The organism is Mangrovibacterium lignilyticum, from assembly GCF_010882175.1.
GTDB lineage: Bacteria > Bacteroidota > Bacteroidia > Bacteroidales > Prolixibacteraceae > Mangrovibacterium > Mangrovibacterium lignilyticum.
Map to the genome: position 1 here is coordinate 1,595,790 of NZ_WKLH01000002.1, position 57,671 is coordinate 1,653,460.

Annotated in this window: 44 protein-coding genes (1 of these 44 only partly in view); 37 read left to right on the forward strand and 7 right to left on the reverse strand. The window is 45.1% G+C overall.

Annotation, left to right across the window (positions count from 1 at the left end):
* Both GJV22_RS13520 and GJV22_RS13525 read left to right on the forward strand, forming a co-directional pair.
* On the forward strand, positions 1 to 1,267 hold a 1,267-nt coding region (locus GJV22_RS13520; RefSeq protein ID WP_205461869.1), incomplete at its 5' end, for a T9SS type A sorting domain-containing protein.
* 776 nt (positions 1,268 to 2,043) lie between these two features.
* Complete coding sequence (locus GJV22_RS13525; RefSeq protein ID WP_163714380.1) at positions 2,044 to 2,751, forward strand: hypothetical protein; 708 nt, start codon at positions 2,044 to 2,046, stop codon at positions 2,749 to 2,751.
* Here GJV22_RS13525 and GJV22_RS13530 read toward each other — a convergent pair.
* Positions 2,746 to 2,973, reverse strand: coding sequence for a hypothetical protein (locus GJV22_RS13530; RefSeq protein WP_163714383.1), 228 nt, complete (start codon positions 2,971 to 2,973; stop codon positions 2,746 to 2,748). The genes GJV22_RS13525 and GJV22_RS13530 overlap by 6 nt on opposite strands.
* Positions 2,974 to 3,043: 70 nt before the next feature.
* On the opposite strand from GJV22_RS13530, the gene GJV22_RS13535 reads away from it, so the two are divergent.
* Positions 3,044 to 4,648 carry a right-handed parallel beta-helix repeat-containing protein gene (locus tag GJV22_RS13535; protein ID WP_163714386.1) on the forward strand — a complete coding sequence of 535 codons (1,605 nt, stop codon included), beginning with the start codon at positions 3,044 to 3,046 and terminating at the stop codon, positions 4,646 to 4,648.
* A 446-nt stretch (positions 4,649 to 5,094) separates the two neighbouring features.
* Here the strand turns inward: GJV22_RS13535 and GJV22_RS13540 are convergent, their stop codons facing one another.
* Positions 5,095 to 5,610 (reverse strand): hypothetical protein, encoded by a 516-nt coding sequence (locus GJV22_RS13540; protein ID WP_163714388.1) that lies wholly within the window; start codon positions 5,608 to 5,610, stop codon positions 5,095 to 5,097.
* An 814-nt stretch (positions 5,611 to 6,424) separates the two neighbouring features.
* Between GJV22_RS13540 and GJV22_RS13545 the strand changes: the two genes are divergently transcribed.
* From GJV22_RS13545 to GJV22_RS13560, 4 genes are all read left to right on the forward strand, one after another.
* Positions 6,425 to 7,270 (forward strand): hypothetical protein, encoded by an 846-nt coding sequence (locus GJV22_RS13545; RefSeq protein ID WP_163714392.1) that lies wholly within the window; start codon positions 6,425 to 6,427, stop codon positions 7,268 to 7,270.
* 147 nt (positions 7,271 to 7,417) lie between these two features.
* On the forward strand, positions 7,418 to 9,676 hold the full coding sequence (locus tag GJV22_RS13550; RefSeq protein WP_163714396.1) for a T9SS type A sorting domain-containing protein: 2,259 nt from the start codon (positions 7,418 to 7,420) through the stop codon (positions 9,674 to 9,676).
* A 246-nt stretch (positions 9,677 to 9,922) separates the two neighbouring features.
* A complete protein-coding gene (gene fabF / locus GJV22_RS13555; RefSeq protein ID WP_238480333.1) occupies positions 9,923 to 11,170 on the forward strand; it encodes a beta-ketoacyl-ACP synthase II in 1,248 nt (415 codons plus the stop codon).
* A 24-nt stretch (positions 11,171 to 11,194) separates the two neighbouring features.
* On the forward strand, positions 11,195 to 11,887 hold the full coding sequence (locus GJV22_RS13560) for a tetratricopeptide repeat protein (RefSeq protein ID WP_163714399.1): 693 nt from the start codon (positions 11,195 to 11,197) through the stop codon (positions 11,885 to 11,887).
* 123 nt (positions 11,888 to 12,010) lie between these two features.
* Here the strand turns inward: GJV22_RS13560 and GJV22_RS13565 are convergent, their stop codons facing one another.
* Entirely contained in the window at positions 12,011 to 12,619 is a 609-nt protein-coding gene (locus tag GJV22_RS13565) for a MarC family protein (RefSeq protein WP_163714401.1), read from the reverse strand.
* Between the two features lie 365 nt (positions 12,620 to 12,984).
* On the opposite strand from GJV22_RS13565, the gene GJV22_RS13570 reads away from it, so the two are divergent.
* From GJV22_RS13570 to GJV22_RS13645, 16 genes are all read left to right on the forward strand, one after another.
* Positions 12,985 to 14,001 carry an META domain-containing protein gene (locus GJV22_RS13570; protein ID WP_163714404.1) on the forward strand — a complete coding sequence of 339 codons (1,017 nt, stop codon included), beginning with the start codon at positions 12,985 to 12,987 and terminating at the stop codon, positions 13,999 to 14,001.
* Between the two features lie 70 nt (positions 14,002 to 14,071).
* Positions 14,072 to 14,497 (forward strand): DUF2541 domain-containing protein, encoded by a 426-nt coding sequence (locus GJV22_RS13575; RefSeq protein WP_163714407.1) that lies wholly within the window; start codon positions 14,072 to 14,074, stop codon positions 14,495 to 14,497.
* A gap of 723 nt (positions 14,498 to 15,220) precedes the next feature.
* Positions 15,221 to 15,814: an RNA polymerase sigma factor gene (locus GJV22_RS13580; protein WP_163714410.1), complete on the forward strand. Its 594-nt coding sequence runs from the start codon at positions 15,221 to 15,223 to the stop codon at positions 15,812 to 15,814.
* 105 nt (positions 15,815 to 15,919) lie between these two features.
* Positions 15,920 to 16,933: a FecR family protein gene (locus GJV22_RS13585; protein WP_163714413.1), complete on the forward strand. Its 1,014-nt coding sequence runs from the start codon at positions 15,920 to 15,922 to the stop codon at positions 16,931 to 16,933.
* Positions 16,934 to 17,052: 119 nt separating this feature from the next.
* Positions 17,053 to 20,646 (forward strand): TonB-dependent receptor, encoded by a 3,594-nt coding sequence (locus tag GJV22_RS13590; RefSeq protein WP_205461870.1) that lies wholly within the window; start codon positions 17,053 to 17,055, stop codon positions 20,644 to 20,646.
* Between the two features lie 37 nt (positions 20,647 to 20,683).
* Positions 20,684 to 22,804, forward strand: a complete 2,121-nt coding sequence (locus GJV22_RS13595) for a RagB/SusD family nutrient uptake outer membrane protein (RefSeq protein ID WP_163714416.1) — start codon at positions 20,684 to 20,686, stop codon at positions 22,802 to 22,804.
* A 649-nt stretch (positions 22,805 to 23,453) separates the two neighbouring features.
* The gene (locus GJV22_RS13600; RefSeq protein WP_205461871.1) at positions 23,454 to 24,689 is read left to right on the forward strand and encodes a M48 family metallopeptidase; all 1,236 of its coding nucleotides are present in this window, start codon (positions 23,454 to 23,456) and stop codon (positions 24,687 to 24,689) included.
* A gap of 17 nt (positions 24,690 to 24,706) precedes the next feature.
* Positions 24,707 to 25,966, forward strand: a complete 1,260-nt coding sequence (locus tag GJV22_RS13605) for a competence/damage-inducible protein A (protein ID WP_163714418.1) — start codon at positions 24,707 to 24,709, stop codon at positions 25,964 to 25,966.
* Positions 25,967 to 26,101: 135 nt separating this feature from the next.
* The gene (locus tag GJV22_RS13610) at positions 26,102 to 28,576 is read left to right on the forward strand and encodes an AsmA family protein (protein WP_163714422.1); all 2,475 of its coding nucleotides are present in this window, start codon (positions 26,102 to 26,104) and stop codon (positions 28,574 to 28,576) included.
* 511 nt (positions 28,577 to 29,087) lie between these two features.
* Positions 29,088 to 30,479 carry an MFS transporter gene (locus tag GJV22_RS13615; RefSeq protein ID WP_205461872.1) on the forward strand — a complete coding sequence of 464 codons (1,392 nt, stop codon included), beginning with the start codon at positions 29,088 to 29,090 and terminating at the stop codon, positions 30,477 to 30,479.
* 5 nt (positions 30,480 to 30,484) lie between these two features.
* Entirely contained in the window at positions 30,485 to 33,985 is a 3,501-nt protein-coding gene (locus GJV22_RS13620) for a nitrate reductase (protein WP_163714428.1), read from the forward strand.
* Position 33,986: 1 nt separating this feature from the next.
* On the forward strand, positions 33,987 to 35,450 hold the full coding sequence (locus GJV22_RS13625) for a rubredoxin (protein WP_163714431.1): 1,464 nt from the start codon (positions 33,987 to 33,989) through the stop codon (positions 35,448 to 35,450).
* 11 nt (positions 35,451 to 35,461) lie between these two features.
* Entirely contained in the window at positions 35,462 to 36,439 is a 978-nt protein-coding gene (locus GJV22_RS13630; RefSeq protein WP_163714434.1) for a GTP 3',8-cyclase MoaA, read from the forward strand.
* 3 nt (positions 36,440 to 36,442) lie between these two features.
* On the forward strand, positions 36,443 to 36,691 hold the full coding sequence (locus tag GJV22_RS13635) for a ubiquitin family protein (RefSeq protein WP_163714437.1): 249 nt from the start codon (positions 36,443 to 36,445) through the stop codon (positions 36,689 to 36,691).
* A 61-nt stretch (positions 36,692 to 36,752) separates the two neighbouring features.
* Positions 36,753 to 37,241, forward strand: coding sequence for a molybdenum cofactor biosynthesis protein MoaE (locus tag GJV22_RS13640; protein WP_163714439.1), 489 nt, complete (start codon positions 36,753 to 36,755; stop codon positions 37,239 to 37,241).
* Positions 37,238 to 37,954: a HesA/MoeB/ThiF family protein gene (locus GJV22_RS13645; RefSeq protein WP_163714442.1), complete on the forward strand. Its 717-nt coding sequence runs from the start codon at positions 37,238 to 37,240 to the stop codon at positions 37,952 to 37,954. The genes GJV22_RS13640 and GJV22_RS13645 overlap by 4 nt, the downstream gene beginning before the upstream one ends.
* Here GJV22_RS13645 and GJV22_RS13650 read toward each other — a convergent pair.
* Positions 37,951 to 38,535 (reverse strand): DUF4202 domain-containing protein, encoded by a 585-nt coding sequence (locus GJV22_RS13650; RefSeq protein ID WP_163714445.1) that lies wholly within the window; start codon positions 38,533 to 38,535, stop codon positions 37,951 to 37,953. The two genes, GJV22_RS13645 and GJV22_RS13650, sit on opposite strands and share 4 nt — an antisense overlap.
* Before the next feature lie 115 nt (positions 38,536 to 38,650).
* On the opposite strand from GJV22_RS13650, the gene nirB reads away from it, so the two are divergent.
* The 12 genes from nirB (at position 38,651) to GJV22_RS13710 (ending at position 51,891) form a co-directional block, all read left to right on the forward strand.
* Positions 38,651 to 41,143 (forward strand): nitrite reductase large subunit NirB, encoded by a 2,493-nt coding sequence (gene nirB / locus GJV22_RS13655; protein ID WP_163714448.1) that lies wholly within the window; start codon positions 38,651 to 38,653, stop codon positions 41,141 to 41,143.
* Between the two features lie 5 nt (positions 41,144 to 41,148).
* The gene (gene nirD / locus GJV22_RS13660; protein ID WP_163714451.1) at positions 41,149 to 41,502 is read left to right on the forward strand and encodes a nitrite reductase small subunit NirD; all 354 of its coding nucleotides are present in this window, start codon (positions 41,149 to 41,151) and stop codon (positions 41,500 to 41,502) included.
* Positions 41,503 to 41,543: 41 nt separating this feature from the next.
* Positions 41,544 to 42,029, forward strand: coding sequence for a precorrin-2 dehydrogenase/sirohydrochlorin ferrochelatase family protein (locus tag GJV22_RS13665; protein ID WP_163714453.1), 486 nt, complete (start codon positions 41,544 to 41,546; stop codon positions 42,027 to 42,029).
* A gap of 19 nt (positions 42,030 to 42,048) precedes the next feature.
* On the forward strand, positions 42,049 to 42,783 hold the full coding sequence (gene cobA, locus GJV22_RS13670; protein WP_163714456.1) for a uroporphyrinogen-III C-methyltransferase: 735 nt from the start codon (positions 42,049 to 42,051) through the stop codon (positions 42,781 to 42,783).
* Positions 42,784 to 42,867: 84 nt separating this feature from the next.
* Positions 42,868 to 43,581 carry a Crp/Fnr family transcriptional regulator gene (locus GJV22_RS13675; RefSeq protein ID WP_163714459.1) on the forward strand — a complete coding sequence of 238 codons (714 nt, stop codon included), beginning with the start codon at positions 42,868 to 42,870 and terminating at the stop codon, positions 43,579 to 43,581.
* Between the two features lie 589 nt (positions 43,582 to 44,170).
* A complete protein-coding gene (locus tag GJV22_RS13680) occupies positions 44,171 to 45,520 on the forward strand; it encodes an alginate export family protein (protein ID WP_163714462.1) in 1,350 nt (449 codons plus the stop codon).
* A 67-nt stretch (positions 45,521 to 45,587) separates the two neighbouring features.
* Positions 45,588 to 46,967 carry a CmpA/NrtA family ABC transporter substrate-binding protein gene (locus GJV22_RS13685; RefSeq protein ID WP_163714465.1) on the forward strand — a complete coding sequence of 460 codons (1,380 nt, stop codon included), beginning with the start codon at positions 45,588 to 45,590 and terminating at the stop codon, positions 46,965 to 46,967.
* Between the two features lie 168 nt (positions 46,968 to 47,135).
* The gene (locus tag GJV22_RS13690; RefSeq protein WP_163714469.1) at positions 47,136 to 48,230 is read left to right on the forward strand and encodes an ABC transporter permease; all 1,095 of its coding nucleotides are present in this window, start codon (positions 47,136 to 47,138) and stop codon (positions 48,228 to 48,230) included.
* Between the two features lie 25 nt (positions 48,231 to 48,255).
* Positions 48,256 to 49,110: an ABC transporter ATP-binding protein gene (locus GJV22_RS13695; RefSeq protein WP_163714471.1), complete on the forward strand. Its 855-nt coding sequence runs from the start codon at positions 48,256 to 48,258 to the stop codon at positions 49,108 to 49,110.
* Positions 49,111 to 49,129: 19 nt separating this feature from the next.
* On the forward strand, positions 49,130 to 49,915 hold the full coding sequence (locus tag GJV22_RS13700) for an ABC transporter ATP-binding protein (RefSeq protein WP_163714476.1): 786 nt from the start codon (positions 49,130 to 49,132) through the stop codon (positions 49,913 to 49,915).
* 9 nt (positions 49,916 to 49,924) lie between these two features.
* Entirely contained in the window at positions 49,925 to 50,638 is a 714-nt protein-coding gene (locus tag GJV22_RS13705) for a Crp/Fnr family transcriptional regulator (RefSeq protein WP_163714480.1), read from the forward strand.
* A gap of 320 nt (positions 50,639 to 50,958) precedes the next feature.
* Positions 50,959 to 51,891: a magnesium transporter CorA family protein gene (locus GJV22_RS13710; RefSeq protein ID WP_163714483.1), complete on the forward strand. Its 933-nt coding sequence runs from the start codon at positions 50,959 to 50,961 to the stop codon at positions 51,889 to 51,891.
* A 413-nt stretch (positions 51,892 to 52,304) separates the two neighbouring features.
* On the opposite strand, the gene GJV22_RS13715 is transcribed toward GJV22_RS13710, so the two are convergent.
* Positions 52,305 to 53,936, reverse strand: coding sequence for an ArnT family glycosyltransferase (locus tag GJV22_RS13715; RefSeq protein ID WP_163714486.1), 1,632 nt, complete (start codon positions 53,934 to 53,936; stop codon positions 52,305 to 52,307).
* Between the two features lie 375 nt (positions 53,937 to 54,311).
* Here GJV22_RS13715 and GJV22_RS13720 point away from each other — a divergent pair, with 375 nt between their 5' ends.
* Positions 54,312 to 54,995, forward strand: coding sequence for a hypothetical protein (locus GJV22_RS13720; protein WP_163714489.1), 684 nt, complete (start codon positions 54,312 to 54,314; stop codon positions 54,993 to 54,995).
* Positions 54,996 to 55,091: 96 nt separating this feature from the next.
* On the opposite strand, the gene GJV22_RS13725 is transcribed toward GJV22_RS13720, so the two are convergent.
* A complete protein-coding gene (locus GJV22_RS13725) occupies positions 55,092 to 56,027 on the reverse strand; it encodes an aldo/keto reductase (protein WP_163714492.1) in 936 nt (311 codons plus the stop codon).
* A gap of 280 nt (positions 56,028 to 56,307) precedes the next feature.
* On the opposite strand from GJV22_RS13725, the gene GJV22_RS13730 reads away from it, so the two are divergent.
* The gene (locus tag GJV22_RS13730; protein ID WP_163714495.1) at positions 56,308 to 57,078 is read left to right on the forward strand and encodes a hypothetical protein; all 771 of its coding nucleotides are present in this window, start codon (positions 56,308 to 56,310) and stop codon (positions 57,076 to 57,078) included.
* 122 nt (positions 57,079 to 57,200) lie between these two features.
* Here the strand turns inward: GJV22_RS13730 and GJV22_RS13735 are convergent, their stop codons facing one another.
* Positions 57,201 to 57,671, reverse strand: partial view of an undecaprenyl-diphosphate phosphatase gene (locus GJV22_RS13735; protein WP_163714498.1) — the 3' portion only. 297 nt of this gene lie beyond the right edge of the window; only the last 471 of its 768 coding nucleotides appear in the window; the start codon falls outside the window, past its right edge — the gene reads right to left on this strand; the stop codon is at positions 57,201 to 57,203.

Below are 57,671 nucleotides of genomic sequence, written 5' to 3' on the forward strand. Positions count from 1 at the left end.
TGCGGACAGCTATACTCTGCCAGCTCTGTCAGCGGATAATTATTATTACACTGGATCCGGAAAGACTGGTGATATGAAATCAGCAGGTGATGAAATAACAGCTTCAACTACGCTTTACGTGTATAAAGAAACAGGAACAACCCCTAACTGCTGGGCTGAAAATAGTTTCGACATTACCATTAATTATACTCCAACTCCAGATGACCCAGCAGACGTTACCGAATGCGACAGCTATACTCTGCCAGCTCTGTCAGCGGATAATTATTATTACACTGGATCGGGCAAAACTGGTGATATGAAATCAGCAGGTGATGCAATAACTGCTTCAACTAAGCTTTATGTGTATAAGGAAACCGGAACAACTCCTAACTGCTGGGCTGAAAATAGTTTCGATATTACCATTAATTATACTCCAACTCCAGATGACCCAGCAGACGTTACCGAATGCGACAGCTATACTCTGCCAGCTCTGTCAGCGGATAATTATTATTACAATGGATCCGGAAAGACTGGTGATATGAAATCAGCAGGTGATGAAATAACAGCTTCAACTACGCTTTACGTGTATAAAGAAACAGGAACAACTCCTAACTGCTGGGCTGAAAATAGTTTCGACATTACCATAAGCTCTACCCCAGCAGCGCCATCTGTTACTTACAATGCACCTGCTTGTGATCAAACAACATTTAGTGTTACCATTACAGGAGTGGTCGACGGTGCAACATATACAATAACCGATCGGTGTGGAAACTCGATTGTCGGTGTGTCAGATGCAGGAGAAGTTACAGCTGTTGGTACGAGCGACATCACCTTCAGCAATATACCTGCAGGTTCAGGCTACCAGGTAACAGTTCAGATCGGAATTTGTACTTCTACCGCTCAATCTTGTGGGTCATCGGAAGCGCCGTGTCCGGATTATGTAGCAATTCAAACGTTAGGTGTTGAAAATTACCAAGCAGATCCAGTATCAATTCAAAAGTCTGCAACCATAGAAACGACAAGCTCTGAACTCTCAATTAAAGCTTATCCGAATCCTTTCAGTAGCCAGGTGAAATTTGAAGTAACCGTTCCTGAAGCTGGAAACGGAAGCCTGGAACTGGTCAATATGATGGGACAAAAAATAAAGACAATATACCAGGGTTACATGAATGCCGGCGTCAGCAGCTACGAAGTAAGCCTGCCGGAACAGAAATCGGCTACCCTGATCTATCTCTTCCGGGTAGAAGGCAAGCAGCTTTCCGGAAAATTAGTACAGGTGAACAAGTAGTTGTTGATCGATTGACAGAAAAGGGTGTCCGCTGGCATCCTTTTCTTTTTAGATTAATCGCGATCCGGATTTTCGGATGTCGTGAATCTGTATCCATCAAAAAAAGAGATCCCCGCCTCAATCCCTGCCGTATTTTGTCACCAGTTTACTGATGCCGCAACTACTGAGACTTCAGCCGGAAAGCCAGCCACATTCAAACCAACAACCAAAAAACCGGCAAGCAGCTCTTAAGTTGCCGGATACATCAGCTAATTCCGTTCGGGATCTCAGGCATGCTTCCCGATGCGTTGCTTTTCCCGGCTGCGATTCTGCTCAGTCGTTCCCGAGTCATGACCCGAATGATTCGGTTACTGATTTTTTGCTCCCGAGTCATGACTCCAGCTCTTCAGCTTCTGATTTTTTAAGCTCGGGTCATGACTCCAACTTTCCAGCTTCTGATTTTTTGAGCTCGGGTCATGACTCCAATTCTCCAGCTATTGATTTTTTATTCTCGAGTCATGACTCCTGTTCTCCGGGTCAAGACTCCAAGCTTCGAATAGTTGATTTTTTGGATAAGAGTCACGACTCTTTGCCCGAAAACGTGTAGCCGGACGTCCGGAAGCTGCTTCATAAAGCCGGGCAAGCGCAACGGCAATTCCAAACAATCAATCTCCCGGTGCAAAATACCAAGCAATGGGCTATTTATCCTATTTCTTTTTGTTTCACAATGCTTTAACTTTATGAGCAGCTATTACCAAAAGCAATTTTAAGTCTACCGAACCAAAAAACAAGAACCGATGCCCGACCGATCACGTATTCCCCGATCATTTGAAGCCTTCAGCGCTTATATTGCCCAAACCGATGACTACCTGCTGCAAGGTGAGCCCCAAACCAATGCTTCGCGACTGGGCCTGCTGCAGCATGAAGTTGACGAGTGGCACGCGGTCCGAAAGAAATGGGACACGTTATACCCCTTGTATGAGAACAAACATGTCAGCCGCACCATACTCGTTACGGCGCAACTGCACGAGCTCATCGGGCGGATGAAACGTTACAACAGTGCACATAACCTGCTCAACCGCATTGCCGCATCGCCCGAGAGCACGGTAACCGATCTGTCGGTTTTCAACATCAAGAGCGGACCGCTGGCTAAACAAAGCAAAAGCCGGCCTATACAACCGATTGACGCTTTGGTGTTACCCAATTTCAAACTGATTGGCGGCGGCGAGCTGATTGTAAAATGCCATAATGACAAGACCATGCAAATCGCGATTATTAAGGATGCCGAGTTTGTCGAATACCTGTTTTGTGCAGATAACGAACCTCCCCCATCGCTGACGGATAAACGCCTGGACCGTGGTTTTTCGCCCCGGGCGATGTTTATCATCGCACTCGGAGCTGAAAACAGCGGCTTGTATGCCAATTTTTATTTCCGGTGGATCAACAGCAAATATCCCGAACTCGCCGGCCCCTGGAGCCAATTGTACCGAACATTAATTTTATAACAGGTCCGGGTACCGTTTCGTGGCCCGACTGATGAATCGTTGTCTGCCGGGAAGAATGAATGCACGATCGGCTGCCAGACCGGCTTCATCCCGACCGAACAGGTCAGCGGTGGGTATCGCTACCGGATGATACCGGGAAGCGACGTATTTACCGGAAAGTTGACTGACAAGCAACACAGCAAATTTAACTTCCTTTGTTGTTCCCTCTTTGCCCGCGCTCACATCCACCTCCCTTTTTTGATTAACAAAAAAAATTGTAGTTTTAAGGACTACTAACTACTTAAAACGACAAATGAAACGCTACTCACTCAAACTACTGGCGGTAGTTTCGTGCTTGTTCTGTGCATGGAACTCAAATGCCACTGTCTATTATGTTGCTCCAAACGGAGACAATGCCAACAACGGAACCATCGAATCCCCCTTTGCGACAGTCGAACCGGTACAAAGCATAGTCCAGGCCGGCGATACGGTTTATTTCAGAGGTGGAACTTACCAGGTTCAGACGAGCCAAATGATGCGCGAATACAGTGTGTTTGCCCAAATGAATTACCTCAGGGTCAGCGGCGAGCCCGACAAGTACATTAACTATTGGGCGTATCCCGGCGAACAACCGGTATTCGATTTCTCGCTTGTTAAACCCACCGACTTGCGGGTTGTTGGTTTCTATATTGAGAAGAATACCCGGTATCTCCACTTTAAAGGTCTGGAAGTGACCGGCGTGCAGGTTACCATCACCGCACATACCGAGTCGTACTGTATTTACAGCTATGGCGACAATAATATTTTTGAAGGATTGCGTTTGCATGACAACCAGGGAACAGGTTTGCGTCATCGCCGTGGCGGCGGCAACCTCTTTTTAAATTGCGACGCGTACCGCAACCACGATTACACCTCGGAAGATGGCACCGGTGGCAATACCGACGGATTTGGCTGCCACCCCGAGGCCGGAGGAACAGGAAACATATTTCGTGGCTGCCGATCGTGGTTCAACAGCGACGATGGTTACGACCTGCTTGGCGCTGCCGAACCGGTGATCTTCGAACATTGCTATGCTTTTTACAATGGCTACGATTCGTCGTTTAACAGCCTGGCCGATGGCAACGGATTCAAAGCCGGTGGTTACGGGTCAACAGCTTTTACCAGTCTGCCCGCCGTAATTCCACCACACACCATTCGCTTTTGTGTGGCTGTAGGCAACAAACAAGCCGGTTTTTACACCAACCACCACTTAACCGGCGACTCCATTTATAACAACACCGCTTACAATAACCGCTACAACTATAAAATGCTCATGCGCAAAGGAGTAAGCGAAGCCGATTATTTGACCGACGTTGATGGCTACGGAATTTTTATGCGCAACAACCTGGGCTATAAAGCCAAAACACAAGAACTGGTTAATATTGACAAAGCGGCTTGTGATTTAAGCAATAACTATTGGGATGGTTCGGTTACGGTGACCGCCGACGATTTTAAATCGCTCGACGAATCGTTGCTAACAGTTGCCCGCAATGCTGATTACACCCTACCTGAAACGAACTTCCTGCAACTAACGGCAGGCAGCGACCTGATCGATGCCGGAACACCATTCGGAGACTATAGCTATCACGCAACAGCTCCCGATTTAGGGGCCTTTGAATCAGCCTATGTGGGTGTAACGACCGGTGTGGGCGATTTACCTGATATGCAAAAAGTCAACATATTTCCCAACCCGGCAACGAACAGGATCTACACGACCACCGGGGTTGAACGGATGGAACTGTTCGACTTAAGCGGGAAACTAATTTCAGCCACAAACTATAGCTCGCTTGATATTTCGCACTTCAACCGGGGAATGTACCTGGTCCACCTGGTTCTTGAGGATGGAACATCAGTTGTTTCAAAATGCATTAAACAATAACTCAGTCCCGAAGCAGAAAGCTTTGCGGAGCTTCCTGCTTTGGGACTGAAAGTCTAATCTTTGACGAGAAATTACGGGATCTGAACGTGATGCAAGAAACTTCGCGAGATACAGTTAATGGGGCGTTGCCCCAAACCCCACCTTCTTTTTGTCTTCCTGCCCGTTCGGTCAGACGGGGACACAAAAAAGGAGGCAAAAAAAGTCAAGGCTGATTTTTATCTTCAACCTCTATCTTTCTGAGAGTTAAGTTCGGCGGGTGATCTCCTCCCCCGATAACTATCGGGGTGTCGGAACTTCCCGTCTGCACTAATCTTTCAGTTTGATCCAGGTCTTGATAAAAATAGGCCGACCGGCTCCCGACATCTCCTCTCTAATGGAAAGTCCTCTCAGGTCGTTCACTTTCATCCCTGTTGGTGATTCCCGGAATCCTTTATTTTGCAGGAATTTCACCAAAAGAAGGAATCATTCCGTACCAGCTGACCATCTCTCCGGATATAGTTGGGCTCGGCTTCCGATATGCGCTTCGGAACCGCCTGATCAACTGCTTTTCGGTATGCTGCCGGAAGCGAAGCGTATGGCTTCCCGATATTTGCAAGCGCAAATTCGTTTCGCATTTCGCGGTAGGCTTTCTCCAGTTCATCATTAACCGCGATATAAAATCCATAGTCGACGGTTCGCCTACACTGGATTGATACAACCCCTTTCGAAACGCAGACTTCTCCCAGCAAATCAACTTCCCGAATGGCATGTTCGGCGTTACACCAATCATTGTCGGGATTGGCAACAAATGTTTTTACCAAATCCCTGATCGCTTCCAAGCCAACCGGTTCCCCCTCAACCAAGATCGAATCAGATGAAATAACATTAATTTCCAGCACATTCCTCCCCGTCCAGGAAAAGCCGGGAGTCGCCAAACACATACAAATTGCAAGGATAACGGTGGTGATGAGTTGCTGTTTCATGGTGTTCATCGGTTTAAGTTTCCCGAATCGATGAAACAAATATCGTTCCTTAACATGCCGCCAAGCCAAGCTCATTCCATTCTAAAGCCCATTGGATAACTACGACTAACAAGCTAAAAAAAGTCTGGACGGATGACGAATCGGGTCAACATTTTGATCTACGCATGGAGGGTGAAGCGAAATGGTTGATTATAGCACAAAAAAAAAGAGCAGATCGCTATCTACCCTTTTCAAACCTAACTAAACCAATAAAACTAATCAAACCTAAACTTATGAAATAAAATATATGACAAAGTTAGGCCAGAAAAGCTGTCCCGGCGTTAAGTAAAGATTAAAGAAACATTAACGAAAATGGTTCGTGCGGAAAATGAAAAGAGTCCCGAGCCTTTTCAAATAAGCATGCCTTGGATATCCCGCCTTCGTTGCCATTCTCACCAAACAAAGAACAAGACAAGCCCGGGGCGGAATTAAGTCTCCGATTTTCATAATCTATTTCAACCTTAAAGGACAAATGATCGATAACTGCAACGACTAATTGAATCGTCTGAAGCTATATTTTGATAAGCCAAATGCCCGCATCAGCATCTAAGCAGGGCTAAATCCCCTATTCCTATTGACTTGCAGCTTACTGCGCCATAAATTTGATTCTCAGAAAAACTGGTGATTAAGGGAATGCTTTCAAGTGCGTATTCAATCCATGCGATAACGATTTGAGTACAGGAGGATACTTATGTTCGCTCTGAAAATTTGATGATTGAAAGCTTAGGCATGCATGTTAGATTAACTATTAATAATAAATCCCAATTCTAAAAGTATGAGAAAATTTTTTACCCTTTTCACCCTAACCCTCGCTATTGGTGCCGGACTGTTTTATTCCTGTCAGAAAGAAGAAATCGGTGACGAAGCAATAAGTGCTTCACTGAAAAAAGCGCAGGTTAACACAGATGCAGTCACAGCAAACTTTGTTTACGATGATCACGCTTGTCTGGGAGTTCCTCACGAGTTTGTAATTGAAGCAGCCGAAGATGAAAATATGCAAATTCAAGCCGAATTTACCGACGGTGAATGGACTCAAATCGCCCAGATTTCCAAATCAGACGAAGCATCCACGACCTTTGTCTACACCTTCTCTGCTGAGCTTATTGAGAAAGAAAACCCCATTCAGCTGCGTTACAAATCCGGTAACGGAGGCTTCACCAAAGGCTATTACATTACCATCGACGATTGTGGGTGTGAAGAAAGCTTTGCCTACGAAACCGAAGACAACCTCAGCGTTGTTTTCGCTTATACCAGCGATGTCGACCTGGAAAACGCCGAAGTGAAGATCACTTGTCCTCACATCTTCCCAACCGATGGCTTTATCGCTGAAGATGGAAAAGTATATGAGGTAAACAACACCGGTAACCACACCGTTTTAACCTGGACCGGCGACATCGCCGCTTGTCAGGAAATCACTTTCGACCTGACTTTCATCCCCGATTGCAGCAAGAAAAACAATGGTAATGGAGCTGTTACAATCTGGACTGATTTCAAAGTAAACGAAGCATCGAAAAAAACAATTACTCCTCCGGATAATGCCGAATGCGAGACCGTTTTAGTTGATGAAACTGAAACTACAGTTTGCTCGTGGCCGATTATTAAATATTACGGATGCGAATAAGCAATCCAACCATACAAAGCAAAAGGCTGCCCTCCCCGGCAGCCTTTCTTTTTATTTAAACCAATTACAAACAACTGACTGCCAAACATAAACCACAGCCGGACGCGTCATTTTTTCGTAAATGATATATTTAAAAACCATCGATTTATGAAAAAACGGTTACTTAACTTATTACCCATATTCTTGGCGGTTATTTTAATCGCAGCTGTAGCGACCACCCTCAACGACTTCTTTATGCCGGGCTCACAACCGGGCGATTCCGGCAATATTGAACACCCAGATAAATGCGACAACTGCCATGGCGGATATGACCAAGCTGTAGAACCGGCCTTCAACTGGCGCGGCAGCATGATGGCTCAAGCCATGCGCGATCCTTTATTTTTAGCCTGCCTTGCAGTAGCCAACCAGGATGCACCGCAGTCCGGTGATTTATGCATCCGTTGTCACGCACCCGACGGCTGGTTAAACGGACGCTCCACGCCGACTGACGGCTCGGCACTAAATAGTAATGACCGCGAAGGCGTACAGTGCGACTTCTGCCACAAACTGGTGAAGCCTTCTGCAATTGGCATTAATCCGTTCCCGAATGACGCTGCTTACACCTCCGGAACTTATCAATCCGATCAGGATTACCTGGGTACGATTACCATGATTCCACCACAATCCGGAAATGGCATGTACATTGCCCACTCGTCGAATGCCAAACGCGGGCCTTTTGCTGATGCTGCCGCCAAACATCAAGTCTATTATTCACCCTTTCACAGCCAATCCGATTTGTGCGGAACCTGCCACGATGTGAGCAGCCCGGTAATCGACAAGGATGGGGAGTTTTCATTGGGTGGAATCAACAAGGGAGTCGACGCTTTTATAACAACCAATATGCTGCCGATCGAACGGACTTTCAGTGAATGGAAAATGAGTGCCTTTGCCCAGGGCGCCATTTCAGGAACGCCATTCGGCGGAAACAAAACAAGCGTTTCAACTTGTCAGGATTGCCATATGCACGATGTGTCGGGCTATGGTGCCAACAAGAGGGGTATTCCCTTTCGCAGTGATCTTCCGCTACATGATATGACCGGTGGAAACACCTTCGTCCCTGACCTGGTCGCCCAACTGTTTCCCGGCGAAGTCAACCTGGCTGCATTAGAAGCCGGAAAACAACGCGCTTTGTTTATGCTGCAAAATGCAGCAACCATGGAACTGTCTGTTGTAAATAATGTTGCAACCGTAACCGTCATAAATAACACCGGTCACAAACTGCCATCCGGCTATCCGGAAGGACGGCGGATTTGGATTAACCTGCAGGCTTACGATACAAACGGAGACCTGACATACGAATCGGGCGCTTACGATCCCGGAACCGCCGAACTAAGCACAGAAGGAACCAAGATCTATGAAATAAGATTGGGAATGACTGACGACGTGGAAGCCGCTGCGGGTGTTTCCGGCGATCCGGAAACCGGGGAATCGTTCCACTTTGTGCTCAACAACAAAGTGGTCAAGGACAACCGCATTCCTCCGCTGGGATTTACCAATGCGAACTTCAATGCCATCCAGTCACCGGTTGTAGCTTACGCTTACGCCGACGGCCAAAACTACGACGAATCGCAATACACGCTGCCTGCCGGAATCACTTATGTGAAAGCTCAGCTTTTGTACCAAACCGTTTCCAAAGAATACGTTGAGTTCCTGAGGGATGAAAATACCACCAATGATGCCGGGAATATCCTTTACAGCCTTTGGTCTGCCAACGGCAAATCGGCTCCTGTGGTTATGAGTCAGACTGAATGGGGGACTCCTCCAACACCACCAACGATGCCGTTATATGCTGACATTTTAAGCCTCACCCGTGGTACAGCAAAAGGAAGTAAAGAATATGTTACCGCAGTGGTACATATTACCGATGGCAACGGAGCTCCTGTTTCGGCAGCCTTGGTTAGCGGTAACTTCTCCGGACCTACCTCGGATGCCGTAAGCGGCACAACCGACAGCAATGGCTTGGTTGAGCTTACATCCCGCTCAACCAGAAACCCGGTTGGCGAATGGTGTCTTGCGATTACCGATGTCAGCAAAACAGGCTATGAGTTGGCATCAACTGTCAGTGCCTGCGAAAGCACCCTGAAAAGTGCGAGCCTGAAGTCTGCGCCTGTCAATGGGCTGAATATTTACCCCAACCCGTTCGCCGACAAAGTCTATTTCGGGATTACCAGACAAACTGACGACCATGTTCGAATTGAACTATACGATCTGACCGGAAAACTTGTCACGATCGTAGCCGACCAGGATATCAAGGCGAATCAGCCATATCTAGTCGAATTCAATGCGAACCAGCTACAGGATAATCTTCTTATTTATCGTCTGCTCTTCAACGACGAAACTATAAGCGGGAAGCTCGTCAAACAATAAATTCACGCGACAAATAGCTTAAAGCCACCAGCTCATGCCGGTGGCTTTTGTTTTTATCGGCTAAGTCAAACCTCTAAACAGGGCCAGGTATTTATTGTCTTTTTGAAACAGGCAGCAAGCTTCGTTTCAGGTTCCACGAACAGACAGCCATGCAACCAAAAAAATAACGGCACATGAACCAATTCATAAACTTCAAAAAATATTATACGTACCACCTAGTTACATAAGTCGCTAAACAAAATCAGGATGAAAAGAGCAGTTATAACTGGAATCGGAGCGATAACGCCGATCGGGAATAGTGTCTCGGAATTTTGGGACAACCTCGTGAACGGGAAAAGCGGTGCGGCCTTCATCACCAAGTTCAATCCCGAAAATTACAACACAAAATTTGCGTGCGAAGTCAAAAATTTCAATCCATTGGCCGTTGCAACCCGACAAGAAGCCAAAAAGATGGATCTTTTTACCTTGTATGCGCTGGCTGCTGCCAAAGAATGCATCCAGGACTCCGGGATTGACCTGGAGCAATGCGACCGCAACAAGGTTGGCGTCATCATTGCTTCGGGGATCGGAGGAATGAAAAGCTTCGAAGACGAGATCCTGAATTTTGCAGAGATCCGGGACAAACCCCGTTTTAGCCCCTTCTTTGTAACGCGAATGATCACCAATATGGCTTCCGGGCAAATCTCCATCAAGTATGGGTTGCGGGGACCGAGCTACTCGTTGACCTCCGCCTGCTCGTCGGCAAACAACGCCATCGCCAACGCGTTAGACCTGATCCGTCTCGGAAGGGCAACCATCATTTTGGCCGGTGGTGCCGAAGCAACCATTACCGAAGCCTCGATCGGAGGTTTTAATGCCATCAAGGCGCTGTCAACCAGAAACGAGTCACCGGAGACGGCATCGCGCCCCTTTGATCAATCGCGCGACGGCTTTGTTTCAGGCGAAGGTAGCGGGGTGTTAATGGTTGAAGAACTTGAACATGCGCTGAAACGCGGCGCAAAAATCTATTGCGAACTGGCTGGCTATGGTACGGCCTCCGATGCCTACCATGTCGTGGCCACACATCCGGACGGTCTGGGCGCAAAAATATCGATGGAAGAAGCATTGACCGATGCCGGTCTAACTCCCTCTGATGTTGACTACATCAATGCGCATGCAACATCGACGCCACTCGGCGACATCAGCGAAACAAAAGCTATCAGCGAGGTATTCAACCAGGCTTTGGACAAGATTCAGATTAGTGCAACAAAATCAATGACCGGTCATTTGCTGGGTGCGGCAGGAGCGATTGAAGCCATCGCCTGCATTAAAGCCATTGAAAACAATATCATCCCTCCAACCATCAACCTGAATGAAGTTGACGAAGCCATTGATCCCCGACTAAAACTCACGCCCAACAAAGCGGTACAAAAGGAAGTGCGGGTAGCGCTGAACAATACCTTTGGCTTTGGCGGTCATTGTTTAACCAGCATTTTCAAAGAATTTGAAAGGTAGAACATTCGATCTAAGCTCTTCGCCATGATTAAACGACCAGTAAATAGATGGCCTTTTGCACTCAAATGGAGTTTATCCGTTTTACTATCCGTTTACTGCTTCCTAAACACGATTCAATCACAGGCTCAAATATTAACTGACGACCATAACCTTGCTGTAGACTTAATTTACGAGGCAAAAACGTTGATTGAAAATAGTAATTATAAGCCTGCTATTGAAAACCTGAAGCAATCAGTCGCGCTGGATTCCATTATCCGCGAAGAGTACACACTCCTGACCCAAGCCTGTTTTTATCAAAACGACATGGCAACTGCCAAAGAATACCTCCGAAAAGCCAAGCTTATTTTCCTTGAAGATGATGAACTATGCTATTACCTGGGAAAAGTTTATGAGAAGGAAATGAACCTACAGCTGGCGATTAATGAATATGGCGAAGCCATTAAATGGAGCAGTGTCAACGGAACTGATTATCCGATTGTTTTCGACTATTATGCCAGCCGTGGAACCTGCTATTTACTCCTCGGCGAATACCAGAAAGCATTAACTGACCTTGACCAGGCCTTTGCTTTTAACAACAGCAAAGCAGACATCCTGATTAAACGGGGGATCGCTCTATATCATCTCAACCAAAAGGAAGAAGCTTGTCGCAATTGGGAAAAGGCTTATGAAATGGGGCTACAGCAGGCCTTGGTATACCTCGATCAAAACTGTAAGTAAGCGATAACGGGAAGAACCATCTCCCATGTGCCGCGCGTCAGCCAGGCAACAGCAGGAATTCAGATTTAAACAGATTCTAAAGCACAAGATTGCCATATCGTCCTGTACGCAAAAGCCCGAAGCTTACAGGCCTATTCCAAACATATTCTTGATGCCGCTCAAAATCATGTTAATGCCAATCGCGCCGATAAAGAATCCGTTTAAGCGCATCAACACTTCCATATTCTTATCATAGGCAGTCTTCAACCGCCTGCCTTCCAGCGAATCTCTGAATATTTTCAATAAATAGACCGCTACAAAATTGATTAAAAAGGCCAGTAACAGAATGAAAATCCCTGTCAATTTCGGCTGCCGGTAAGAGGTCAGAATACTCAATGAAATTGTTCCGGCTCCAACCATAAAAGGTAAGGCAATCTCTGAAGCCAGATCGTCGAGATTCTCTTTCATCATGATCAGGGCTTTCTGTCCTTTGACAATGTAGAAATAGGCAAACGAGAAAATGATGATGCCCCCGAAAATACGAAACGATTCAAAATCGATCATAAACACCCGCTTAAACAGAAACTCACCCGAGAAAAAGAACAAATAACAAATGGCTAGCGAGATCAAGCTGGCTTTTAGCACAACAGTTATGAATTGTTTATGATCCAACTCTTTGCGGATCGGTTCAAGATATAAAAACAGTGCAAAAGGATTCAGCATAACGAGCAACTCAACCAGAGATAATAACATAGCGACTTAATCTGTTTAGTTTAATAACGAGCGGCAAGTTATCAAAAACTAATTGGTTGATAACAGTCTATTTGACATGTTTTTTGAAAATTGAGGATAAGTTCTGCACCCCACCTATTGCGGTGCTGCCAGTCTCAACTACCACTTAAAACCATGGCGGGAACTCTACGCTCTCCCTCAAAAAATTGCCCAACAACTGATCCGCCAACCCGTCAAACCAATATTTCGTGCGTTGCGTAAATTATGCCGTCTTCTGCTGCCGACCGAGACTCACGCTGTTTAAAAGCGTGATTATTATGAGCATAATATATCGTCCAAGGGGCTATCCGCATTCAATTTTTCAGTAACTTACAGATAAAAACAATATGAAATACGCCGCCATCTATGGGCTAATACTTCTTTTAGCCACATGTAGCACAACAAATAACGATACCATTTACTGGATTAACAGCTATCGGGTTGATTGCGTTGGCGTTGGGCCCATGAAATGCCTGTTAATACAAAAAGGTGAAAAAATAACCGAAGGTGAATGGCAAAACTTCTATGCAAAAATTGAAGGCTTTGAATACGAGCCCGGTTTTATTTACAAGCTGAACGTAAAAGAAGAACAGTTGGAAAACGTTCCGGCCGATGGATCGTCCATCAAATACACGCTGGTTAAAATTCTGGAGAAAAAAGAAGACTTAAAATTCCTGCTAAACGGTCGTTGGGATGCTGTAAAAATAGCGGATACAGTCATTAAGATACCCCGGATACGGGGAGCCGGAGTCGTTCCGCAAATACAATTTGATCTGGATGTCATGCAAATAGCAGGGACCGATGGCTGTAATAACTTTACCGGCAGCATTCAGCAAATTGGAGATACGAGCATTGAATGGGGACCTTTGGCTTCAACCCGAAAAATGTGCGTCGACATGACGATCGCCGATGCTTTCGCAGAGGCCTTAAACAAAGTAAAGCAATATACCCTTGATGCGAACAAGTTAATACTGAGTGACGCCGACGGGAATGAGCTCCTGGAATTGGTGAAAGCTACCGAAGCCAAAGTGTTGCTGAATGATATCTGGGTGGCCGAATGGGTGGATGGTGAATCTGTTTCCGATCAAAACACCGCTCCCCGACTGGAAATAAACAGTTCGACAATGAAAGCTATCGGGAATGATGGTTGTAACAACTTCAATGGAAAAATTACCCTATTAACCAACACAGAACTAACATTTGGTCCGATCGCGGGAACCAGAAAGATGTGCCCGGAGATGAGCATCCCCGACAAATTTAACGGGGCTCTTTCATTGACCCGAAGCTATAAAATCAGTAACTTGAAGCTCACACTGCTTAATGAACAGGACAAAGCATTGATGATATTAAAAAAAGTCGATTGAAAATAGCATAAAGCGAAACCATAGGCATTCGGCCATTCTTTGCATCATTCACCTCAAAATAGATTAAACAATGAAGAATATTTTGCTAATCGTTTGTTTGCTTGCCGGACTTGGTATGCAATCACAAGCACAATCAGATAAAGATGGCTGGGTGCTACTGACTGAAAAATTGGTTGCTTATAAAGCGGAAACCGACCATGTAAACATGTTGGGCAAGAAACAGAACTTGTCTAAGATCAAATTGAAATGTGTACAGGGAACTGTAAAACTGAAACAAATTCGTGTTGAAATGTCAGACGGAACCAAAAAGGAATACAGCCCCAAAGGAACCGGTGTGTTCAGTAAAGGTATGTCATCGTTTGCCTTCGAACTGCCCGGCAACGATACTAAATTGAAAGAGCTGGCAGTCGAATACGATTCAGTTGGAAACATTGCACTCACCAAACGAGCTAAAGTTGAAATTTGGGGTAAAGAGCGCAAAGGAAAAGAGGATTAACGTATTCTTAATAGCTGTTGGTTCCAGTCAGGCCCGCCGGGTATTTAGATGGGTTTGACTGGAAGAAAAAGGCTCCGACGTCCAAAACAAGCTGGCCACTCCAACTTTCAGAAACAACGGCCAACATTGGGAATTCGACGGTCGTTTCCAGTTGTTGGCCGCACACATTTATCAGACAAACCGGTAGAACTTAGCGCCATTTTTGTAGGCTTTCTCTCCATTTTGGTTTCTGCAAAAAAATTTCCGCACAACCGAGCAACAATTAGCTTCCCCCTATTTCCGGTCAGAAGCATCCCGTAAACTTATGACAAATAAAAACACGACCGGCATTGGTTCTCATTTCTACATCCAATAAGCGACTCATTCGTGTCAGCTTTAGCCAATTGCCAAATACTGAACGACAGATCTAACAACTGTTAGTTACCACCTTCTTAAAGCCCTAAAACATGAATGGATATCTATGGCTGACCTTCACTCCGCCTATCCAATTGAAATTATCCACAAATGATCTAAGATCTAAGAAGCGGCCAATTCTGAACACATGCTACCAATACACTTTTCCCATCAACCGAACATTTTGTTAACTCTAAAAAAACGAACTTAAAAACAACTGAACTTACGCCGGTTCAAAAATCCGCAATAGTCCGGCAGCCAAGGAAAAGCGTATATTCTGTGGCCCATATTTTGTATTACCTTTGGGTCCTTGATAAAAACACCAAAAATTTGCCATTAACCTCCCAACATATTGACTCTAAAACGGTCCAGGCTTTACAAAAAGGAGATGTTCGTGCTTTCGATGAGCTTTTCCGTAAATATTCGGAAAGGCTGTACTTGTTCTCAAAAAAGTACCTGAAGTCGGACGAAGAAGCCCACGAGGTCGTGCAGGAAGTCTTTTTGTATGTCTGGGAAAAGCGCAACGAACTGAAGCCGGATAGCTCGTTTAATGCCTACGTGTTCACAATTGCTTTCAATCTGGTCAAAAAACACTTCAACCGGAAGGCCCGGGAGAATAAGTTTATGGACGAGCAACTCTACCTGTTCCTGGATGCCAGTGAAAACCTTGATCGGGAGATTGACTACAAGTTTCTACTCGAAAAAGTAGAACGCATTATCGATAGTCTGCCGGAACGACGGAAAGCTGTCTTCATGAAACGGAAATACGAAGGCCTTCCCATTAAGCAAATCGCAGCCGAATTATCCATCTCTCCCAATACTGTCGAAAACCAATTATCGGCAGCACAGAAACACATTCAATCTGAACTGGAAAAAGAAAAACTCGGCGGATTCCTCTTTTTCAGCCTTTTTTTAGCCATTTAAAACCATCTGATTATCTATCATTTGTAAAGATATGTCAAAAATTTCTAATTTTTTTCGCATTTCGGATAGTGGAAAAACCTCCCTGGTGGACATTACATACAGAACATGAACCTAAACAAGAACATACTGGACCGTTTTAGAAAGGGAAAATTCTCTTTCAGGGATTACCGCTCGGTATCGTCGTACTTCGAAAAAGATCAATACGACGAAAAGATGCGCGACACCCTTTACGACGATTGGAATAAAACCCGCCCTCAAGGCAATTCGGGTTTTAAAGCCAGCCAGGTATTGGAAAAACTGCACCGCCAAATTCGTGTTGGTCGTCAACGCAGCACAGCTGAACAATTTATCCATGTTTTCTCGCGGATTGCGGCCGTATTAATCCTACCGGCAATTCTTACCATTGGTATTCTCGCCTCTAACAAAACAAGCGAACAGAATCAAAACTGGGCTAAAATTGTTTCGCCCGTTGGTTCGCGCACACAGTTTCAGTTGCCCGACGGATCGAGTGGCTGGCTGAACTCCGGTTCTTCCATTAAGTACCCGATTGCTTTTAACGGCAACCGCCGCGTAGAAGTATCAGGTGAAGTTTGGTTTAGCGTTGTACACAAGAAAAAGGGCGATTTTAAAGTGTCGACACGAGATTTTGAAGTGAGCGTTTTGGGTACCGAGTTCAACGTTATCTCTTATCCGGACGAAGAATCGTCTTCGGTTATTCTGGAAAGGGGGAAAGTTGCCGTCAGAGGTTTAAACAGGAACTTCAAGGCTGAAATTGAGCCCAACGAGCAAATCACATATAACAAGCAAAATAATGAAGTAGTTAAAGCTACTGTTGACGCCGAAGCACTGACCAGTTGGAGAAACGGTCTGCTGGTGTTCAAAAACCAGCCGATGTCGGAAATTGCCAAGGTGCTGGAGCGAAAGTTTAATGTAGATATCGTGCTGAATGGTGATGAGTTGGAAAACTACATTTTCCGGGCAACTTTTCGCGACGAGAAAATTGAAGAGATATTAACGCTCATGGCTTCGGTTGCTCCCATTCGCTACAAAATATATGACCGGCAAAAACTAGCCAACGATGAATTTCAAAAAGAAAAAATTGAAATGTGGCTAAATTAATCAGAAAGGATTTTCAATAAAGAATAAAAATATAACGGGAAGGTATTGGTACTACCTACCCGTTACCAGTAGAAATAATGTGATGAGATAAATTATTAATTCCACTAAACCTCAAAGGTATGAAAAGAAATCAAATCGTGTTACTTGCACACCGTGCAGGAATACGAAAATTTTTGCGAATTATGCGATTGACTATTTTAATTTTTATTTTAGGTATCAGTCAAACATTCGCGCTCACTTCCTTCGCACAACAAAAACTCAACCTGCAACTATCGAATGTTACTGTTGAGCGCGCGTTGGATGAGCTCGAAAGTAAGTCTGAATACTTTTTTCTGTACAACAGAAATGCGGTCAATGTTGACCGGGTTATTGACTTAAATGTTCAAGACCAGAGTATTGAAGCCGTGCTGGACCAGATTTTTAAAGGTACTGGCATTTCGTACGAAGTGAAAGAACGTCAAATACTACTAAAATCTGTAGACACAAACGGCTACGGAAGTTCACAACAAGCACTAACTGTTACCGGTGTTATTTCGGGTTCTGATGGGTTACCCATTCCCGGAGCAACAATCGTTGTGAAAGGAACAACGACCGGAACAATCACCGACCTTGATGGTAAATACAGCATCAGCAATGTACCGGGTAACAGCATTTTGCAATTCTCGTTCGTGGGGATGAAATTGCTGGAAGTACCGGTAGCCGGAAAAACAGAAATTAGTGTGACACTGGAAGAAGAAACCATTGGTTTGGAAGAAGTTGTTGCCATTGGTTACGGAGTGGTGAAAAAGAAAGACCTGACCGGTGCAGTAGCATCTGTAAAAGGTGAAGAGCTGGCCAACATGCCTGTTCCGGACGTTTCACAAGCCATGCAAGGACGCCTGATGGGGGTTAATGTGGTTAGCCAGGACGGTCGTCCGGGTGCCGACGTTTCTATCCGCATTCGTGGTGGTGGTTCTATTACCCAATCGAACGATCCATTGTTCGTTGTTGACGGATTCCCTGTTAGCTCGATCTCAGATATCCCTGCCGACCAAATTGAAAGTATCGATGTGTTGAAAGACGCTTCGTCAACTGCTATTTATGGTGCTCGTGGTGCAAACGGTGTCATCCTGGTAACAACCAAAAACGGTAAATCAGGTAAGATCAACGTTCAATACAGCGGTTATGTACAGGTAAAAAGTGCTGCAAACACCTTGTCTACCTTGTCGGCACAGGAGTATATCAAACATAACTGGTCATATACTTCTGCTTACGGAGCGAGTAACGCCGACGGTATCGCCCAATACTTTGGTTTGGGAAGTGCTTACGGAAATCACTACGACGACTATGCCAACGTAAGTGCTCACAACTACACCGACGACGCTTTGCGTACCGCTTTTACCAACAGCCACAACATCACCGTCTCAGGTGGTAGTGAGAAAACAAAAGTTTACGCTTCAATTGGTCACATTTACGACGAAGGTATCAAAATCAATTCCGGATTTAAACGGACCAACGCTGCCTTCAAAATCGATCAGGAACTGAGCGACAACCTGAAGATGAATGTCGATTTTCGCTACTTCGAATCTGAACTGAACAGCAGAGAAAGTACAACAAATGGTAGAGGTTCGCTTTTATCATCAGCATACTGGTATCGCCCAATCGACAATCCTCTTGGAGATGTTGACTACACAGAAGTATCTTCTGCTTTCGGTAATGGTGATGCCAACATCGATGAAAGTCAAAATGTAGTTAACCTGATTAATGATGTTACAGACCTGACAAAATCTCAAAATTTACGTGGTTTTGCCGGTTTAGACTGGGAGATTGCAAAAGGTTTACAAGCACATACTGAAGTGGGTTTGACCAGAACTCATTCAACAAGAAACTACTACGAAGATGGCTTGACAAATGGGTACAAGACAGCAACAATCACCAAAAAAGCCGGTGAAAGTCTGCGTTCAGTAACAACGTTGAACTACGAACTCAACCTGAACGAGAACAACAGATTATCGTTCTTATTAGGTAACGAGATTCTGAAATCCAATTCTGAAACCACTACAGTTTATGGTCGTGGTTATCCGGACAACTTCGATTACGAAACAACATTGGGACTGATTCAGACAGCTAACACGGCAACATCATTCTCAAACGAATTTAGTGTTCCTTCTCATACACTGTCTTTCTTCGGTCGTGTAAACTACAACCTGAAAGAAAAATACCTGTTAACTGCGACATTCCGTGCTGACGGTTCTTCAAAATTTGCACCAAACCAGCGCTGGGGATATTTCCCTGCAGCAGCTGCTGCTTGGCGTGTTTCTGAAGAAGATTTCTTACAAGACGTGAGCTGGTTGGATAACCTGAAACTGCGCCTGTCATACGGTGCTGCCGGTAGTGATAACATCAACCCTGGCCTGTGGAAAGAAACATGGGAAAGTGGCAGCAGCAGTAACATCCACTACCCAATCAACGGTGATATTGGTACTTACTATGCTCCTGAAGGACTATTGGCTAATCCTGACCTGAAATGGGAAACAACAGTTTCCCGTAACCTGGGTATCGACTACGGATTGTTCAACAACCGCATTTTCGGGGTCATTGAAACTTACTACAACACCACCAAAGATTTGTTGATGGCTGTGCCTATCGATAACACAACCGGTTACTCTTACCAATACCAAAACTTCGGTCAAACATCCAATAAAGGGTTTGAAATTTCTGTTGGCGGCGACATCATCCGCTCCAGCGATTTAACCTTGGGGGTGAATGTGATTTACAACTATAACCACAACAAAATCGACAAGCTTTCTGATACTGATGAGTACCAATATGGTTCTCGCTGGGCATCTACGGCAACTCAGCCAGCTTACGACTACGTGTTGGCTGAAGGCAAATCAGTTGGCGTGATCCGCGGTTATGTGAGCGAAGGTTACTATACGGTTGATGACTTCAACTACGACAACGGCGTTTACACCCTGAAAGAAGGTATTGCCGATTTCAGCAAACAATTCACAGGTAACTACCCAAACCCGTTCACCGTTGCTGACGGACAAAACGCCTTCCCCGGTGCAATCAAACTGAAAGATATCACTGAAGATGGTGAGGTTAACACTGACGACTACACGGACTTGGGTGAAGCAATGCCAAAACACACCGGTTCTGTAAACCTGAACCTGAAGTATAAAAACTTCGACCTGAGTACAAACTTCAACTGGGTGTTGGGGGGTAAAATCTACAATGCATCTGCTCTGGTTAGTACCTACGGAAACAAAGACAATACAATTGGTGCAAACCGCTTAAGTTTCGTTGCTGATGCTTATCAGGTTTACGATATTGACGGAAATGGTGACATCTACGCGGTGACTGACCCAACGGAGTTAACTGCGTTAAACAAAAATGCAAAATATGCATTGCCTTACTACGAAAATGGTATCACTTACTCAACGTTTGTAGAAGATGGTTCTTACCTGCGTCTGCAAACTGTAACCTTGGGTTACCAGGTTCCCAAACAAGCTTCGGCTAAATTAGGTATTGAAAGCATTCGCCTGTATTTCACTGCCAACAATGTGTTCACCATCACCGGATACTCAGGTATCGATCCTGAAGTTAACGCCAGCCCAACGGCTAACAGCTCTTACTTCAGCGACCTGAAAATCTTCCCTACAACCAACATGGACTGGGGTACATATCCTCGTGCGAGAACATACACTTTAGGTTTAAATGTAACATTCTAACATGAAGAACATTCGTAAACTTGGAAATCAAAAAAGTATGAAAAAATTTATAACAATAGTGCTTCTTGGCGCATTCGGTTTTTCGCTGAACTCCTGCGAAACTTTCTTAGACACAAGCTCATCTTCGGTGGTTGACGCCGAGTTTGTATTCTCTGATGCAGCTTCAGCCAGCTCAGCCTTACTCTATGCATACGAGCAATGGAGAGGTAAGGCTTACGTACACTCAAATGGTCTGTTCTACGACTTAGCCGTTGTCGGATCAGATATCGAACACCACCCAGAATCGTATTCAACACAAACCCGTCACATTCCGGAATATTTCTACCCTGGCGGTACTGAAAACTTTGACATTTCATTCAGCGACAGTGAAACTGCCTGGACGGCATTGTACACCATCGTTTCGGTTACAAACTCCCTGATCAACGCTTTTGAAGCGTCAAACGACATGACAGAGCTGTTGTCAGGTGAACCAACTGAGTTGTCTGATATTTACGGTCAAGCTGTTGCCTTGCGTGCTACTGCTTACCACGAGTTAGTCCGTTTCTACGGTGATGTACCTCACGTGTTGACAACCGGTGATACTGAAACAAAAGGACTGACTTCTCGTGACGAGATCTACGAATACCACATCAACAAATTGATCGAAGTTGAACCTTATATGTTCCGCATTGGCGAAGGTACAAGCCATGCTGACATCATGACCAGAACTTACGTTCAGGGTTTAATCGGTCGGATGTGTTTGTATGCCGGTGGCTATGCAACACGTCGTACAGACCTGGGTGCTGACTTCTATAAAAAGTTGGACGGAACAACGATTTCGTTCGAAGTAAAAGGTGCAGAAAAGAATGGTGCTGTCTACAGCCGTCGTTCTGACTGGCAAGATTACTTTCAAATTGCTAAAACATATTTGTCTGCTTGCTACGAAAACTCAGGTTCGGCCTATTTGGTTACCAGCGACCCACGTAAAACAACAACTGCAGGACAACAATTCGGCAACCCATACCAATATGTGTTCCAAATGATGTTGACCGGTGATGAATTGTCTGACGAATCAGTTTACGAGATCCCTGAAGAATACGCTTACTACTCTGAACGTCCTTATGCATTCGGTCGTCCTTCAAACGGTGGTGGTTCCAATGCTTATCCTTGTAAATCATACGGACAATCCCGTATGCAGGCGCACTACTACTACGGATCATTCGATCCAAAAGACTTGCGTCGGGATGTAACTGTTGCGATTACTTCAAGTAAAGGTGACGGTACCGAACAGATGATCAGCTGGACTCCGGGTTCTAAAGGCCAGGGAGGTATTGCCAACAACAAATGGGACGAAAACCGCATGTCTTCTCCTTTCACAACCAAACAACGTAAATCAGGAATCAACACCCCATACATGCGGATGTCTGATGTGATTTTGATGTTAGCTGAAGTTGAGTCTGCCCTGGGTGATGATGGTACAGCAAAAACACACCTGGCATTGGTTCACAACCGTGCATTCGCATCAACTGCTGATGCTGATCTGGATGGATTCATCTCAAAATCCGGTAGCGTTTACGAAGCTGTATTGGAAGAACGTGCATTGGAGTTCGGTGGTGAAGGGATGCGTCGCTACGACCTGATCAGAACCGGCAAAATCGGTGAAGCTGTTGTGAAAAACCGCGAATTGATGACCGAAATTGTTGAAGCAATTGACGCTGATGGTTACTACGAGTTCGACAACGGAAACCAATTGCCTGCATACATCTGGACTAAAAGTGTGGATGCGAAATCAGAATATGGCTACCGTTTAACAACACAGTGCTACGATGAAACTGATCCTGTTCTTTTCCCAAGCTGGAGAGGTCAATACGACGACTGGGGAAGTTTAGGCCTGAATTACGGAACCGAAACACCGGCTACAAACGTTGCCATTAAAGGTTTGTTCCGTTACATCGCTCCGGGAAGTGATGAAGCGACAGCCCTGGAAGACGATGGATACACTCAAACCGCTTGGGGTGCTACAATTGCAGCAAACAAGGAAGACTATGCCACAGGTTTGTTCAGCGGCTACTCTGACGCTGACTATGCAGCTGGCAATCCTCCAATCTATGTTGTTCCATTGAGCTCAACAATCCTTGGAAACTCCGGAATTTCGAATGGTTATGGATTCCAACAATAGGTCCAAATTAACCAACAACAATATTTAGAAGATAATCCGTCAAGCAATTGGCGGATTATTTTTTTTTCGTTAGCCGAAAAATTCAAATGATGGTATTCCCACTTTCCAATCGGGATATCTATCCTCCAAACCTTCTCCCCTTCCGGATGGGCTATTCTCTTCGCTCTTTTTGAATTAGAATAGAGAAATACGATCCGTTTTTCGAGGCCTAAAGAGTTATTAACGCTGGGCTGAATTTTGCAGGAAATTAAAAAGTGCGGGCTTCTTGGTGTCTCTTTTTGTTCGGTTCCTACTTTTTGATGATCTTCGCTTTCTTCACTTTAGAGCAAAAAAAAAGAGTAGATCTCTATCTACCCTTTTCAAACCTAACTAAACCAATAAAACTAATCAAACCTAAACTTATGAAATAAAATCTACCACAAAGTTAATGTCAAATCAACACGTGTGCGTTAACAGAAGATTAAAGAAACATTAAGGAAAAGTCTTTAGTCTTGAAAGAAGCCTCGAGCAGTAGAAAATGAAAGCGTAAAAAACTCTCGTACAATCCAATTCTTTACTCATGACACCGGTCAAAAGATTTCCCACAGGAACTGAATCGGTTCAAAATCCTTTTTCTACCTTTGAATGCTTCAATTAATTTAAGATTAGAATGACAACTATTTTCTGGCTGATTATTGCCATCCTCGTATTTGATTTTGTGCTGGAACGGATACTCGATTACCTAAATACAACGCGCTGGAGCGACCAGGTTCCGGACGAAGTAAAAGGTATTTACGACGAAGAAAAATACCGCAAACAACAAGCCTACTCAAAAACAAACCACCGCTTTGGAATGCTGACTAGTTCGTTCAGTTTCGTGCTCATTCTCGGAATGTTTTTTTTCCAGGGATTTGCTTTGGTAAATGACTGGGCTCTTTCAATTTCAGAAAACCCCATTTGGTCGGCACTGCTCTTTTTCGGTTTGCTTATGCTGGCCTCTGACATTCTCACAACACCATTCGACCTGTACAGCACGTTTGTTATTGAAGAGAAATTCGGCTTCAATAAAACCAGTGTAAAAACATACATCTTCGACAAACTGAAAGGTTGGGTGCTGGGCGCCATCATTGGTGGCGGACTTATGGCTTTAATCATCTGGATTTACACCATCACCGGTCCAAGCTTTTGGCTGTGGGTTTGGCTGGTCATCAGTGGCTTCTCCATTTTTATGGCAATGTTTTATTCCAGCCTGATTGTGCCGCTTTTTAACAAGCAAACACCGCTTGGAGACGGAGAACTGAAGACCGCAATCAACGAATTTGCGTCGAAAGTGGGTTTTAAGCTCGATAATATTTTCATCATTGATGGATCGAAACGTTCCACGAAAGCCAACGCTTATTTCACCGGACTGGGAAGTAAAAAGCGAATCGTTTTGTACGACACGCTCATTAATGACATGGAGACTCCCGAATTGGTCGCAGTTTTGGCTCACGAAATCGGACACTACAAAAAGAAACACATCATCTGGAGCTTGATTCTCGGAATCCTGCAAACCGGATTGATGCTCTTTATCTTCTCGCTGGTAATCGACAGCCCCGAATTGTCGCAGGCATTGGGAGTCGACAAAGCTTACTTCCACATTGGATTGATCACTTTCGGAATTTTATATTCGCCCTTGTCGTCCATCATCGGAATCGGCATGAACATGTTTTCACGTAAAAACGAATACGAAGCCGACGCCTTTGCTGCAGAAAACTACAGCGCCGGGCCGTTGGCAACCGCCCTGAAGAAACTGTCGGTGAACAACCTCAGCAATCTCCGCCCCCACCCGGCTTATGTGATTGTTCACTATTCTCATCCCACACTACTGCAAAGGCTGAAGGCGATGAAGGAAAATGAAAAGTAAAACTTGAAGCAACCACAATGAAGGCAGAAATCATAACCATAGGCGACGAGATCCTGATCGGACAAATCGTTGACACGAACTCAGCCTGGATGGCTGAGCAACTGAACTTAAATGGCATCGAAGTTTTCCAGATTACTTCGGTTCACGATGATCATGGGCACATTATCAAGGCCCTGTTTGATGCCGAAAGCCGGGCAGATCTCGTACTCATTACCGGAGGACTGGGCCCCACCAAAGACGATATCACCAAAAAATGCCTTTGCGAGTACTTTCAATGCAGCATGCGTCTGGATGAACCAACCCTCGCAGCTGTAACAGAACGTTTATCGAAACGGAACATCCAAATCAACTTGTTGAACAGAAATCAGGCCTTGGTACCTGAAGCCTGCACGGTGCTGCATAACTCAAACGGCACAGCCCCCGGCATGTGGTTCGAAAAGGATGACACCATTTTTGTTTCAATGCCCGGTGTGCCTTACGAAATGAAGGGATTGATGGAAGAAGAGGTACTTCCCCGCCTGCGCGAAAACGGTAAAGTCAAATCCATTTACCATCAAACCGTTTTGGTGTACGGTATCGGCGAATCCATCCTGGCCGAGCAATTGGACGAATGGGAAACAGCCCTTCCTTCCTTTGTTAAACTGGCATATTTACCCAACCAACTAATGGTCCGCCTTCGACTAAGCGCTTATGGCGACAACATGGACGAACTTAAAGAGGTTGTGGAAGCACGTATCCGTGAATTGGAAACCATTATTCCCGACAATATATTCGGCTACAACGACGACACCATTTCGGGTATTACCGGAAAACTGCTACAACAAGCTGGTGCCATGGTTGCTGTTGCTGAAAGCTGTACCGGCGGAAATATTGCACACCTGTATACAGAAGTCCCCGGTTCGTCAGACTATTTTAAAGGTGGCGTAGTGGCTTACTCAAACGAAGTAAAAATGGCTTTGCTGGGGGTAAAAGAAGAAACGTTGATGACCCAGGGAGCTGTGAGCCGCGAAACAGCTTTGGAAATGGTTCACGGGGTAAAAAAAGCATTGCAAACCGATTATGGCATAGCAACTACAGGCATTGCAGGTCCTGATGGAGGAACGGACGAAAAGCCGGTTGGAACCGTCTGGATTGCTGTGTCCGGAAAGAAAGAAACTGTTGTTGAATGTTTTCGTTTTCACCACAACCGCGAGCGAAATATTGAACGAAGCACCCAAACGGCATTAAATATGCTGCGACAGCTAATAACTTCGGAACTGAAGTCTGAATTAAAATAAGTTAAACAATAAACGAAAACCGAGTCCTTTACGTTTTGATGAAAAGGGGATGAGCGTTGAGTAAAAGAGAAGCTGAAAACGATTCTCAAATCCGCGCCCTCTAAAATGTAACTCGAAATAATAACACATACAGCCATGAAGAAAGTCCTGCTGATTATTGCTATCATCTTTGTCGTGTTAATTGGTTCAGCCATTCTGATACCAGTGCTCTTTAAAGGCACGCTGATGGAAAAGGTAAAAACAGCGATCAACGAAAACGTCAATGCAACGGTTGAATTCACCGATTTCAACCTAAGCCTGTTTAAAGCATTTCCCAAAGTTCAGGCAGAAATCGTCGGATTAAGCATCACCGGGAAAGATCAATTTCAAACCGATACCTTGGTTTCCATCCAATCGATCGCAACCAATTTATCATTGAGCGACTTGTTCAACAGTGACGATTTAAAGATCTCATTCATCAAAGTTGACCAGGCCAACATCAATTTACTATCAACCAAAGACGGGTTGGTTAATTGGGACATTGCTCTGCCTGGAGAAGAAGAAAGTCCCGTGGATACGACACAGTCAAATATGGCTTTGTCACTGCAGTCTATCGAAGTTCGGAACCTGAACCTGACTTATACCGACGAAGCATCGACCACCGTTGTAAAACTAAAGAATGCCAATTTGGATGCTTCGGGTGAAGTAGACGGCACCATCACCCGTTTTAACTTGGGAACCGAGATTGGTGAATTTGTTTTAGAGTACGACTCTGTTCAATACATTTCGAATACCGTTTTAAAAGCAGAAAGTGAATTGATGGCGGACTATGACAAAATGGTCTTCGAATTTGGCGAATCTCATCTTTATCTGAATGATCTTCCGCTGGATTTGAGTGGCCGCTTCGAAATGCCGTCCGACAGCATGTATTTCGATTTGCAGCTGAAACAACCTCAAAGCGACTTTAAAACCTTACTGGCCATGGTTCCGCAGTCCTATCAGTCGTATCTCGATGGGGTTAAAACAAATGGTGAAGCCGGGTTCGAAGCGCAGGTGAAAGGGTGGTTCTACGAAGAAAACTACCCGGAAATCAACACGCACATCTACATTCGGAACGCCGATTTACAATACCAGGATCTGCCTGAAAAAATCAGCAACATCGCTTTGGAAACAGCCATTACAAAACCGCAGGGCGATTTGGACTTGCTAAAAGTTGAAGTCTCTAAAGCTCATGCTCAAGTACGGGAGAATCCGGTTGACATGACTTTACTACTGACCACTCCGATGAGTGATCTGACTTTTGATGCGTCGCTAAAAGGTAAAATCGACTTTAACAGTCTTGCCGGTGCGATCCCAATGGACAGCATCGATCTAAAAGGAATATTGGCCGGTAGCCTCAGTCTAAAAGGAACCATGTCGGCTGTTGAAGCAGAAGATTATACGAAAATCAACTCGAACGGGAACTTCACCTTTAATAACATTCGGGTACAAACGCCCCAAATAACCAAACCATTCGAACTGACTTCCGGTACCGTAAAAATCAACAACCAGGAAATAACCGTCAATTCATTTGCAGCGAAAACCGGCGAAAGTGATTTCACCCTGAATGGAAAACTATCGAATTACCTGCAATATTTCCTGAACGATCAAACCCTGCAGGGCAATTTCAATCTGCAATCGCAATACCTGAATTTAGATGAACTGGCTTCGTTGATGGCTGAAGATACAACCGCGACGACAACATCAAACGACAGTATCATCGCCTTCCAGGTTCCGGGAAATCTCGATTTGACATTTCGCTCAAATATCAACCGGGCCAGTTTCGACCGGATGGACATTCGCAACATCGACGGATTAATTGTGGTGAAAAATAAAATGCTGCAACTGCAAAAGTTGAACATGAACATGCTGGAAGGAGAACTCACAATTGACGGTAATTATATTAGCAGTGCCTCTAATCAGCCCGACTTTGATTTCAACGTTCAAATCAATTCGTTTCGAATACCTGCTGCTTACCAATCTTTCAGCACCATGCAGCGTTACATGCCAATCGCCTCGAAAAGTACCGGGAATATCTCTTCGCAAATCAAGTTTAAAGGAAAAATGGATGAAACGCTTTCCATTATCCCAACGTCGCTGAATGGCAATGGTTTTTTGAATACTCAAAATTTAGAGATTGTCGATTCGCCAACATTTGATCAGGTGAAGAATTTCATCAAAAGTGAAAAACTGAAAAACGTGAAAATCGACGATTTTACCTCGAAATTTAGATTAGAAAACGGAAATCTGTTGGTTGATCCTTTCCAAACAAAAATAGCCGACCAGGAAGTCACTGTTTCCGGGCAAGTGCTGGTTGATCAAACTGTGGACATGGACTTAGCCTTTAAAGTGAATAAAGAAGATCTGAATAGTGACATCTCAAATGCAATTAGCTTTTTGCCGGGAAGTAGCAATATTTCGAAACTCGACATTGGTGTTGATGTAACCGGAGAGCTTAGCTCACCCAAAGTTTCACTTGACCTGAGCAAAGCGAAAGATCAGATTGCAGAGGAAGTCAAAAAATCGACAAAAGAAGAATTAGACAAGTCAGTTAAGAAAATAGGTAACGAACTGAAGAAATTATTTAAATAGTAGCTTGTTACTTTAAAACGACATACAATATTCAAAAAAAAGTCCGGGACGAATAGTTTCGGATTTTTTTGCTTTCTAAAAACTAGCAAAATGTAAGCAGTCCCGCTTCATTTCGAGCTCTTTTCATCCCGCCGCCTGTCATTTTCATTTTATCAAAAATACGTCTAAAATTCAATCCTTTTGTTAATATTTTTTTAACACAGATGCCAATTTGATCTATTTCTCACTAAAACCAACAAGTTGTTTTCTTAACCGCCATACGCAACAACAGCACAAACAGCTACAGGACAATGCATTAACTACATCATCGCACTTCAACTCTAGTTAACACGTAGTTTATTTTACGTTTTTTATACATGTTTTATTGCGGTTATAAATCGTAATACAATACGCTTTTTATCTTTTTATCACCTACCAAGCCCCATTTCTGTCATTTTGAAAGATAACATTTCGTTACTTTACGGATATAAAGATCACACAATCTTTTATTGTACAAATTAACAGGATGATTATGGAAAATGTAAAATCTTCGAAGGCAACTAAAATTGATTTATTCAGTATGAAATCGATCCAAATGAAAACCTTTCATATTACCTGGTTTTCGTTTTTCCTCTGTTTTTTCGGTTGGTTTGGTGTAGCACCATTAATGGCGGTTATCCGCGAAGAATTAATGCTATCCAAGTCCCAAATCGGAAACATCATTATTTCATCGGTGATGATTACGATATTCGCCAGGCTGCTGATCGGTTGGGTTGCCGACAAAATCGGTCCCCGGATTACTTACACCTGGTTATTAATAATCGGTTCACTTCCGGTAATGTTCATCGGCCTGAGTAATGATTACACCTCATTCCTGGTTTTCCGACTGTTAATTGGCGTGATTGGCGCTTCTTTTGTCCTCACGCAATTCCATACTTCACTCATGTTCGCACCAAACGTGGTTGGTACCGCTAACGCGACAACTGCCGGATGGGGTAACCTGGGGGGCGGTGTTACACAAATGGTGATGCCTCTCTTTTTTGCCGCTTTTGTTGCAATCGGCTACACCAGTGCCTCTGCCTGGCGCTATGCGATGGTAATCCCCGGCTTCCTAATGATCATCATGGGAATTGTTTATTACAAATTCACAACCGATACTCCCGAAGGAAACCTGAAAGATCTGAAGAAGAATGATCCCAATTTCGCCATTCGGAAAAAAGCTGAGAAAGGGCAATTACTTGAAGCCATTAAAGACTATCGGGTTTGGGGATTATTCCTGATATACGGAGCTTGTTTCGGCATTGAATTAACCATCAACAATATCGCCTCATTATACTACAAAGACTATTTCAGTCTCGATGTAAAAACCGCAGGCTTAATTGCCGGTTTATTTGGGTTGATGAATTTGTTTGCTCGTTCCCTCGGTGGAATTTTTGGCGATAAAGCCGGTATCAAATGGGGACTGAAAGGACGCGTTTACTTTTTGTTTGTCGCCTTGTTGTTGGAAGGAGTAGCCTTAATTGTTTTCAGCAAAATGAGCATCCTCCCAATCGCCATCATCACCATGGTTATCTTCAGTTTATTTACGCAAATGTCTGAAGGAGCAACCTTCTCAGTCGTTCCATTCATCAATAAAAAAGCAATCGGAACAGTTTCCGGAATTGTTGGTGCCGGTGGTAACGCCGGTGCAGTAGCAGCGGGTTTCCTTTTTAAAATGGAAAACGTCTCGTACCCTCAGGCCCTGTTTGTTATCGGAATTGTCGTCTGTGTCATTTCGCTTTTTGCGTTTCTGGTTCGCTTTTCTGAAGCAGCAGAAGAAGAGGCACAAGCTGAACTTAAAGAGGTTTATGCGCTCAACGACCTTGTTCAACCCAAACCGGTCTTCGTTTACAGTTACGCCAGAAAAGGCATGTATAAAATCTAAGCAACATGATGGCAGGAGAATACAAATCAACTTGCTCCTATTGCGGAGTAGGATGTGGGATTATTGTCACCAAACAAGCCGACGGCAAGGTGTCAGTGAAGGGCGACCGGGAGCATCCAGTCAACAGGGGCAAGCTGTGTTCCAAAGGATTGAACCTACACTATGTGGTGAACAATCAAAACGATCGCCTGCTGTATCCGCAAATGCGATTGGCTAAAGGCTACCCGCTTCAAAAGGTTGAATGGCCCGAAGCGATTAACCGGGTAGCAACAGCTTTTAAGTCGCTCATTCAAAAATTTGGTCCTGATTCGGTCGCCTTTTACGTGTCAGGTCAATGTTTAACTGAAGAATATTACGTGGCCTCCAAACTGGCTAAGGGCTTTTGGGGAACAAACAATATTGACACCAATTCACGCCTGTGCATGAGTTCAGCCGTTGTGGGTTACAAGATGCAGTTGGGCGAAGACGCTGTCCCTGCATCGTACGAAGACATTGATCTGGCCGATTGCTTTTTCATTACCGGAGCAAACCCGGCCTGGTGTCATCCTATTTTATTCCGCCGCATTGAAGCACGGAAAAATGAAAACCCCAATGTAAAGATCGTTGTTGCCGATCCACGGCGCACCCAAAGTTGTGAACTGGCCGATCTGCATTTACAACTAAAACCGGGAACCGATGTGTATCTCAACAACGCAATTGGCCGTTGTCTGTTGGAGAATGGTTTTGCCGACTGGGATTTTATCCGTGAGCACACCAATGGAATCGACGATTATCAAAAGCAAGTAACTGCACTCACTGTTGAAGAAGCAGCTGAAATATGTGGCGTTCCTGAAGCGGATATCCGCCTGGCTGCAAAATATATCGGTGAAGCAAAAGGCTTCATCTCCATGTGGGCCATGGGCTTAAACCAAAGTGTTATCGGAGTGAATAAAAACCTTTCACTTATTAACCTCTCACTCATTACCGGTCAAATCGGAAAACCCGGCTCAGGGCCATTCTCGTTAACAGGGCAGCCCAATGCCATGGGAGGACGCGAAGTTGGAGGCATGTGCAACCTGTTGCCTGCCCACCGCAATTTAGACAATGAAGCGCACCGCCGTGAAGTGGCTCAATTCTGGAACGTTGCTGACGTACCCGCCAAACCGGGATACAGCGCCACCGAAATGATTGACGCCCTGGAAAGTGGCAAACTGAAAGCAGTCTGGGTGATTTGCACCAACCCGATGGTAAGCCTCCCCAACTCAAACAAAGTCGAAGCCGCCCTGAAGAAAGCCAAAATGGTTGTTGTTCAGGACATCTCCTCGAAGTCCGACACGGTACCTTTTGCCGATGTGGTCCTCCCTGCAGCCGGTTGGTTGGAAAAAGAAGGAACCATGACCAATTCGGAACGCCGAATTACCTACATCAGCCAAGCCGTAAAAGCGCCGGGCGAAGCACTCCCCGACTACGAAATTATTTGTCGTGTAGCCCGGAAGATGGGATACCCGGGCTTCAACTTCAAAAATGCAGAAGAAGTATTTAACGAATACAAGCAACTCACCATTGGCACCAGCCTATCAATTGAAGAGCTAAGTTACGGGCACCTGCAACAAACCGGCTCGGAGCAATGGCCCTTCAAAAACGGAAAAGGAACTGCCCGTCTGTTCGAAGACAAAAAATTCTACACCCCAACACAAAAGGCAAACATCTTCGCTGTTGCACCGAAAAATGATTCGGAATTACCGAGCAGCGAATTTCCCTTTGTTTTAACCACAGGCCGTATTCGTGACCAGTGGCACACGATGACCCGCACCGGGAAAGTAAAACGTCTGAAACAACACATTGATCGTCCATTCCTGGAGATTCATCCTGCAGACGCTGAGAAATTGGGCATTGAAGCAGATGACATTGTTGTCATTAAAAATAAAAACGGACAGGTGCAGGCTCCGGCCAAAGTAACTGATGAGATTCGTCATGGAGTGGTCTTTTTGCCCATGCACTGGGGGAAAGTTCTATCGGGAAATAATGCCCGCGCCAACAACCTGACCACGGATTTAGTCGACCCAAAATCGAAAGAACCGGATTTTAAATACAGTACAGTTTCGGTGGAAAAATACCGCAAAACAACAGAACGATTAATCGTTGTTGGCGCCGGCGCTGCAGCACTGCAATTTGTACGCAGCTATCGTGAAAGAAACAAAACGGATGAAATTCTGGTGATTTCAAAAGAAATTCACCCCTTTTACAATCGGGTGCTTCTCCCCGACTACATCGCTGGAAGCATGAGCTGGGAGGCACTGCAAAAAACAAGTGACGAAGAAATAACAAAATTAAATATTCAGGTTGAAACCGGCGTGAGTTTAACGCGCATGGAAACCGACAGTAAAACGATTTGGTGCTCGAACGGAAAATCTCATACCTACGGAAAACTCATTTTGGCAACCGGTTCGAGCCCAAACGTTTCTAATTCGGAATGGATGAAATTCCCATCGACTTACACCATCCGCAGTCGATTTGATGCCGACGGTTTTCGCAGTGAGGTTGAAGCCGGACAAAAAGTGCTGGTCGTTGGTGGCGGCTTACTTGGCTTGGAAATGGCTGCCTCGATGCTTGAACTTGACGTACAGGTTACCTTGGTGAATCGTAATCCTCGGCTGATGGACCGACAACTGGACAACGAATCGGCAACGCTGTTGAAAGATATTCTGCAGGAAAAAGGTGTTCAGATTCTTTTCAACGACGAGCTGAGCCTTTTGGCTTACGATCCCGAACAAAAGCACCGGGTGAGCTTCAAAAGCGGCAAGCGTCTGACTTTCGACGCGGTCGTTTTCGCCATCGGCACCAAACCAAACATCGAGTTTGCCAAAGGCAAAGTAGATACCCGTCGTGGTATCATCGTAAATAAACACTTGCAAACAAGCCAGAAAGATATTTACGCAATCGGCGAAATTGCCGAGCTGAACGGCAACCTGTTTGGCATTACCGCTGCTGCCGAAGAACAAGCAGCAACACTGGCCAATCACCTGTTGGGCAACCCGATGAGCCAGTATCACGGAACCGTTCCGATGAACATCTTAAAATTTCCGGGCATCGATCTTTGCTCGGTCGGTATGACTTCTATTCCCGACGGATCGAAAGCTTACGAGGAAGTTGTCTTCATTGACAAAGCAGCTCGCTATTACAAAAAATGCATTGTCAAAGACGATGTGTTGATGGGCGCCATTCTCATGGGCGACAAAGCGGAGTTTGCAGAATTCAAGAAACTGATCGTGCAAAAAACCGAATTGGCGGGACTGCGCAACAAGCTTTTACGCACAGGCAAACCGGTTGAGCCAGTCATTGGCAAGTTACTGTGCTCGTGCAATAATGTGGGAGCCGGAAACATTCAAAAAGCCATTCGCTCCGGTGCCACACAAGTTGATGCGATTTGCGAACAAACCGGCGCCGGACTGGGCTGCGGAAGCTGTCGTCCCGAGATTCAAAAGATCTTAAAAGAAGAGGTTGAACCTGTAACAGCAACAAACTAACATGAAAAAGTCAAGCTCAAAATATCTGTATCGTGTACTCAGCAAAGGCGGCGTTTTATCCCCCGCTCTTCTGGCTGATGTGCTGAGCGTCGCAGAGCAATCAGGCAACCAACATGTGCTTTTAGGTTCGCGCCAAGACCTCCTGTTTTACTTGCCTGAAAATAGTCAAAATCCAAAGATTGAAGGATCAGACATTTCCATTCAAAAGCGAAGCTCCGGCTTGCAAAATGTTGTTTCATCGTTTGTTTGTGTCGACATTCTGCCCTCTACCAATTGGGTTTATTCCGGCACCTACCTGAAAATTTTGGATCAATTCAGCTTCGACCACCAACTTCGGGTAAACATTGTTGATCCGCGCCAAAATATGGTTCCCTTGTTCTACGGACAGATCAACTTTATTGCATCAGATGTGCCGAACTACTGGCATTTGTATCTCAATATGGATGAAACAAAAAGTCCGGAAAACTGGCCGGGATTGATCTTTACCGACGACATTGCCGAGTTTGCAGCAACACTCGAAAATCTGATTTTAAAAGAAAAGATCAGTACCATCGAAAAACTTAGCATCAAGCTGGCTGAATCGGATCTCCAAAAGAATACACTGAACAAAGAATCAAAAATCGTTCTGCCGAAAGGGTTCTTTCCATACTACGAAGGCTTAAACAAGATGGATGGCAAAAGCCAGTATTGGGCCGGTTTTTACTGGCGCAACAACCAATACCCGATCCGGTTTTTAAAGGAAGTGTGTGAGCTCTGCATGAAAACCAATGCAGGTAAAATCAGCTTCACCCCCTGGAAAACCTTTTTGATTAAAGATATTGAAGCGAAAGATAAAATTCACTGGGATGAACTAATTGGCCGTCATGGCATAAACATGCGACACTCATCTTTCGAGCTGAACTGGCACTTGCCTTTGCTGGACAAATCGGCGTTAAAGTTGAAACGTTATTTGGTTTCAGAGTTCGATAAGTTTGACATCCGAACCTTTGGCCTCTCCTTCGCCATTCAAAATAAATCCGAAGGAAACTTTACAACGGTCGTCATCCGTCCGAAAGGCCGGTTCCCGTTCCTGGGGGAATATGATTTTACCCGGACGTTCAGCATCGACCATGCTTATGACTTCAACCCAAACAACAACCATTATATCCCTTTTGAAACGCGAATCAGCAAAGAGGATTTACCCCGGCTTTTGAGCGAACTGACCAAGCGCTACTACTCGCGGCAGTATGTACAAAAAGCCCCGGAGTTGATTGCCAGGAAAAATACCGTGCAAGGGCGAAAACTGACCGTACACCAATGCCCCGATTGCCAAACAATTTACGACGAACGTTATGGTGATTTGCTGGCCGAAATTCCTGCAGGAACAAGCTTTCAAGCTTTGCCGGATGACTATTGCTGCCAGCTGTGTGAATCACCGAAATCAGTTTTCACGGAATTAGAAATTAACGAAGCCATTAGCGCTTAAAAACAGTAGAGATGTATCGAATTGAAGACCATATGGGAAGACGTTTTGAAAAACTGCGGGTAAGTTTACTAAACACCTGTAATTTTTCATGCACCTATTGTGTCAGCGACAGCACAACAGCCGCACCTCAGGGAATAGCACTGGCTCCTGCCACACACGAGGAACAATTGGATACCAACGAATTTGCAGCATTGATTGCAGCTGTACACGAGCTCTGTAATTTGAAAAGCATTCGCCTCACCGGCGGAGAGCCACTGCTGTACATGAACCTGATGCCGCTCATTGAAAAAATAAAGCTCATCGGAATCGATGACATACGCCTGACCACAAATGGCTATTATTTGAAACAAACCGCCCGTCAACTGAAGGAATCCGGCCTTCAGTCCATCAACATTTCGTTGGACGCAATTGACACCGTTTTGATGAAAACGATAGCCCGACACGCCAACCCTCAAAAGGTATTCGAAGGGATTGAAACGGCATTACAAGAAGGTTTACACGTGAAACTGAACGCCGTAATCATGCGCGGACAAAATGAGTCTCAAATTATTCCACTGCTGGAATATGCTGCTAAACTCGGCATTAAAGTCCGCTACCTCGAACTCATGAAAATGGGACATCTTCACAACGGGCAAAATGAACTGTTCTTTTCGGAACAGGAGATACTGGAGACCATCAGCCGCAAATACCCGATTAGGCGCCTCGATCGCACTGCTTCGGAAACAGCGCGCTACTGGTCTGCCGGCGATGACCGGGTTTTCGGAATCATTGCCAATGAATCGACCCCTTTTTGCCACGACTGCAACCGGCTGCGTATGGACAGCCGCGGATACTTTTTCGGATGCCTGAGCAATGCCAATGGCGAAAAGCTGGCACCCTACATTCACGATCAAGAATCATTAACTAAAAAACTTCGTCAACTATTGCTTTTGAAACAGCCAGTCAAGTTTCACGGAAGTAGTTTGTCGATGAGAAATATCGGAGGATAAACCATGGAGTCAACAATTCAAGTGACTTGTTTCGCGGGTCTGCAGAAATTTTTCCAAAGCCAAGTGACTTTAAACTTCAAACTACCGGTTGCTTATGAAAACGTATTGGAGGAGATGAAAAAAATCAACCCGGAAGCGATTGAAATACTCGATAGCTGCCGAATTGCTGTCTGCGAAAGTTTTGTGTCCCGAAAGGCTCTCATGACCAGCGACGAACCAATATTCATCATTCCACCATCCAGCGGGGGATAGTATCCCGCGGATTAACGAGACGATAACGACCATTCCGGCCCAGACAATTGAATGACAACACATGACGAGTAACAACAAAATGAAACACATCTCACATACACCGATCTATTACGCCGACCTGTTCAGCGATTTCCGTGATCCGAACAGCGGAGCAGTGGTGCTGTTTAGTGGCGAAGTTCGCGACAACAACAAGGGAAAAGCGGTGACCCATTTGGAATATGAAGCGTACGAACCGATGGCGGAGAAAATGATCACCGAAATACTGGAAACAGCAACTCTAAAATGGCAATTGAACAAAGCGGTTTGTGTGCATCGGGTTGGTCCAGTTAGCATTTGTGGATGTGCAATAGTGGTAATCACCGGTTCGGGACACCGGGCGGCAGCTTATGAGGCCAACCGCTACATCATTGACCGGGTAAAAAATGAAGTACCAATTTGGAAACACGAGTTTTTTGCAGACGGAACCAGTGAGTGGGGACAAAACTGCGATTGCAGTTCACCATCACATCCCGACCATCAACATAAACACGAACACAACCACGCGGAATGAAAAACCTGACTGCAGATGATCACAGCCGTTTTTCACGCCACATTTCCTTAACGGAAATCGGTGAAAGCGGACAGCAAAAGCTGAAAAATGCCCGGGTACTGGTTATTGGTGCCGGCGGATTAGGCAGCCCTTTGCTGATTTATCTGGCTGCTGCAGGAGTTGGTTGCATCGGAATGGTTGATGACGATGTGGTGAGCCTTTCAAACCTGCAACGGCAGGTGCTTTACACCACAGCCCAATTGGGCAAAAAAAAGATTGAAGTTGCGGCACAACGACTGCTGGATTTGTATCCCGAGATTGACGTGCGACAATACGATAGCCGCCTGAATGCGGACAATGCTGAAGAGTTGATCGCGGCCTATGATGTGGTAGCCGATTGTTCGGACAACTACGCCACCCGCGCTTTAATTGGCCAGGTGACAGCAAAACTGAAAAAGCCACTGGCTTACGCTTCAGTCCTCAATTATGAAGGACAAGTAACTGTATTCAACTACGAGAACGGACCGGCTTTCGACCAGCTCTATCCAAGCGTGCCGAAAGATGGTCTGTTCAAAACTGAAGATATTGGATTGGTTGGCGTTCTGCCGGGCATTGCCGGCAGCCTGCAAGCCAACGAACTGATCAAGATCATCACCGGATACGGTGATGTGCTCTCAGGAAAACTGCTGGTTTTCTCAATTTTTGAAAACCGTTTCCAGGTTTTCAGCTATTAGGCCAAAGCCAAACCAACAATACGTTTGGTAGGTTCAGGCAAGTTTAACTTTAACGCAACCGAATGACCATGCTCAGACATCTTACCCCAGGTTTTCTGCACAATCTGAATCAATTGTGCATCGGTTTTTCCCGCCATGAAATCATTCATGTAATGCTCAAGAAAAACCAGGCAAACCGCGTCTTCCAGTTTTTGAGCTTCATGCAGGCGATGAATATTCAGCTTTTTCAGAATATCACGCACTTCGGAAATAAATTCATCGGAATAACCGGCTTCTTTCATAATAGCAGCCGCCTTATCTGCCTGGTAGTCGCCCAAATAATTACGCCACTGGTAGTAGCCAATGCGGCCTCCAGGGTATTCGCTGCGGGAAATCTCCCAACGGTACAGGTGCTGGCAATGTGCCGCCATAGCCAACGCTTCGGAAGCATCGGGGTAAATACTGAGCAAACAAGCAGCCAAACGATGGGTGTACAACCACTCGGCCGGAACTTGTACGGAACCATCCGGTTCCAGATTAGGATCTTGCTGATGAGCAGCTTTCAAAGCCTCAACAGCCTTTCGGAAAACAGGACTATACATGCTTCTAAATTTTAAAAGAGTAAACGCCGGAAATCACAAAAAGTTAGGCCGGCCTCTAAAAATGAACGGCAGAACCAACATTGAAAATAAAAAAATAAAATAAATAAGACCTCAGATGAAAAAACGAATTGTACTCATTGGAAACGGCATGACCGGCTACAAATTTTGCGAGAAATTTGCTGCATCGCCACTGGTTAAGGACTACGAGCTCCTTGTTTTCGGGGAAGAATTTCATCCCGCATACGACCGCGTTCACCTCACTTCGTACTACACCGGAACCATTCCCGAAGAATTACTCCTTGCTCCGGCTGGCTGGTATGCCGAGCATGGTATTGAACTGCGCACTCACGAACGGATTACCAGCGTCGATCGCGAAGCCAAAACAATTAGCTCCGCAAAAGAGCTGACCTATCATTACGACATTCTTGTATTGGCAACCGGTTCATCAGCCTTTGTTCCTCCAATTGAAGGAATTGAAAAGGAAGGCGTGTTTGTGTACCGTACCTTCGATGATATTGACCAAATCAAGAAATACATCCCGAGGGCTCAAAAAGCTGCAGTTATCGGTGGAGGTTTGTTGGGGCTGGAAGCAGCCAAAGCTGTTTTGGATGACGGATTACCCACCAGTATCGTCGAGTTCGCACCCCGGCTCATGCCCCGTCAGCTTGACCCGCAGGGAGCTGAAATTCTGAAGTCGAAGCTCGAAGAATTCAACCTGGAAGTTCTGCTCAATAAAAGCACCGAAAAGATTGTTGGAAATGGCTCCATTGAAGGGCTCAAATTCACAGATGGCAGCCAACTGGATGCTGACTTACTGGTGATCTCGGCGGGTATTCGTCCGCGTGACGAGCTCGCCAAACAAGCCGGGCTGGAAGTGCACCAGCGTGGCGGGATTGTCGTGAACAGCAAAATGGAAACTGCCGATCCCTGCATTTTTGCTATTGGCGAATGTGTGGTGGTTCACAACATGGTATGGGGGCTGGTAGCACCCTGCTACGAGATGGCCGAAGTGCTGGTTAAAAACATTGGTGGCGGCTCAGCCGAGTTTTTGGGCTTCGACCTGTCATCGAAGTTAAAATTGATTGGCACCGATGTCGCCAGTTTTGGTGATGCGCTTTCATCGGAAATCGGCATGAAAACAATCGTGTACGAAAATAAAGCCCGCGGTGTGTACAAACGCCTCAACCTTTCGGCTGACGGCAAATACCTACTGGGTGGGATCCTCGTTGGTGAAGCCGAGGAATACAACATGCTGAAGCAGGTGGTGAACAACAAAATGGTTCTTCCTGAAAACCCGGAAGACTTTATTTTGGGAGCCCGCGGTGGTGAAGGTGGTGCTGGAATCAGCGTAGGCGATTTGCCCGACAGCGCAATCATCTGTTCGTGCGAGAATATCAGCAAAGGGCAGATTTTGAATGCCATTGAAAAAGATGGCTGTGAAGCTGTACCACTCATTAAAAAGTGTACCAAAGCAGGTACCGGCTGCGGCGGATGTATGCCAATGCTCGACGATCTGCTGACACACTACATGAAATCTCAGGGTCGCGAAGTGCGCAAAACCATCTGTGAACACTTCGATTACACCCGTCAGGAATTGTATGACCTGATTAAGGTCAATGAAATCAAAAGCTTTCCCGATTTGATTAAAGCGCATGGCAAGGGCTCAGGCTGTGAGATATGCAAGCCTGTAACTGCCTCTCTGTTAGCCAGCATATGGAATGAAGTGATCGTGAAACACGATACCATACAGGATACCAACGACCGTTTCCTGGCAAACATACAGCAACGCGGTGTGTACTCCGTCGTCCCTCGTATTCCTGGTGGCGAGATCACTCCTGATAAATTAATCGTCATCGGGCAGGTCGCTAAAAAATACGACCTCTACACCAAAATCACCGGCGGCCAGCGGATCGACTTGTTTGGCGCTCGTGTCGACCAACTTCCAAGTATTTGGGAAGAGTTGATTGATGCCGGGTTCGAAAGTGGTCATGCTTACGGGAAATCATTGCGGACAGTGAAAAGCTGTGTGGGTTCAACCTGGTGTCGCTACGGAATGGACGATTCCGTAAGCTTTGCTGTTGAAGTTGAAAACCGCTACAAAGGTTTGCGTTCGCCGCACAAGTTAAAAGGTGGCGTTTCCGGTTGTGTTCGTGAATGCGCCGAGGCAAAAAGTAAAGACTTTGGAATTATCGCAACCGATAAAGGCTGGAACCTCTTTGTTTGCGGTAATGGTGGAGCCAACCCGCGCCATGCCGACCTGCTGGCTTCCGATCTCGACAAGGAAACCTGCGTCAAATACCTCGACCGTTTCCTGATGTTCTACATTAAAACAGCCGGGCCACTGGTTAGAACTGCCAAATGGTTATCAGAGCTGGAAGGAGGCTTGGGCTACCTGAAAGATGTAATTGTAAAAGACTCTTTGGGAATAGGCGAAAAGCTGGAAATGGAAATGGAAGAACTCATTTCTCATTACCAGTGCGAGTGGACCACCGTGGTTCGCAACCCGGAAATGCGTGCGAAATTCCGTCACTTCGTTAACTCCGATCAAATCGACGAAAATATCAAGTATGTACCTATGCGTGGACAAAAAATCCCCGCCAAAGCATAAGCAATATGGAAACACAAATAGTAACAGCAGTAAAAGAATGGATTAAGGCCGCAGCCATTGAAAACTTTCCCGAAAACGGGGGCGCTGCGGTGTTAATCAATGGGGAACAAATTGCCGTCTTCAACTTTACAAACGAAGGAAGATGGTATGCCACCCAAAACCGTTGTCCGCACAAAGGTGAAATGGCCATTTCGCGCGGACTAACCGGCGATGCTGACGGTCATCCGAAAGTAGCCTGTCCTTTTCACAAAAGATCATTCTCGTTGGAAGACGGCAAGTGCCTGACAGACGAACAATATCAATTGAAAACATATCCCGTAAAAGTAGAGGACGGCTTTGTATTTATTGGCATCGAGTAATTTTTCAATTATCTTGGCGCTTCTTCAATTTATAGTGAACCATGAATCGAAAATATTTACCCATATCGCTTGATATTACCAACCAGAAAATCCTCATTATCGGAGCAGGAGAAAGTGCTTACAAAAAAGGACTGATCCTAAAACGATTTGATGCTGACATTGAGTTTGTCGCTCTTGAAATTTGTGACGAAATCAAAAACAGCGGCTGGCCTTATAAGCAAAAGGCTTACGAGGCGGATGATCTGGATGGTTACATCATGGTGTACAGCTGCTCGAACAACCAAAAACTGGATTGCCAAATTCGACGCGAAGCCAAGCAAAAAGGGGTTTTATGCAACATTCATGACAAACCGAAAATGTGCCAGTATGTCTCTCCGGCAGTCTATCAATATAAAAACATGACTGTGGCCGTAGCTTCCAACGGGAAAGATGTGTATAAGTCCATCAAACTGCGGAACTACTTGAGAGATCATTTGGATCAGCACATGGAGGAAATTCTCGATTTCACGAAAAAAGGAGAAGATTAAGCTTAAGAAGACAATGAAAATGACACACCTGATATCGATTGTTGGCGCAGGTCCGGGCGACCCCGAGCTGTTGACGATGAAAGCATATAAACGCCTTCGCGAAGCGGATGCGGTCATGTACGACGCCCTGCATGGTTACGAAATTCTGAAAATTGCCCGCGAGGATGCTGAAATGATCTATGCGGGGAAGTTTCAGGGCGACGGACAAAATCAACAGGAACGTCAGGAATCGATTCACGAAAAGATGGCTGAGCTGGCAGCGGAAGGGAAAAAAGTAGTTCGTTTGAAAGCCGGTGACCCGATGATTTTCGGGCGTGGTGCCGAGGAAATCCGCTTTTGCAAATCGCGTGGACTTACCTACGAAGTGATCCCGGGAATAACGGCAGGAGTTGCCGCTTCGGGAATGCTGGAGGTTCCGCTTACCGAGCGCCGGAAAAGCCCGATGATCTTATTTTATACCGGCCACCGAACGGATGATTCACTAACAAACATCGAAAGTGTCATTCATGTGTTGAAAGGCGGTGGAACTGTTTCCGTTTATATGGGACTGCAAAATATCGGTATTCTGGCACAGCAGATTTTGGCATCCGGAATCGATCCGGGAATGCCGGTGCAGATCATGAGCCATGTCTCTCAACCAGGTCAATCGCTTTTGAGCTGCACCATCGGAACAATTGAACAAGACTTGTTGGAAAAAAAGCCGCTGACGCCTGCCATTCTCTTTATTGGGAAATATGCCGAGCCAATCGCGTAAGCGATCTCTTATAAAAAGCTATTCAAACTGAAATAAAATTCAAACCCAAGGTATTTTAACCTCCCAACAGGAAGAATTAAAATCATGATAAGACATCGTATTGATTGTTTGAGTTGCGCAAATACTGATTGCCTGATCAAAAAGCACAGCAAAGATCCGGGCATAGAACCCTATTTGGCTAAAAAGGTGTCCATCCCTTGTCGCAAAAGCCAGAATATTATTATTGAAGGCTCTCCAATCCATGGCCTTTATTTTGTGTATTCCGGTAAAGTAAAGGTGTTGACAACAGGCATAAACGGACGCGAACAGATTTTGCGATTAGCCAAGGAGGGAGAAATGTTGGGACAACGAGGTTTTAATACCCACCAATACTACCCTATTGGCGCCTCGGCTCTTGAAGACAGCATCGTCTGTAATTTTCCGTTGGATGTGATGAAAGAGATGTTGCTAAATATTCCGCAACTGGCTTACGACTTTATTTCATTTTATGCCGAAGAATTACACCGAAGCGAAACCAAAGTGCGCATGTTTGCTCACATGACTGTTCGGGAGAAAGTAATCGACGCACTGATGTACATTAACCGAAAATTCGGGCAAAAAAAGAGCTATATCAACCTGGCCCTAAGTCGCAAAGAAATAGCTGATTTCGCCGGAACAACCGAAGAACAGGTCATTCGGGTTCTTTCCACCTTAAAAAAAGAAGGTCTGATTCTGCTCTCCGGTAAAAAAATCGGCGTTCCTGATACCGACCTCCTTAAAAAGGAAATCGCAGAACATCACTACTACATTCAAAGTTAACTCCGCTTTGTACGTCCTCCGGAGACGTTGATACCCCCGCGCTCCATCTACTACAAAATCCTGTTTCCCGGATCCATTCACAATCGTTTTCTGCACGAATTAGCTGAATCGCGTTCACCTCTTTCCATCCGATTCCTTCATTTAAGAATATGCATTCGGCCGTCAACGAAACCGATAGCCTGCTAATTCCCCACAAATCCATCAAATCACCACTCAAATTCTCCCTCCTTTTCACCCTAAAATAAGACATTAGGATGTCCTAATCTTACGAATTAAGACTCCAACCGACTCATCACCGCTTCAACACAAAAACAACAAACAACTCTATTACAATACTTTGAAATACAAATACTGCTTTTTAGCAGGTTTTATACTACCATATCATTGCTCCCTTTCTGTTAAAAAAGCTATTTAAGACATTCATATCCCATATTATAATTGTCTGCACGGACATACTTTTACAATATCGAATTACATAACCCAAACAGTTGTCGAAATTCGAAACTGGCATGCAAGATTAAGCCCGATTAAAAATGAATGTTGAAAACATGCCAACTCGAACAACAATTAAAATTTAAACTCTTATCGTATGAAAACCTTATTTGCTCTTATTTTGCTTCTATGTACAGCTGGTGCAAGCTATGCACAATTTACTCTCGAAGGACAATTTCGTCCGCGCACTGAACTCCGAAACGGATTTAAAAAACCTATTCTTCCCAGTCAGGAACCGGCTTTCTTCACCGAGCAACGCAGCCGATTGATTGCCGGTTACAAAACAGAAAAGTTCGGTGTCAAATTTTCGATTCAGGATGTTCGCATCTGGGGCGAAACCGGACAGATTAATAAATCAGATCAATTGCTAAGTGCTCATGAAGCTTACGGTGAATATTACGCTTCAGACAAGTCAACCTTCAGAATTGGTCGTCAGGAAGTGATTTACGACGGACACCGTTTATTTGGAAGCCTCGACTGGGCTGCACAAGGGCGTTCGCTGGATGCACTTCGCTATTTATATAAAGATGACAAAGGCAACCAGTTTGACGTAATGGCTGCCTGGAACCAGGAAGGTTATGGCGACGGCACCCCCGAACCGGCCAAACTTGTTGGCAACGACTACTACATTGCCGGCGGTGGTGGCACCAACCGCATTTTCAACCTGACCATCCCGAAAGCCCAGTTCATGGGCTATTACAAGAAGACCTTCAAATCCGGCGACATCGCTTTCATGGTGCTGGATGATCTATACAACGCAAACGATTCAACAAGCGAAAAATACAGTAATGTAACCGTTGGTGTTACGCCAAACTTCAGCTCCGGCAAACTGAAATTCGGTGGCCAGTTTTACTTCACCGGTGGAGCGGCAGGAAAATCGTATGCAGCCGGAAGCTATGAAAATATTGACTTGAGTGGTTATATGGTAAATGCTTACATCCAACATACCGGAATTGCCGGTGCTCCGCTATTGGGTGTCGATTACCTGAGTGGTGATGATGAATCAACCTCTGACAAAGTAGAAGGCTGGTCGCCAAAGTACGGTACCAACCACAAATTCTATGGTTTCATGGACTATTTCTACGTTGGAAACGGGCACGGTGGTGCTGACGCCAAAAGCGCCGGTTTGTTGGACATTTACCTGAAAACCACATTCAAACTAAGTGACAAAGCAAAACTGCTTGGACACCTACACTATTTCGCCTCAACAGAGGAACGCACCAATGCGACCAGCGGCGAAAGCTTCAAAGGTTTCCTGGGAACCGAATTAGACTTGGTTTTCAACTACGCTCTGGCCAAAGGAGTTAATCTGGGGGTAGGATACTCGCAAATTTTCGGCACCTCGGACACGATGAAACAGCTGAAATACGACAACCCCGATATCGAAATCGGCAATATGCAAAGCTGGGCCTGGGTTATGATTGCATTCACTCCCAAATTTCTGTAAAACAAAATATTAGCCGATCAACATCTTGAAACATCAAAGTTCACGCAAACAACAAAAACGAAATATCATGTTAAAATTCAACAAAATTCAAACTCCCTTTTTAGCGCTTGCTATTGCACTTCTGCTTCAGTCGTGCGGAGGTTCGGGCAAAAAAGCGGCAAGCACAACAACAGACGCTCCCAAATCTACTTTGTTAATTGAAAAGCCACAGCTGACATTCGGCTTTATCAAATTGACCGACATGGCACCTTTGGCCATCGCTAAAGAACTGGGTTACTTTGAAGACGAAGGTCTTTTTGTAACCATTGAAGCCCAATCGAACTGGAAAAACGTGCTCGACCGCGTGATTGATGGTGAGCTGGATGGCTCGCATATGTTGGCCGGTCAGCCAATTGCCGCGAACGCCGGATTTGGACGCCAGGCTAGTTTGGTTACGCCGTTCTCAATGGACCTCAACGGAAACGGCATTACCGTATCCAACGCAATTTGGGATAAAATGAAGTTGAATGTTCCCAAAGACAGCGAAGGACAACCAACTCATCCGATTAAAGCTGACGCGCTGAAACCGGTCATAGAAGAATATAAAGCAAACGGCAACCCGTTTAAAATGGGAATGGTTTTCCCGGTTTCAACCCACAACTACGAGATTCGTTACTGGCTGGCTGCAGCCGGAATCAACCCGGGAATGTACACATCCGATAATATTCAGGGACAAGTTGATGCCGATGTCCTATTGTCTGTAACGCCACCGCCACAAATGCCGGCAACTCTTGAAGCCGGAACGATTTACGGTTACTGCGTTGGTGAACCGTGGAACCAGCAAGCAGTGTTCAAACAAATTGGAGTACCGGTAGTCACGAACTACGAAATCTGGAAAAACAACCCGGAGAAAGTATTTGTGATGACTCAGAAATTCATCGACGAGAACCCAAACACCGCAGTAGCCGTTACCAAAGCGCTGATTCGTGCCGGGAAATGGCTTGATGATCCGTCAAACCGTCCGGCAGCTGTTGGAATCCTATCAAAGTCAGATTATGTTGGAGCCGACTCAATCGTCATTGCCAACTCAATGACCGGAACCTTTGAATTTGAAAAAGGTGACAAACGTTCGTTGCCCGATTTCAACGTGTTCTACCGCTACAATGCGACGTACCCATTCTACTCTGATGCAGTTTGGTTCCTGACTCAAATGCGCCGCTGGGGACAAATTCCTGAAGCCAAAAGCGACGACTGGTACCTGGAAACAGCGAAGAAAGTGTACAAACCTGAAATCTGGCTGAAAGCAGCTAAATTACTGGTTGAAGAAGGAAAAATACCTGCTACTGACATCCCTGAAACAGATGGTTTCAAACCCGTAACAACCGACTTTATCGACGGCGTTCAATACGATGGCAAAAAGCCGAACGACTACCTCACCAAGTTCGAAATTGGCAATAAAGATATTTAGCTACGTGGATTTCTAAATTCATACCCCTCATCAAAACCGCTTTTTAGTTGGTGAACTTCAGAAAGATACAGCAATCCGGATTTTCAAGCTGTATCTTTCATTTCACCGGCTCTCCAATTTTATCTCAGCAAATACATCAGTAACCAACTTTAAAAAGACATTTCAATCATGGGAAAAGCAATTATAGCCTCATTCAAATGGCTCGGATTCGGCTTTCTGGATCCCTTAGTAAAACTTTTTCAAGGCGTTGAACCGAAGAAAAACGGTGGACTCCTGTTAAAAAAGGTCATCATCCCCATTCTCTCAGTCCTGATATTTCTGGCCGTTTGTAACTTTTTCTCGCAGTATTTATACAATGTTGAACGCGAGCGAAAAATAGAAAACACCCGTGCAACACAAGGCGAAGAAGCCGCTTTGACAATGCAGGAATGTATTGACTCCGGTGACCTTAGTTGCAAACCAAACTCCCTGCCCTCTCCCGGCGATGTGTGGCACGCAGCACAAACACTCATTGCCGACCACCGACTGATTAGTGCCGACAAAGAGGCATTCAAAGAAAAGACAGCAGCAATCAATGCACAACGCGAGAAGCAAGGCTTGGAGGCCATTCGCTACACGGGCCGCCCTTCTTTTGTTGACCAGATTTTCACCAGTCTCGAAACTGTATTTGCAGGCTTCCTGCTTGCTGCCTTCCTGGCAATTCCGGCAGGTATCGTACTCGGCTTAAGCGAAACACTTCGCTCATCCCTGAACTGGGTCATCCAGATTTTCAAACCGGTATCGCCGGTGGTTTGGCTGTTACTGGTTTCTATGGTCGTAAAAACCATTTTGGCCAGTGCCGATATGGACAAATCGTTTGTCATCTCCTTCATCAGTGTCGGTCTGTGTAGTATGTGGGCAACGCTGGTGAATACATCTGTTGGAGTTTCATCGGTTGATAAAGATTACCTGAATGTGTCGCGCGTGCTGCGTTTGGGAGTAATGAGCAATGTATTCAAAGTCATTCTCCCCTCCTCTGTCCCATTAATTTTCACTGGTCTTCGAATCACCCTTTCCGTTGCCTGGATGGTTTTGATTGCCATTGAACTTTTGGCGCAAAGTCCAGGTTTGGGTTCGTTCGTTTGGGAAGAATTCCAGAACGGAGCAAACGACTCAAATGCTAAAATCATTGTTGCCATGTTTGTCATCGGCGGTATTGGTTTTGCGCTCGACCGCATCATGATGCTGGTACAAAAAGCTGTAAGTTTTGAAAGCAAAGCGTAATTGATAATCAAGTAAAAAAGAAATTATGGCTGCATTCCTAGAACTTCGAAATGTATCGAAAAGTTACGGACAAGGCGCCCATCGCGTTGACGTCCTCAAAAATATAAACCTCACCATTGAAGAGGGTGAATTTATCGCTATCGTCGGCTTTACAGGCAGTGGTAAAACAACGCTCATCAGCCTGATCGCCGGCTTGATTCAACCCGACGAAGGTGAAATTTGGCTGAAGGGAAAGAAAATTACCGCCCCCGGTCCTGATCGCGGCGTAGTCTTTCAAAACTACTCCCTACTCCCTTGGTTGAGCGTTTCCGGCAATGTGGACATGGCTGTGAAACAGGTCTTCCCCAAAATGAATAAAACGGAACGTGAAGAACATGTCGCCCGTTACATCAGCATGGTAAACCTGACCCCGGCTTTACACAAAAAGCCAACGGAACTATCAGGGGGTATGCGTCAGCGGGTCTCAGTTGCCCGGGCATTGGCGATGGATCCCGAGATTCTGTTGCTGGATGAACCCCTTAGCGCTCTGGATGCCTTGACACGTGGCTCGCTTCAAATTGAAATTGAACGCATCTGGCGGGAATCGAAGAAAACCATTCTGCTGATCACCAACGATGTGGATGAAGGCATCTTATTGGCCGACCGGGTTATCCCGTTGACACCGGGACCGAAAGCAACTCTGGGGACCGAATTCCCGATTGGGTTTAAACGACCACGTGATAAAGCGGCCATCAATGCCGACCCGAATTTCAAGAAAGAACGAAACGGCATTAACAATTACCTGATGGAAATTGGCAAGCATCGCTCGGCAACCAACAACCGGAAGTACGATCTCCCCTATGTAGACCCGATTCTTCCACCGTTAAAATCACTTATTTAAGTTCAAAATCAGTACGACCATGGAAGTATTAACAGAAGAAAAAATAATGTTGGAATGCCGGAATCTCAAAAAGGCATATCCCACTCCCAAAGGCGATTTTGTGGTTTTGGAAGGCTTCAACCTGGAAGTCAAGGAGAAAGAGTTTGTTTCAATAATCGGCCACTCAGGTTGTGGTAAGTCAACCTTATTGACGATGATTGCCGGGCTCAATGACATCAGCAAAGGCTCCGTTTTGGTGAGCGATGCTCCCATTGAAGGTGCAGGCCCCGACCGGGCAGTCGTCTTCCAATCGCCAAGCCTGTTCCCCTGGATGACAGCGCTGGAAAACGTATTGATTGGCGTGAAGCAGGTTTTCCCGCACGCAACGACCAATCAGCGAAACGAAATTTGTAAATATTACCTGAGTAAAGTTGGACTGGCCGATTCGTTTAACAAGAAAGCCAGAGACTTATCGCAGGGGATGAAGCAACGTGTTGGGATTGCCCGGGCATTTGCTTTAAAGCCAAAAGTTTTATTACTTGATGAACCATTCGGGATGCTCGATTCCATGACCCGGGTCGAGCTGCAGGACGTGCTCATTGATGTTTGGTCGAAAGAAAAAATTACCGCGATTATGGTCACGCATGATGTTGATGAAGCTATTTTCTTGTCCGACCGGGTAATCATGATGACTTCGGGGCCTTATGCCAAGGTAGGCGATGTCGCCCACATCAAGCTGGAGCGTCCTCGTGAACGAAAAACCGTCATTGAACATCCCGACTTTTACAAATACCGCCAGCATCTGCTGACATTTTTGGATCATTAATTAAAGACTATGCAAGCAAATAATTACGGTTGCTTAACGTGTGACAACACCAATTGCCTGATTAAAAAACATATTGACAAAGAAGCTGTTCAGGAATACCTTGGCCGAAAAAACACCTTCAACTGTAACCAGGGACAACAGTTCATTCTGGAAGGGGCACCCGTAAACGGACTCTACTTTATTTACAGCGGGGCGGTAAAAGTTTACCGGCAAACAGCGACCAAAGAATCACAGATTATCCGTTTCTCCAGAAATGGTGAAATCGTTGGTCATCGTGGATTCGGTACAAACTATGTGTACGACATCAGCGCAGCTGCGCTGTCAGATACCATTTTGTGCAATTTTACCTCGGACGTGCTGATTGAAATGCTGCATAAAGCGCCGGAACTGATGTTCGACTTTATGCTGTTTTATGCCGACCAACTGCAAAAAAGCGAGGCCAATGCCAAGCGGTTCGGACAAATGACTGTTCGCGAAAAGGTAATCAACGGGCTTTTATTTATTGAAAGCAAGTTTGGACAAAAAGACGGTTACATCAATATGATTTTATCGCGTCGCGACATTGCCGACTTTGCCGGCACTTCGGCCGACCAGGTGATTCGAGTTATTTCAGCCTTGAAAAAAGAAGGACTTTTGATTGCAAAAGGAAAGAAACTTGGCATCCCCGATCTTCAGATTTTTGCTGAACAACTGCAGGAGAGAAGTTATTTCCTTGAGGGTTAAACTGTAACTTTAGATAATTCAACAAATGAAAAGGAGTGTAATTGCACTCCTTTTCTATTTTCAATAAAAACCGACTCACCAACCCTTAATAAATCAAGACATTAAAGTCTCTTTCTCCCACTGACGATCCCGTTAACAAAAATTAAACCAACATTGGCTGCTTCCTTCTAAAAGAAATCTGTACTTTTGCGGCGCTCATAGCAAAAAAACGAAACATGGACGAAGGCCCGTATCATAAGAAATTTTCAATATTAACCTCGCTGTAGGGGGCCTGGCCAAATAATGTCCTCCTGCAGATAAAAACAAAAGGAGGAAAGCACATGTTAAAAATCTTCAAGAGCTTCGGCGGATACCTTGAAATTCCGCACGCAGAGAAAGATTGTTGGATCAATGTCGTTCAACCATCACCATCCGAAATTCAACGATTACAAGAAGAATTTAATGTTCCTCCCGATTTAATCCGGGATATTTTAGATACAGACGAACGCCCGCGTTACGAAATTGACGACGAGTGGTCTTTGATTATTTTACGCATCCCGGTTGAAAGTACACATAATGGTGTTCCGTTTAATACGCTTCCCCTGGGGATTATTACTATCGATGGCGTAACCATTACTTTGTGCTCGACTCCCAACGAAGTTTTACCACTTGAGCAAGCGGCACTGTATCGTGGACAAAACCAACTAATCCACGATGAAGTCAATTTTATCATCAAGCTGTTCCTCCGTTCCGGCACCACATATTTACGCTACCTGAAACAGATTAATCAGCAAACTGCGAGAATTGAGGATGAGCTGGAACGTTCCATTCAAAATAAAGAGCTGAACAAGCTGCTCAAAATGGAGAAATGCCTGGTTTACTTCATCACTTCGCTGAAAGCAAACGAAATTGTTTTGGCCCGATTGCGCAACAACCTGAAACGCAACCTGAACGAAGTAAATGAAGATTTACTGGAAGATGCCATCATTGAAAACAAACAGGCATTGGAGATGTCACAAATTTACTCCGATATCCAAAGTGGTATGATGGATGCTTTTGCCTCAGTGATCTCCAACAACCTGAACGTGGTCATGAAGCAGTTGGCATCGATCTCCATCATTCTGATGATCCCAACCTTGATTGCCAGTTTATACGGAATGAACGTTCCCAACGGACTGGAAGGATGGAGCTGGGCCTTCCCGTTGATTTTAGTCATCTCAATATCATTGGCGGGCTTAGGTGTCTTTATTTTCCGCAAGAAAGATTTATTCTAAATACTGTAAAGCCCTGGAATTAAAAGCTTCAGGGCTTTATTATATTTATGAGTCCACTGGATAAAACCAGCATGCTTCCTTTGACTAAAATTTGGATCCGCGTAATCTCCACTTCTCAGTTCCTCTGGCCGGACGGGTCTATACTTTCCCGTTCGATGAAAAGTATACAAAAATCTTGTCAAAACGAACACTCTCCCTGGCGTTTTGACGGCCAACGCGCAAGCTCCGATCAACCGAGTGGTTTTCACCGCTCTTCGTTTTCTTTGGAAAGTTTATCCGGACTTAATTCCCTATTGCCTTTAGGTTTACACCTTCCTCACTCTGTAGTGAAACCACAATAATAAATCCTGTCCACAAGAACAGCCCAACATCTTTCCAATTATTCATTGCTATAATAAAAAAGACACGATCGACTACTTCAACCGGACCAAATAGCGTTTCTCCATTTTACCGGCCCGTGTTTTCGGGTTAATGAATTTCATCGAAATACGCGACATACTGCGGTGGTCCATCTCGGATATCAACTCATAAGGAACATTCATCCGATCCAACGAAGCTAAGCCCTCAGTACTGGTGTACAACCAATCTCCCTGTGGTAAGTTGGCCTCCCGGAAATCACCTTCAGTAATCAAATAGCGTCCATAGTTATCGGCGTAGAAAAAGATTCCCCAATAACGGGCCTGCTCGCTGTAAATATTCAATTTCGCGTTGCTGTCGGCTGTCGCATTAAACCGTTCGCAAGCCACCAAAGGCGAATGGTATTTCGCCAGGTTCGGCAAAATGTGGGCATTCAAGGTGAACATGAAAATGGATATGGCCAAAAACAAACTGGTTAATTGCCGGTGCAAGGTATTCTTCCAGCTGATGGAGTAAAGGAAGAAACCGGTCAACACGACCACGACAAACCAAACCCAGATTTTCGCATTCGGGAAATAGTAAAGCAGGAAAGGGAAAACCAGAGCTACGAAAACGATCCCAACGAACAAGTGAATCCAGGAAATGACCTTTTTCAGTGTTCTGAAGTTAGTCGTTTCATAAATCAACAGCGCCCAGCGGGCTCCCAACAAGAGGATCAGCGGCAACACAGCCATTTCGTAATGCGGATTCTTCTGCTTGGCAATGGAAGCGATAATCAGGTAAAACAACAAGCCGCCAAGCGTGAAGTATTCATTGTCTGCCGGAAGATTCTTACGGTTCAGGATCTTTTCACGCAGCTGCATAAAAAGTCCAACGAAGCCAAAAATCATCCATGGGGCAATCATATACAAGGTGGTGTGGATATAAAAGAAGGGATCGGAGTTGGTGCCGTGATAGCTTCCGGTTACACGTCCCACATTATTGGTCCAGAAATAGAACTTAATCCCCTCGAGCCCGAAATGTTGAAACAAACCAATCAAAGCAGGGAGAATGATTAGCCCAACCAACGGAATAGCAATCAGCCACCGGTAGTTGAAAATACCTTTAAAGTTGCGCGTCAGCAGCAGATGGGTGCCAACAGCCGCCCCGGGAATCACCATCCCCACAGGGCCTTTGGTGAGCATTGCCAAACCGACAAACACCACGCCCAGATAGAAATTCAGCTCCCGCTTGAGCTTAAAATAAGCAGCAAACTGCCAAATAGCCAGCATCACCGGAACAACCAGCAAAGTATCGGTATGGATGTCGCTGTTAAAATGAATGAACCCCAGGCTGGTGATCCAAAAGAAAGCAGCCACTTGACCGGTGCGACGATTATACAATAAGTCGCCCAATTTGAACGTCGCAAAAGCGCCGATCAGCGAAATCAAAAGAATGCTGGCTTTATAGATCACACCCGATTTCCCGAAGAGGGAAAAGACGGAAGCGCCAATCCAAAACAAAAGCGGTGGTTTTTGCTCGTAAGGCTCATGACCGATGGTCATGTTAACCCAATCGTGGTTATGCAGGATCTCGCGCCCCACCTGGGCATACTTGGCGGCATTGACCACCAATGGGGTAAACATCCCCGAAATATTCACCAACAAACAAACAATAATCAAAGGCAACAGCCAGGCCAGTCTTTTCATGTGTTTATTATTCCTATTTAATTTCGTGCTATTTGCGAATCAGCGCGTGCTTTTTCAAGTCAAACGTTAAGGCATGAAACCCGGCCAAATAATTATGTTTGTGCTTGATGTGCTTATCCCGCATGGCTTGTTCCATATTAAAGTTGATACGCCTTGCTGCAAAGGTAAAATTTAAGTCCAAAAATCAGCTGTTCTCCAACAATACCAAAAGCATACGGGCTTAAAAAATCGTTTCTAAAACGAGAAGAACTAGCGATTAATTATGAATTGGCTTCGGGATTTTATACTACTTTTGCTGCGTAATTGAATTTTAACAGACCTGAAACAACAATTTAATTTGGTCGTTTGGGTTCTTCTGATAAAAAATAAAAGGCTATGAATAACTTAAGAAAAATCACGAAACTGGAGTACATCTTATTTGTCATCCTTTTTCTTTTTTCGGGCTATGGGCTCTATCTGGCAAAAACAGATTTAAATGCTTTTGGGATATTCACACAGGAGGACGGCTTAGTCGAAAACCTAACGTCTTTATTCCTGTTTGGAGCGTCTATGGTAAGTCTCTACCGGGTTGCACAGTTCCGGAAAGCGAAAAAACCGGGCTTGTGGGTTTTTACGGCTGCCATGCTTGCCTTCCTGTTTTTCTTTGCTGCCGGCGAAGAGATCAGCTGGGGACAACGCATTTTCGGTATTCAATCGAGCGAATTCTTTTTGGAACACAACAAGCAAGCAGAAACCAATCTGCACAACCTAATTGTAGATGGCACCAACATCAATAAGCTCATTTTCTCGCAGCTGCTATTTGTCGTGATGCTGGTGTACTTCTTGTTTATGCGTGTGCTGGTGAAGAAAGTCGCCTTTATTCGCAATCTCGAATGGCGATTCAATGTGCCGCTCCCAAGAATTCAACATATCGTTGGCATGCTTTTGCTGGCAGGACTGATTGCCCTGATTAACCTGGCCAAACAAGCTGAATTGCTAGAGATGGCCTTTGCATTTATCTTTTTTATGATTTTCCTGAACCCGGCCGAAGTTGAACAACCAACTTGTCCGCTGGAATAACACCCGGTCTCCGAACATCGGGCTAAACCAAACAAGCCGATCTGCTGCAGCTAGCAACAGATCGGCTTGTTTTTGTTTGCAAGGCTTTGGTCGCAACTAAACCTTATCCTTATACCATTCATATTTGCCACCTTGAGCATGATCAAACGTCTTGCTCATCAGACTGGCTATTTCATCTTCGGTCATGGGTTCAAAATTACGGGTAATCTCCAGGTTGTGCCGCAGGTGCTCCAGGTTGTTCATGCCCGAAACAACGGTCGAAACCGGTAAGGTCATGCTAAAGCGCAAACATTCTTCTATAGTGGCGATTCCCTCTTTTACTATGGCCCCCGAAGCGACCGACTTCATGCCAATAATCCCGATATTTCGTTCCACGAGCATCGGTATAATCTCCTGCGAAAAACTCAGGTAATGATGATCCAGCACATTTAACGGCATTTGAACGGTTTCCCACTCAAAGCCTTTTTCAATCATCGCTTTATGAATTTCCGGCCGGCTGTGCCCGGTAAACCCAATGTGGCGGATCACACCTTCAGCCTTTTTCTTTTGCACATACTCGAGAACGCCGCTCGAATAAATCTTCTCAACCGAGTCCATGCTTTCTATTTCGTGGAACTGCCACAAATCGAGGTAATCGGTTTGCAAGCGCTTCAGGCTGGCTTCCAGGTGCTCTTCTGCGGTTTTGATATCACGGCCGTGATGCTTGGTCATCAAAATCGCTTTCTCCCGATAGCCACCCAACAGGGCTTTGCCCATCAGCGTTTCACTGCGACCATCATTATAATGCCAGGCATTATCCAGGAAATTAACACCACTGTCCAGCGCCTCACGGATAAGCTTCACCGATGTTTCATCACTGATAAACCGATCGCCGATGTGATAGCCCCCCACACCAATCAACGAAACATCCAAACCGGTTTTACCCAGTCGCCGGTAAGGGATTCCATCTTTCTTGAAAGACGATGCCAGACCAATCACAGACATGCTCGCCATCGCTGCAGCTGTGTTTCTGATAAATTCGCGACGTTTCATACGCTTTTTCTTTTCAATAACAGCAGGTCTATATTTTTGTTTCAGAAGCGGTTAATAAATTCAGCGGCAGTTGATCGAAGGGCCAACAGACCGCTCTGCAGAAAGAGCGACCGGTCCAATCCAAAATCCGGAAAGCGTCTGGCTAGTCTCCCCAACAACAGTCAGCAAGCTGGCCGCCACTCATTACAAACAAGCAACACCACACTAACAGACAAGTACTTATACTTTTAAAACTGATTTATTTTTCGTAACTTCTTTAGCTAATCAAAAATCTTAAATCATGAAAAAAGCTGTTGGTTTTATCGCCCTGTTTATCCTTTTTGCAGGATTGAGCAGCATGAGTAGCTATGCACAGGAAGAAGCTCCTGCCAGATTCATCGTTTTCGAAGACTTCGTTTCCCCATCCGACATGCCTGCCTATTGGGAAGCACAAACCGAAGCGTGTGAGCTTTGGGCTAAACACAAGCTTGATATTCCGGTTTATGCCTACCTGAACGATGAGAATGTCTTTTACTGGGTCATTCCGATTAAAAACTTCGCCTCCATCGATGACTTGTATGCGAAATTCATGGGCCTTCATCAAGCGATGATCGATGAAGATGATTTTAATGCCGACGAAGCCTTTGCCGACTTGTACACTGGCCGTCAATCGGTTATTCAATGGGATAAAGAACTTTCCTACCACGCTGCCAAAACCGGAGAAGAACAACCCGATAAACCCTTTGCTGAATGGATGTTTTGCCAGGTAAGAGCCGGACATGAACAAGATTTTGATGCAGCCATTAAAGCGTATGTCGATTACTACAAAAATATCGGTTCAGACTACGAATGGGATGTTTACAAAACCTTACTGGGACCCGATACGCCAACCTATATCATTATGGTTCGGGCAGAAGATGAGGTTGCCATGCGAACCATCGAGAAAGAACTGAATGATAAATACAAAGACGATTTTGAGGAATTGTGGCAACAGTTCTCGAAACAACTGCGGTCTTACGAAACCAAGAAAGGTTGGTTCTTACCCAAACTGTCCAACATGCCTGCAGACTAAAGGGTACCTATATGCGCTGAAAGCGCAAGTAAATGATCCGGTCTTTTTAATAACGATCGGATCATTTGTTACCGGCGACGACACAAAGCCCGCCGGTAGCTTATGGAGCATTGACTTTTAGCTTAGCTCATCGTTAGCAAGTAGATGATCCCGATCACAATCCGGTAATAGCCGAAATGCTTGAAGCCGTAGTTCTCTACGATTTTAAGGAAAATCTTCACCGCAAACCAGGCACTGATAAATGCGCAAACAAGTCCGACTGAGAGCAACAGAATTTCGTTGTTCTCAAACTTCACCGGTGTTTTAATTAAATCGTAGCCGGTTGCCGCAAACATGGTTGGGATAGCTAAAAGGAAGGAAAATTCAGTTGCCTGCTTTTTGTCTAAGCGGTTAAAAACCCCACCGATAATCGTAGCCGCAGCTCTCGATGTACCGGGCACCATCGACAGGCACTGCATCAATCCAATATAAAAAGCATTTTTGTACGGAATCTTCTCCAGGCTCTCCGTCTGTGTCTTTTGGTTGACAACCTTTTTATCGATCCAGATTAAGACGATTCCACCAATAATCAACGACAGGGCAACGACCGTCGA

Coding starts and splice junctions, on each gene's coding strand:
- GJV22_RS13540 (WP_163714388.1), bottom strand. CDS start 5,610: ATGAAACAGCAACTCATCACCACCGTTATCCTTGCAATTTGTATGTGT.
- GJV22_RS13630 (WP_163714434.1), top strand. CDS start 35,462: ATGTATCGAATTGAAGACCATATGGGAAGACGTTTTGAAAAACTGCGG.
- GJV22_RS13625 (WP_163714431.1), top strand. CDS start 33,987: ATGAAAAAGTCAAGCTCAAAATATCTGTATCGTGTACTCAGCAAAGGC.
- GJV22_RS13570 (WP_163714404.1), top strand. CDS start 12,985: ATGAAATACGCCGCCATCTATGGGCTAATACTTCTTTTAGCCACATGT.
- GJV22_RS13575 (WP_163714407.1), top strand. CDS start 14,072: ATGAAGAATATTTTGCTAATCGTTTGTTTGCTTGCCGGACTTGGTATG.
- GJV22_RS13645 (WP_163714442.1), top strand. CDS start 37,238: ATGAAAAACCTGACTGCAGATGATCACAGCCGTTTTTCACGCCACATT.
- GJV22_RS13715 (WP_163714486.1), bottom strand. CDS start 53,936: ATGAAAAGACTGGCCTGGCTGTTGCCTTTGATTATTGTTTGTTTGTTG.
- nirD (WP_163714451.1), top strand. CDS start 41,149: ATGGAAACACAAATAGTAACAGCAGTAAAAGAATGGATTAAGGCCGCA.
- GJV22_RS13560 (WP_163714399.1), top strand. CDS start 11,195: ATGATTAAACGACCAGTAAATAGATGGCCTTTTGCACTCAAATGGAGT.
- GJV22_RS13620 (WP_163714428.1), top strand. CDS start 30,485: ATGATGGCAGGAGAATACAAATCAACTTGCTCCTATTGCGGAGTAGGA.
- GJV22_RS13525 (WP_163714380.1), top strand. CDS start 2,044: ATGCCCGACCGATCACGTATTCCCCGATCATTTGAAGCCTTCAGCGCT.
- GJV22_RS13730 (WP_163714495.1), top strand. CDS start 56,308: ATGAAAAAAGCTGTTGGTTTTATCGCCCTGTTTATCCTTTTTGCAGGA.
- GJV22_RS13595 (WP_163714416.1), top strand. CDS start 20,684: ATGAAAAAATTTATAACAATAGTGCTTCTTGGCGCATTCGGTTTTTCG.
- GJV22_RS13585 (WP_163714413.1), top strand. CDS start 15,920: ATGAACCTAAACAAGAACATACTGGACCGTTTTAGAAAGGGAAAATTC.
- GJV22_RS13705 (WP_163714480.1), top strand. CDS start 49,925: ATGCAAGCAAATAATTACGGTTGCTTAACGTGTGACAACACCAATTGC.
- GJV22_RS13650 (WP_163714445.1), bottom strand. CDS start 38,535: ATGTATAGTCCTGTTTTCCGAAAGGCTGTTGAGGCTTTGAAAGCTGCT.
- GJV22_RS13545 (WP_163714392.1), top strand. CDS start 6,425: ATGAGAAAATTTTTTACCCTTTTCACCCTAACCCTCGCTATTGGTGCC.
- GJV22_RS13695 (WP_163714471.1), top strand. CDS start 48,256: ATGGCTGCATTCCTAGAACTTCGAAATGTATCGAAAAGTTACGGACAA.
- GJV22_RS13610 (WP_163714422.1), top strand. CDS start 26,102: ATGAAGAAAGTCCTGCTGATTATTGCTATCATCTTTGTCGTGTTAATT.
- GJV22_RS13535 (WP_163714386.1), top strand. CDS start 3,044: ATGAAACGCTACTCACTCAAACTACTGGCGGTAGTTTCGTGCTTGTTC.
- nirB (WP_163714448.1), top strand. CDS start 38,651: ATGAAAAAACGAATTGTACTCATTGGAAACGGCATGACCGGCTACAAA.
- GJV22_RS13680 (WP_163714462.1), top strand. CDS start 44,171: ATGAAAACCTTATTTGCTCTTATTTTGCTTCTATGTACAGCTGGTGCA.
- GJV22_RS13550 (WP_163714396.1), top strand. CDS start 7,418: ATGAAAAAACGGTTACTTAACTTATTACCCATATTCTTGGCGGTTATT.
- GJV22_RS13685 (WP_163714465.1), top strand. CDS start 45,588: ATGTTAAAATTCAACAAAATTCAAACTCCCTTTTTAGCGCTTGCTATT.
- GJV22_RS13675 (WP_163714459.1), top strand. CDS start 42,868: ATGATAAGACATCGTATTGATTGTTTGAGTTGCGCAAATACTGATTGC.
- cobA (WP_163714456.1), top strand. CDS start 42,049: ATGACACACCTGATATCGATTGTTGGCGCAGGTCCGGGCGACCCCGAG.
- GJV22_RS13635 (WP_163714437.1), top strand. CDS start 36,443: ATGGAGTCAACAATTCAAGTGACTTGTTTCGCGGGTCTGCAGAAATTT.
- GJV22_RS13725 (WP_163714492.1), bottom strand. CDS start 56,027: ATGAAACGTCGCGAATTTATCAGAAACACAGCTGCAGCGATGGCGAGC.
- GJV22_RS13600 (WP_205461871.1), top strand. CDS start 23,454: ATGACAACTATTTTCTGGCTGATTATTGCCATCCTCGTATTTGATTTT.
- GJV22_RS13690 (WP_163714469.1), top strand. CDS start 47,136: ATGGGAAAAGCAATTATAGCCTCATTCAAATGGCTCGGATTCGGCTTT.
- GJV22_RS13565 (WP_163714401.1), bottom strand. CDS start 12,619: ATGTTATTATCTCTGGTTGAGTTGCTCGTTATGCTGAATCCTTTTGCA.
- GJV22_RS13590 (WP_205461870.1), top strand. CDS start 17,053: ATGAAAAGAAATCAAATCGTGTTACTTGCACACCGTGCAGGAATACGA.
- GJV22_RS13700 (WP_163714476.1), top strand. CDS start 49,130: ATGGAAGTATTAACAGAAGAAAAAATAATGTTGGAATGCCGGAATCTC.
- GJV22_RS13710 (WP_163714483.1), top strand. CDS start 50,959: ATGTTAAAAATCTTCAAGAGCTTCGGCGGATACCTTGAAATTCCGCAC.
- GJV22_RS13640 (WP_163714439.1), top strand. CDS start 36,753: ATGACGAGTAACAACAAAATGAAACACATCTCACATACACCGATCTAT.
- GJV22_RS13605 (WP_163714418.1), top strand. CDS start 24,707: ATGAAGGCAGAAATCATAACCATAGGCGACGAGATCCTGATCGGACAA.
- GJV22_RS13665 (WP_163714453.1), top strand. CDS start 41,544: ATGAATCGAAAATATTTACCCATATCGCTTGATATTACCAACCAGAAA.
- fabF (WP_238480333.1), top strand. CDS start 9,923: ATGAAAAGAGCAGTTATAACTGGAATCGGAGCGATAACGCCGATCGGG.
- GJV22_RS13720 (WP_163714489.1), top strand. CDS start 54,312: ATGAATAACTTAAGAAAAATCACGAAACTGGAGTACATCTTATTTGTC.
- GJV22_RS13615 (WP_205461872.1), top strand. CDS start 29,088: ATGGAAAATGTAAAATCTTCGAAGGCAACTAAAATTGATTTATTCAGT.